This window comes from Frateuria sp. YIM B11624 (genome assembly GCF_049727805.1).
In the GTDB taxonomy this organism is placed as follows: Bacteria; Pseudomonadota; Gammaproteobacteria; order Xanthomonadales; family Rhodanobacteraceae; genus Frateuria_A.
The window spans coordinates 1-46612 of record NZ_JBCNYA010000032.1 but is presented as its reverse complement, the minus strand read 5'-3'; the positions used below and the strand labels follow the sequence as shown (position 1 = coordinate 46612).

The following is a 46612-nucleotide window of genomic DNA, read 5'->3' as shown; positions in this document are numbered from 1 at the left end:
AGAGAAAGGCGCGGGTGCGACGGGAAGCTGGAGCACCCGCCGCCGCGCCGTAGGGTGGGCTTCAGCCCACCGTTGTCGGATCGAAGCGGTGGGCTGAAGCCCACCCTACGACGTCATGCGTGCCGCTCAGATCAGCGGCTGCAACGCGCGCGCGGCTATCTGCGCATCGTCGCCGGCAGCGCGGCTGACCATCGCGTAGTTGTAGCCGTTGCCCGAGCCGTACTGCGCCAGCAGGCCGCCGTCGACGCGCTGGCCGCGCGGCAACAGGTAGCGCCGCGGGCCGGGCGGGCGCACGTAGAAGCTGATCGCGTGGCCGGCGGCATCCTGGTACAGCACCATCGCCGCCGGCCCCTGCTCGGTGGCGAACAGGCGGCCGCCGACCGGCCGGAAGCCGGCGCCATGCAGGTCCGGCAGCGGCACGCGGCGCGCGAAGTGATGGTCCAGCCAGGCCTGCAGGTCGCCCGGATGCTGCGGCACCAGGTCAGGCCGCGCGCCAGGTTCCTGCGCCAGCAGTCGGTACGCCGCCAGCGCGTCGCCCATCGGCGGCATCGCGCGCGCGACCTGCCAGCCGCGTGCCTGCCAGCCGCCCCAGCTGCCCAGCCCCAGGCACAGCACCAGCGAGGCGGCCAGCGCGAGGCGCGTCATCGCGCGTCGCCGCCGGCGCGTGCGGATCGCCACGGGATCCAGCGCCGGGTTGGCGGGCAGGCCGGGCATCCCCAGCGCGGCGCGCAGGTGCTGCGCATCGCGCTGCCAGGCCTGCACTTCGGCGGCGCGCTCGGGGTGCCGGGCCAGGTAAAGCTCCACCGCCGCGCGCTGCTCGCCTTCGAGGCGGCCGTCGACGTAGGTGTGGATGTCGTGTTCGCTGGGTTCGTTCATTTGAGCACCCGCAGGGAGGGATGGGTGGTTTCGCCCTCGCCGAGCCGGCGCAGGGCCGCGCGTGCGCGCGACAGGCGCGACATCACGGTGCCGATCGGCACGTCGAGGATCTGCGCGACTTCCTGGTAGCTCAGGCCTTCCACGGTGACCCACAGCAGCAGGCTGCGCTGCTCGGGATTCAGCCGTCCGAACGCCTGCAGCATCGCCTGCGCCACCGCCTCGCGCTCGGCCGAAGGGGCTTGCGGCTCATCCTCCTCCGTGCGCAGGCGGCCGAGCAGCCAGGCATGGCGTTGCGCGCGCCGACGTCCGTCGAGAAACTGCCGGTACAGGATCGCGAACAGCCAACTGCGCAGCGAAGCCTCCTCGCGCCGGCTCGACCAGCGCGACAGCGCACGCTCCAGCGTCGCCTGCACCAGGTCGTCGGCGCTGGAGAGGTCGCGCGTGAGCCACAGCGCGAAGCGCCGCAGCCGCGGCAGCAGGTCGCGCAGGGCGTCGTCGAGCGGGTGGGCGGGCATGGCCGGGCTCCGGCGTGGGATCTGGCAGAAGGACGCGCCAGCGCGCCGATTATTCCACCGCGAGGGAATAAACCGCCGGCCCGCGCGTCCATCGGTCGTCATCACACGGCCGAGGGCCGGAGGATTCCATGCGAAACGTGTTTTCCGGCCCGGCCGCGCGCTGGGCACTGATCGGCGGCCTGGCGCTCGCCACCGTGGCCGCCTTCGGCTACGTCGGCGGCTGGCTGGCGCCGCGGCGGCTGACCCCGCAACGGCTGGTCGACACGCTGCAGAACAACGGCGGCCTGCATCCGGGCTACCGGCGCAACCACGCCAAGGGCGTGTGCGTGGCCGGCTGGTTCGAGGGCAACGGTGCGGCACGCGCGTATTCGACCGCCGCCGTGTTCGATCGCGTCCGCACGCCGGTCATCGGCCGCTTCGCGATTCCCGGCGGCAATCCCTACGCGCCGGACGGCAGCGTGCCGATCCGCAGCATGGCGCTGCGCTTGAACCTGCCCGACGGCGAGCAGTGGCGCACCGGCATGAACGCCATGCCGGTGTTCCCGGTATCCACGCCGCAGGCGTTCTACGAACAGGCGCTGGCCGGCCGGCCCGACCCGGCCACCGGCAAGCCGGACCCGGCCAGGCTCGCCGCGTTCTTCGCGGCACATCCGGAGGCCGCGGCGTTCCGCGCCTGGGCCAAGCAGGCCAAGCCGTCGGCGAGCTACGCCACCGAGCGCTACGACAGCATCAACGCGTTCTACCTGGTCGACGCGCAGGGCGGACGCCACGCGGTGCGCTGGGCGATGCTGCCGCAGGCCAGCGATGCCCGCCCGGGCCCCGCCGGCGATCCGGACTATCTTGATCGCGACCTGCAACAGCGCCTGGCGCAGGGACCGCAACGCTGGACCCTGCGCATCACCTTTGCTGCGCCCGGCGACCCGATCGACGACGCGGCGCGCGCCTGGCCGGCCGACCGCAAGAGCATCGATGCCGGCACGCTGGTGATCGACCGCATGCAGCCGCAGGACAGCGGCCCCTGCCGCGACGTCAACTACGACCCGACCGTGCTGCCGGCCGGCATCGAGCCTTCGGCCGATCCGCTGCTGGCGACGCGCTCGGCCGCCTACGCCGATTCCTACCTGCGCCGCACCGCCGAGGAAGCGCACCTGCCCGGCACCGCGCGTGCCGCCACGGAGACCGCGCGATGACCACGCCCATCACCTTCCACCCGCTCGCGCGGCTGCTGCACTGGACGATGGCCGCGATGGTCGTGGCGATGCTGTTCGTCGGCGCCGGCATGGTCGCCACCGTCTCGGCGAAGCACGCCTGGCTGCTGGCGATCCACAAGCCGCTGGGCATCGCGATCCTGCTGCTGGCGATCGTGCGGCTGGCGGTGCGCATGCGCCATCGCCCGCCGCCGCTGCCGGCCGACCTGCCGGCGTGGCAGCGGCTGGCGGCGCTGGCCTCGCACGTGCTGCTGTACGCGTTGATGCTGGCGCTGCCGTTGCTCGGCTGGGCGATGCTCTCGGCCGGCGGCTATCCGGTGATGCTCGGCGAATCGCTGCGGCTGCCGGCGATCGCACCGGAGAACGCCGTGCTGTTCGCCTGGCTGCGCGAGACGCACCGCTACCTGGCCTGGCTGCTGTTCCTCACTTTCGTGGTGCACATGAGCGCGGCGCTGTACCACGGGTTGATCCGCCGGGATGGGGTGCTGGCGGCGATGGCGCCGATCCGCCGGCGAAAGACGCACCCCGCAGCGGGAAGCTGACGTTTCGCGCGGCTTCAGCCCACCTTGCAGATCGGAGCGGTGGGCTGAAGCCCACCCTACCAAAGCATGCCGGAACTATGGCATGCCGCGGTGCCGGCCACGCTTGGCATCGAGCATCAGCAGGTCGGCCTCGCGGTAGGCCTCGCCGAGGTCGCGGTCGGGACCTCGCCAGCTGTAGCCCAGGGTGGCCGCCACGCCGGCGCCGCGCAGCGCCTGCTCGATGCGCGCGGCCTGGCGGGCCAGCTCGGTAGGGCCGACGTCGAGGATCAGTACCACGAACTCGTCGCCGCCCAGCCGCGCGACCACGTCCGAGGCGCGCACCGTGGCGGCGATCTCCTTCGCCGCGCGCTGGATCAGCGCGTCGCCGGCGCTGTGGCCCTGGCTGTCGTTGGTCTGCTTGAGCCGGTCCAGGTCGACCACCACCACGCCGGCGGTGGTGTGCTCGTCGCGGCAGCGCTGCTCCTCCAGCGTCAGCAGCTCGCGCCAGCCGCGGCGGTTGAAGACGCCGGTCATCGCATCGGTGGTCGCCTCCAGCTCGGCGCGCTCTGCACGGCGCTGGGCTTCCTTGAGATCCACGTCGTGGCACCACAGCGTGGCCAGCATCTGCGCGCACAACTGCACGATCGGCAGCCAGCGTTCCAGGTCCATCGGCACCGGCCGCGGGTCGATGCCGCACAACGTGCCGATGGCACCGTGGTCGAGCTGCACCGGCACGCCGAGGTAGGCGCCGATGCCGTGCCGGGCGATCGGCGCGGCAGCGTAGGCCGCGTGCGCGCTGACGTCCGCCACCACGCACGGGCCGCCGCGCACCATGCGCGAGCAGATCGAATCGGCCCACTTGAGCGCGTCGCCGCTGCGCACGCCGTAGCACGCGTCGGCGGCGGCCAGCACCAGCCAGTCCCCGCCTTCGACGCGGGTGAAGTACCAGGCGGCGACGCCGGTGCGCGCGCGCAGCATGGACAGGCAGGCATCGGCGGCCTCGCGGAAACCGTCGAAGGCGGGCAGCGGCAGGGTTTCGGGCGGCGAGCTCATGGATGCAACGACGGCGGTGACCGGAACGATGACGGGCTTCATGACGCCTGCCTCGATGGTGCCAGCATGCCGATGAATCGCCCCTGCGCCGATGGAAGCAGGTTTCATGCCGCCGTTTTTCCCTCACTAGGGCGGCAGCAGCGGCACCCGCGTCAGCGCGTCGGCCAGCGACAGCGCGATCAGCACCGCCAGCCAGGCGAAGCCCGCGCCGGCGACGATCCGCAGCAGCGCGTTGTCGGTTTTCAGGCGCATGAAGATCGTCAGCACCAGCAGCGCCTTGACGATCGCGATGCCGAGGTTGGCCACCTCGTTGAACGCGCCGAGTCTGAGCAGCGCGCTGCCGGCACTCAAGGCCAGCAGCGCCAGCAACGCCACCAGCGTCCACAGGTTGCTGCCCAGCGACGGCGGCCGCGGGCCGCTGCGGTGGCTGCGCCGGGGACGGGCGGCGCGCGCGTTCATCCGGCTCTCCCGACCAGGTAGATCAACGGATAGACGAAGATCCACACGATGTCGACCAGGTGCCAGTACAGCGCGGTCAGTTCCAGCGGCGTGTGGTAGTCGGCGTCGTAGGCACGGCGCCAGGTGCGCCAGGCCATCACCAGCAGCAGCACGACGCCGATGGTCACGTGCAGGCTGTGGAAGCCGGTGATGAAGTAGTACAGGCAGTAGAAGATCGCCATGCCGTGCGCGTACACGCCCTGCTGGGTGTAGCGGACGCCCGGGATCAGGCCTTCCCGGTATTCGGCGGCGTACTCGAAGCCGTGCATCACCAGGAAGCCGGCGCCGAGCGCGGCAGTGAGCACCAGCAGCGCGCTGGCCAGCCGCCGGCCGCCCAGTTGCACCTCGCGCACCGACAGCGCCACAGCGCAACTGCTGGTCAGCAGCACCGCGGTCTCGATCGTGCCCAGCAGCATGTCGGTGTGCCGGCTGGCCTCGGCGAAGGCGTCGGGGAAACGCACGCGGCACAGCGTGTAGCCGGCGAACAGCACGCCGAAGAACAGGACCTCGGTGGCCAGGAACGCCCACATGCCCAGCGTCGCGGCCTCGCGCTGCTGCACGGGATCGTCGAACTGCTCGGGCACGGGATGCAGGCGGGCGTTCATCGGCGGTAGGCGTAGGGGCCTTCGTGCACTTCCGGCGTCTGCTCGAAGTTGTGCAGCGGCGGCGGCGAGGGAACCTGCCATTCCAGTCCCTTCGCGTCCCACGGGTTGGCGCCGGCGCGCGCGCCATAGCGCAGCGACCAGCCCAGGTAGAACAGCGGCAGCAGGTAGGCCACGCCCAGGATGGTCGCGCCGGCCGAGGACAGCACGTTCCACACCTGGTACTGCGGCAGGTACTCGTGGTAACGCCGCGGCATGCCTTCCCAGCCCAGGATGTACTGCGGGAAGAAGGTCAGGTTGAAGCCGAAGAACATCAGGATCGCGGCGAAGCGCGCCCAGGCCTCCGAGTACAGCCGTCCGGTGATCTTCGGCCACCAGAAGTGGATGCCGCCCAGGTACGCCATCACCGCGCCGCCGACCATGATGTAGTGGAAGTGCGCCACCACGAAGTAGGTGTCGGTGAGGTTCACGTCCAGCGCGGTGGCAGCCAGGAACAGCCCGGTCAGCCCGCCCAGCATGAACAGGCCGACGAAGCCCAGCGCGTAGAGCATCGGCGCGTCGAAGCCGATCTCGCCCTTATACAGCGTGGCGGTCCAGTTGAAGACCTTGATCGCCGAAGGCACCGCGATGATGAAGGACAGGATCGAGAACACGATGCTCGCGTACATCGACTGCCCCGCCACGAACATGTGGTGGCCCCACACCAGGAAGCCGACCACGGCGATGCCGATGATCGCCCACACCATGAACTTGTAGCCGAAGATGCGCCGCCGCGCGCCGGCGGTGATCAGCTCGCTGACCACGCCCATCGCCGGCAGGATCATGATGTACACGGCCGGGTGCGAGTAGAACCAGAAGAAGTGCTGGAACAGCACCGGGTCGCCGCCCAGCGCGGGGTCGAAGATGCCCACGCCGAACAGCCGCTCCAGCGCGATCAGCGAGAGCGTCATCGCCAGCACCGGCGTGGCCAGCATCATCACCAGCGCCACCGCGTACATCGACCACACGAACAGCGGCAGGCGCATCCAGGTCATGCCCGGCGCGCGCATGGTGTGCACGGTGACGATGAAGTTGAGGCCGGTGAAGATCGAGGAGAAGCCGACGATGAACACGCCGACCACGGCCATCAGCACGTGCGAGTTGGAGAACATCGTCGAGAACGGCGTGTAGAAGGTCCAGCCGGTGTCCACACCGCCCAGCAGCAGGCAGGCGAGGGTGAAGATGCCGCCGAGCACGTACAGGTACCAGCTGAACAGGTTGAGCCGCGGAAACGCCACGTCGCGCGCGCCGATCATCAGCGGCAGCAGGAAGTTGCCCAGCGTGGCGGGAATCGAAGGGATCAGGAAGAACCACACCATCACCACGCCGTGGAAGGTGAACGCCTTGTTGTAGGTCTCCGCGCTGACCAGGTCGCCGGCGGGGGTGACCAGCTCCCAGCGGATCAGCGCGGCGGCCAGCCCGCCCAGGAAGAAGAAGAAGGTGATGCCGATGCCGTACAGGATGGCGATGCGCTTGTGGTCGTGCGTGGTCAGCCACGAGCGCAGGCCGTAGCCTTCCTCCAGGTAGCTGCGCGGCGCCGGCAGGCGCTCAACGGTGCTCATCGGCGTTCTCCGTCTGCGTGCCGCGGGTCTTCAGGTAGGCCACCAGGGCCAGCACGTCCTCCTCGCCGATGCGCCCCTCGTAGCTGGGCATGATCGGCGCGTAGCCGGCGGCGATCTGGGCTTTCGGCAGCAGGATCGAGTCGTGCAGGTAGCGCTCGTCGGCCCGCACCTGCGAACCGTCGGACAGCGGCACGGTACTGCCATAGAGGTGTTCCAGATCCGGCGCGTGCACGCCTGACTGCGGATCGTGGCAGCCGCTGCAGCCCAGTTGCCGGAACAGCGCCCGGCCCTGCGCGGCCAGGCCGACGCCGGCGTGCGCCTGCAGCCAGCGCGCGTAGTCGGCCGGCGGCATGGCGACGACCGAGCCACGCATGCGCGAATGGTCGGTGCCGCAGAACTCGGCGCAGAACAGGTGGTAGGTGCCCGCCTGCGTGGCGGTGAACCAGAGCTGCGTGTAGCGGTCCGGCAGCACGTCCTGCTTCACCCGGAAGGCTGGCACGTAGAAGCTGTGGATCACGTCCTGCGAGGTCATCACCAGCCGGATCGGCTGGCCCACCGGCACGTGCAGCGTGTCGATCTCGCGCGCACCATCGGGATGCTGCACCTTCCACATCCACTGCTTGGCGACCACGTAGACCGGTTGTGCATCCTTCGGCGGCGTACGCAGCCGGATCCACAGGTGCACGCTCCAGCCGAAGATGCCCATGAACAGCACGAAGGGCACCAGCGTCCACGCCAATTCCACGCCCAGGTGCGAACGCGCCGGCGTGCGTTCGGCGGCAGTGCCGCGGCGGTACTTCACGCAGAACACCACCATCACCGTGAACACCCCGACCACCACCAGCGTGCACAGCGCCAGCAGCGTGTCGAACAGGTGGTCGACCGCCGGCGCGACCGACGAGGCCTGCGGCAGCATCATGCGCGCGCCCTCCGCCGCAGCCACAGCATCCAGAGCGCGAGCGCCAGCACGAAGGCCACGCCGAGCGCCTGCATGCTGCGGCCGATCGCCAGGCTGTAGCGGCCGGTAGTGGGGTCGTAGCCGCAGCACAGCAGCACCAGGCGGTCGACCAGGTTGCCCAGCCGGCCACGCGAGGCGTCCACCAGCGCCAGCCGCAGCGAGGCCGGCGGCCAGGACACGCCGAAGAAGTACTGCGCCACCTTGCCGTCCGGAGTGATCGCCACCAGCCCGGCGGCATGCGCGTACTGCTGCAGGCGCGCGTCGTAGAAGTAGCGGAAGCCGACCGCCTGGGCGAGCGCCCCGATCGAGGCCCGGTCGCCGGTGAGGAAATGCCAGCGTGGCACCCGGGCATCCGGATGCATGCGCGCGAGCATCGTGCGCGCGTGGCTGGCATCGGCGGGTGTCTCGCGCGGGTCGATGCTGACGAAGGCCACCTCGAAGTCGCGGCCGGGCTCTAGGTCCAGCCGGGCCAGCGTGTGCGCCATGCCGTTCAGCACCACGTCGCACAGGTTCGGGCAGCGGTAGTAGCCGAGCGCGAGCAGCAGCGGCTTGCCGTGGACGAGCGTGCGCAGCGCGACTGGCCTGCCGTCGGCGTCGGCGAAGCGCGCGTCCAGCGGGACCTGCGCGCCCAGGCGCTGGTCGAAGCCGGCGCGCTGGGTGAGATCGGCGGGAGGCGGAGGCGCCTGCGCGGCCCAACACGGCACCCACAGGACGAACAGCAACACCGTGCGCAGCAGTGCGCCCCCTGCGTACGCGCGACCGCGAGGCAAGACCAGGCCGCGCGCTCGCGCGCAAGGTGCCGGCCTGGCTTGGAAGGCCCGGCCCCTCATGGCGAAGGCTCCGCGGACGATGCGGACGCCGGCGCCGCCTGTCCGGAGGCCAGCAACGCCATCGCCCGCCCGATCGGTATCCGCGCCACCGTATGCGCGCCGTCCAGCCACGCATACCGGTCCAGCCGGGCGCGCTGCAGCGCACGCTCGGCGGCGATGTCCGCCGCCGGATCGGTCTGCAGGCGGGGCGGCGGCGGGATCGGGCGCGCCGGCGGCGTACCGGCCGTGAGCACCGGGCGCGCCCAGGCATACACCAGCAGCACGATCGCCAGCAGGCTGAGCGCCAGGATCGCCGCGGCCCAGTGCAGCAGGCCGGCCGCCACCGCATAGGACTCGTGCGAGTCGGGCTGCCGGCTCATGTCGATGCCTCCAGCGCGGCACGGCGTTGCGCGCCGTAACCCAGCCACCACAGGCCGCCGATGCCGATCCAGGCGAGCGGATCGCTCCACGCCAGCGCATGCCCGCGCAACCCAGGCAACACCAGCCAGGCCACGTAGCCGACCTGCGCGACGAACAGCCACAGCGCCACGCCGGCCAGCCACGCCACCCGCTGCTTGGCCTGCCGCGACAGCAACACGGCGAACGGCAGCGCCAGGTGGAACAGCGCCAGAAACGCACCCAGCCAGCGCCATCCCGTCTTCATCCGCGGCAGGTACCAGACCGTCTCGGCCGGCAGGTCGGCGATCCATGCGGTCAGGTAGTCCATGAAGGCCAGGTAGCCCCAGGCCAGCACCAGAACCATCAGCAGGCTGCCCAGGTCGTTCAGCAGTCTGGACGTCCACCCCCCGGATACCTTGTCGCGGCCGGCCACGCTGACGCACACCGCCAGTGCGGCTGCGGCGAGCAGTTGCGCCGTGCCGAGCAGGATGCCGAGCACCGTCGAATGCCAGCGCGGCACCAGCGACATCACCCAGTCGACCGCCGCGATGGAAATGGTCAACGCATAGAGCACCAGCCCACCGGCGGCGAAGCGCGCGGCGGCCGGGGTCGCCAGCCGACGGCGCATGGCGTGCGCCAGCCACAGCCACACGCCGCAGACGACCATCGCGCGCGCGATGAAGAACGGCACGTCGAGCCACCAGCGCTGCGCCTCGAGCGACGGGTCGGCCGCCTGCGCTCCGGCCCAAGGGAACAGCGCCGCCACGCCGATCAGCACCGGCAGCAGCAGCAGCGCCATCAGCGGCAGCCGCCGGCTGGCGGCGAGCAGCGCGGGGCGCAGCGCCAGGCCCCAGTCGCCGCCGGTCAGCGCATGCACCATCAGCAGGCCCACGCTGCCCAGCGCCGGCGCCAGCCAGAACAGCCAGGCAAACAGGTAGGACAGCAAGGCATCACGCGGCGCGTGCAGGCCCAGCAGCAGGCAGGCGGCCAGGGCGAGCAGGCCGATCGCCGCGGCGATGCCTTCGCCGCGCGACACGTCCGGCCAGCGCCGGCTCATCGGTTCACCCCCGCCTGCTGCAGCCGGCTCAGGTCCTGCGGCGTGAGCCGGTCGCGCGGGGCGTGCTGCGAGAGTTGCAGCCCGCGGATGTAGGCGACGATGGCCCAACGGTCGTGCGGATCGATGCGGTCGGCGTAGGGATACATCACGCCGTAGCCGTGGCTGATCACCTGGTAGAAGTGGCTGTCCGGCGCGTTGCGCAGGCGGTCGGTGTGGTAGCTCGGCGGCGCGGGGAAGCCGCGGCGCACGATCATCCCATCGCCGTTGCCCGACAGGCCATGGCAGGGCGCGCAGTAGATGTCGAAGCGTTGCTGCCCGCGCTCGAGCAGCGCCAGGGTGACCGGCAGCGGGTTGGCGTAGCGGCGCTCGCCGGCGTCGCCCCGGGCCAGGCTGCGGCCGTGCGCATCCAGCGGCAACGCCGGGCCAGGATCGGGCGGCAGGCTCATGCGGCCGCGTCGGCCGCTGGACGTATCGGCGGCCGCGCCCTGCGCCATCGGCACGCTGCCCGACGGCGGCGTGCGCGCGCTGTTGCCGTCGGCGAACAGCGGGCTCGGCGCGAGCGGCTTGTACTTCGGCTGGGCGTACATGTCGTGCATGGCCTGCTCACAGCCGGCCAGGGCGAGCAGGGCGAGCGCGAGCGCTGCCGTCCGCGTCACATGCGCGCCGCGCCGGTCCGGCCTCCGCTGCCACCACCAGCTCATGGCTGCACCTCGTCGATCGCCAGCGGGGCCAGCCGCTCCAGGTCCGCGTAGGCACGCTGCGCGTCGAAGAGCGGGTCGTCGGCGCGCAGCCAGAGGAAGAGGCCGTCGCGGCTGGCCGCGTCGAAGCGCGGCACGTCGAACAACGGATGGTTCAACCGCGGCAGGCCGTTGGCGACGAACATGCCGACGATGCCGAACAGCGCGGCGAACAGGATGGTCATCTCCAGCGCGGCCGGGATGAACGCCGGCCAGCTCGCATCGGGACGTCCGCCGACGTCGATCGGGTAGTCGACCACCGCGGCGTACCACTCAAGGAACAGCGTGCCGAAGCCGCCGCACAGGCCGCCCAGCAGCACCAGCAGGGGAATGCGGTTGCGCACCGGCCCGAGCGCCTCGGCCAGGCCTTCCACGGCGTACGGCGTATAGGCCTCCATCTGCGTGTAGCCAAGGCCGCGCAGTTCGCGCGCCGCCAGCAGCAACGCCTCGGCATCGTCGAAGCGGGCCAGCCAGCCTTGCTCGTGCAACGTGCTCACGCGCCCTCCCGCCCGAGCCGGGCACGCAGCTTGCGCAGCTCGAACATCGGCAGCAGCGGCAGCAGCCGCACGAACAGCAGGAACAGCAGGAAGAACAGCCCGATCGAACCGGCCAGGAAGGCGATGTCCCAGAAGGTCGGGTAGAACATGCCCCAGCTGGAGGGCAGGAAGTCGTGGTACAGGCTGCCGACGATCAGTTCGAAGCGCTCGAACCACATGCCGATGAGCACCAGCAGCGCGATCACGAACAAGGCCGCGGGGCTCTGCCGCACGCGCTGGAACCAGAGCGCCTGGATCGCCACCACGTTGCAGCCGATGACCGTCCAGTACACCCAGGCGTAGGCGCCGGTCAGTTGCTGCATGGCATGCGCGATCTCGTAGCGGTCGCCGCCGTAGAACGCGTTGAACAGTTCCGAGGCGTAGCTGTAGTCGACGAACAGGCCGGCCGCCAGCATCAGCTTGGCCAGGTTCTCGATGTGCCGCGCGGTGATGAAATCGCCGAGGTCGAAGAAGCGGCGCAGCGGAATGCCCAGCACCAGCACCATGCCGAAGCCGGAGAACAATGCGCCGGCGACGAAGAACGGCGGGAAGATGGTCGAGTGCCAGCCGGGCAGCAGGCCTTCGGAAAAATCCAGCGCCACCATCGAGTGCACCGAGAACACCAGCGGCACCGCCATCGCGGCCAGCAGCAGGTTGAGCGTCTCGAAGCGCTGCCAGTGCCGCGCCTCGCCGCGCCAGCCGAGCGCCAGCAGGCCGTAGAACACCTGCTTGCCGCGCGTGCGTGCGCGGTCGCGCAAGCTCGCCAGGTCGGGGATCAGGCCGACGTAGAAGTACAGGATCGAGACGATCAGGTAGGCGACGATCGCGGTGAAGTCCCAGAACAGCGAGCTCCTCCACTGCGGCCACACGCCCATGCGGTCGGGGTAGGGCGCCAGCCAGTAGAAGAACCACGGCCGGCCCAGGTGCAGGATCGGGAAGATGCCCGAGACCGACACGGCGAACACGGTCATCGCCTCGGCGTAGCGGTTGAGCGCGTTGCGCCAGCCCTGCCGCGCCAGGTACAGCCCGCCGGAGATGAAGGTGCCGGCCATGCCGATCGCGATCCACCACACGTAGTCGGCGATCGCGAAGGCCCACGCCACCGGCATGTCCAGGCCCCAGATACCCACGCCCCGGGCCAGCAGCCAGACGATGCCGGCGCCGAGCCAGGCGGTGAGCACGAACGCGAGCGCGAAGGCGAGCAGCCACAGGCGGCCGGTCGGGCGCTCGAGCACGATGTCGCTCACGCGGTCGGTGATCGAGGCGTGGGTTTCGTGCGGGGCGAGCAGCGGCATGGTCATGCCGGCGCTCCTACGCTTGCCGATACGGCTCCCTCTCCCCCGTCCCTTATCAAGGATGGGGGAGAGGGAGCGGGGTCGAGGCGAGCGTGGAAGATGCGAGGCGCGCTCATGCGTCGTCCTCCAGCGCGGGATGCGGATTCCGGATCGCGGCCAGATAGGTCGTGTGCGGCCGCGTGTTGAGCTCCTCCAGCAACGCGTAGTTGCGCGGCGAGGCCTTCTGCCGGCTCACCGCGGTGGCCGGGTCCTGCTGGTCGCCGAACACGATCGCCTGCGTGGGACACACCGCCTGGCAGGCGGTCAGCACCTCGCCGTCGGCGATGCGCCGGCCGTCCCGGTCGGCGGCGATGTGTGCCGTCTCGATGCGCTGGATGCAGTAGGTGCATTTCTCCATCACGCCGCGGTTGCGCACCGAGACATCCGGGTTGCGCTGCGCCTTCAGCGTTTCGGTGGTGAGGTCGCTGTACTGCAGGAAGTTGAAGCGGCGCACCTTGTACGGGCAGTTGTTGGAACAGAACCGCGTGCCCACGCAGCGGTTGTAGACCTGCACGTTGAGGCCTTCCGAATCGTGCACGGTGGCGCCGACCGGGCAGACCACCTCGCACGGCGCGTGCTCGCAGTGCATGCACGGCACCGGCTGGTGATGGATGCGCGGGGCGCGCGCGTCGCCCTCGTAGTAGCGGTCGACGCGGATCCAGTGCATCTCGCGGCCGCGTTCGACTTCCCCGGCGCCGACCACGGGGATGTTGTTCTCCGCCTGGCAGGCGATCGTGCAGGCGCCGCAGCCGATGCAGGCGTTCAAGTCCACGCTCATGCCCCAGGCGTACTCGCCATGCGGGCGGTCGGGGTAAAGGCTGGGCGATGGCTGCGCGTGTTCGCGCGCGAAGGCGGGATCGGCACGGAAGTCGTCGAGCGTTGCGCTGCGCACCGGTGCGCGGCCTTCCATCGCATGGTGGCGCTGGGTGGTGGCCAGCGCATAGCGCGTGCCGGTGCGATTGATGCGCAGGCCATCGGTGCGCCACGGCGCGTCCGCGCTGCGCAGGGCGTAGGCGTCGAAGCCGAGCCGTTCGCCCAGGCGCCCGGCGTGGCGGCGGCCATAGCCGAGCAGCACGGTAACGCTGCGCGCGGCCTGCCCCGGCATGATCCACGCCGGCGCCTGCGTGTGGCGGCCGTCGATGCGCAGCTCGATCGCATCGCCGTTGCTGATGTCGTGCGCCAGCGCGAGCTCCGGACTGACCAGCGCGACATTGCTCCAGGTCAGCGTGGTCAGCGGCTTGGGGCATTCCTGCAGCCAGCCGTTGTTGGCGTAGCGGCCATCCCACACGGTCGGGTCGGGCGCGAACAGCAGCTCGAGGCCCGGCGTATCGGCCGCGTCGGGGATCTGCGCGAGGAACGCGGCATCCACCTGCACGTGTTCCGCGGGCGGTGCGCTGCGGGCGATCACGCCGGCCTGCAGGCTGGCGGTCCAGAACGCGTCCGGGTCGGCGCCGGCCGGCGCGCGCCAGGTCGCCTGCACACGCTCGCGCGGGTTGCGCCCGTCGCCCAGGAACAGGGCCAGCAGCTCGTGCGCGCTGCGCCCGTCGTAGAGCGGTGCTATCACCGGCTGCACCACGCTGGCGGTGCCATCGGCCGCGCGCAGGTCCGACCAGCTTTCCAGCGCGTGCGCGCAGGGCAGGTGCCACTGGCAGGCGCGCGCAGTCTCGTCGCGATACAGGCCCAGGTGGATGCGGTGCGGCACCCTCGCCAGATGGGTGGCGAAGCGCGCGTCGGCCGGCGTGGCGTAGGCGGGGTTGCCGTCGAGGATCAGCAGGGTGTCGACGCGGCCGGCCGCCATCGCATCGGTCAGCTCGCGCAGGCTTTCGGCCGCGGCGATCCAGGGCTCGACCGGCGCGTAGTACTCGACGGTGTGGCCGACGCTGCCCAGCGTGTCGTTCATCAGGTGCGCGAGGGCGTGCACCCACGGCGGCTGGCTGCGACCGGCCAGCACCAGCGCGCTGCCGCGCGCGCCATCGAGATCCTGCGCCAGCGCGCGCAGGCGGCGCGGTGCGAGACCGCTGGACTGTGCGGCGCGCACGCCGGGCAGGCCAAGCCGTTCGCCCAGCTCGAGCGCGAAGCGGCCGACCTGCGCACTGGCCAGCGGCCAGCGATGGTCGGCCTTGGCGCCGGTGAGCGTGGGCGAGGCCTCGACCACATAGAGGCGGTTGAAGTCGCCCGACGCCGGATCGCGGCCGGCGATGAAGTCGCGGCCGTGGCGCAGGCTGCCCGGCATCGTGCCGAGGAAGTCGGCCTCCAGCGACAAAATCACCCGCGCGCGGTCGAAATGGTGGCGCGTGCGCAGCGGACGGCCGAAGGCCTGTTGCGCGCCGGCCAGCGCGTTGTCCTCGTCGACCGCTTCGTACACGTGCCAGCGGGAACCGGGAAAGCGCGCGAGCCAGGTGTCGCGTTGCGCCGCCAGCGTGGGCGAGTCGAGCCGGCCGCTGAGCACGTGCAGCCCGCGGCCGTCGCGGGCGAAACGCGCGGCAAGCGTGCGGACCTCGTCCTCGAAGGCGTCCCAGGTGGAGGCGACGCCTTCGTGCACCGGCCCCTGCGAGCGGTCCGGATCCCACAGCTCCAGCACCGCCGCCTGCGTCGCCGCCGAGGTGGCGCCCAGGCTCATCGGATGCGCCGGATTGCCCTCGATCTTGGTCGGTCGCCCCTGGTGGGTTTCCACCAGCACGCCGGCGACGTCGCCCGCGCAGGCCAGCGTGCTGGCGTAGAAGCGCGGCAACGCCGGCGGCAATTGGTCGGGCCGGCGCACCCACGGCACGATTTCTTCCTGCGGCGGGCGGCTGCAGGCGCCCAGGCCGGCCAGCGCGAGCGAGGCGCCGAGCAGCTTGAGGAAGCCGCGGCGGTCGAGCGTCGGTTCCAATCGCGCCAGTTGCGGAAAGGCCTCCCGCAGGCGGTCGCGCCAGGCCGGTTGCTCGATCAGTTCCTCCAGCGCGCGCCAGTAGCGCGGGCCGCGGGCGTCGGCGAGCTGGCCGCGCAGCGCGTCCATGGCCGAGCGGGGCCCGGTCATGCGAGGTCTCCTGCAAGGCGGCTCAGCGATGGCATACCGAACAATCCGTCAGGCGGCGCATGTCGACGTGGTAGCGCCTGACCAGCGCGAGGCCGAGCTTTTCCTGATCCTGCGCCTTCCAGCCCATCGCGAACTCCTGCCCGCGCGGGCGCAGGTACTTCTGCGGCGCGCGGTGGCAGTCCAGGCACCACTCCATCGACAGCGGCTGCGTGCGCATCGTCAGCGGCATGCGGTCGACGCGGCCGTGGCAGCTTTCGCAGCCGACGCCCTTGGCGACGTGGATCGAGTGGTCGAAGTAGACGAAGTCCGGCAACTGGTGCACGCGCTGCCAGTGCAGCGCGACGCCGCGTCGCCAGCTCTCGACCACCGGCGCGAGCATCGCCTGGTCGGTGTAGAGCTGCGAGTGGCAGGTCATGCAGGTGGCGATCGGCGGCATGCCGGCGAAGGCGGAGGTCTCCACCGTGTCGTGGCAGTAGCGGCAGTCGATGCCGTCGTCGCCGACGTGGTGCTTGTGGCTGAAGGGCACCGGCTGCTCCACCGCTTCGCCGATGCGGTGCGGTTCGCCGGTCAGTCCACGCCAGGCCAGCACCGCGGCGCTGGCCGCCACCAGCAGCGCGATCAGGGTGAGCTTGGCGAACAGGCCGAAGCGCGGATGGAAGATCTGGGTCATCGCCCTCTCGTTGCGATCCCTTCAAGCGAGCGTTCGCCGATCACCATTGCAGGGTGCGTGTGAAGTGCGCGGCGTTTGTCTAATAACGGGGGCGCGCAGCGCCAACCTTCGCCTCCTCTCCCCTCGGGGAGAGGATTGAGGTGAGGGGGACACTCTTGCGGGAAAGCTCCACAGAGGAAGCTCCCCCGCGAGCCCCGGCCCCCCTCACCCCGGCCCTCTCCCCCATCTTTGATTGGAGCCGGGGAGAGGGAGCAACGGCCTAGCCGCCCGGCGACTTGCGCAGCGTTTCGCGCAGGTCCTGCACGTGCCCGGCATCCACCGCCTCGGCGTGATTGCCCCAGGCGTTGCGGATGTAGGTGGTGAGATCGGCGATCTGCGCGTCGTCCAGGCGGTCGGCAAAGCCTTGCATCGCCAGTCCGGTCGGTTCGGCCGTGGTCTGGGGTATGCGGGCGCCGTCGAGAATCACGCCGATCAGCGTGTCGGCGCTCTGGGCCTGCACCGCGGAGCTCTGCCGCAGCGGCGGGAAGGCGCCGATCTCACCCTGGCCCTGCTTCAGGTGGCAACCTTCGCAGTTGTCGACGTAGAGCGCGGCGCCGCGATCGAGGATGTCCTGGTCGATGCTGGCGACTGTCCTGTCCTTGGGCGCCGGCAGGCTCTTGAGGTAGGTCGCGATCGCCTGCAGGTCGGGTTTGCTCAGGTACTGGGTGGAGTCCTGCACCACCTGCGCCATCGGTCCGGCGGCGGACGTGCGGCTGTTCCGGCCGGTGCCCAGGTATTCGACGATGTCCTGCTCGGTCCAGCTGCCCAGGCCGTCGCGCACGCCGCCGGCGAGGCTGGGCGCGAAGGCGTTTTCGGCGAAGCCGCCGGTGAGCGGATCGTCCTCGTCCACGGCGCCGGCGAGGTTCTTGGCGCTGTGGCAGGCGCCGCAGTGGCCCAGGCCCTTGACCAGGTAGGCGCCGCGGTTCCACTGCGCCGAGCGCTTCGGGTCCGGTTGGTAGGTGCCAGCGTCGAAGAACATGCCGTTCCATTCCGCCATCACGCCGCGCTGGTTGAGCGGCCACGGCAACTCGTTCGCCCGGTGCGCCTGGCGCACGGGCGCGAGCGTGTCGAGGTAGGCCTTGATCGCCAGCACGTCGTCGCGGCTCAGGCGCGTGTACCAGGGATAGGGGAAGGCCGGGTACAGGTGGTTGCCCTGGCGGTCGATGCCCTCGTGCATCGCGCGGTAGAAGTCCTCGTCGCTCCAGCGGCCGATGCCGGTATCCGGGTCGGGCGTGAGGTTGCTCGAATAGAGGGTGCCGAACGGGGTCGGAATGGCGCGGTCGCCGGCGAACGGCACGCCACCGTCGGCAGTATGGCAGGCGACGCAATCGCCCGCGCGCACCAGGTAGCGGCCGCGCGAGATCTCGCCCCAAGGGCCGGGGCTCATGCGCTCGCCGAGCTTGATTGCCGACGGTGCCGCGGTGTCGCGGCCGTGGCTGCAGGCGGCGCAGAGGGCGGCAGCGGCGAGCAGGCACAGCAGGGTGATGGATCGCGCGAGCGTCCTGCATTGGCGCAAGGCTTCCCCCATCCGCCTGTCGGCACCTTCCCCCGTGGAACGGGGGAAGGCTCGTATGCGTGACCTCGCGCAAGATCCTTCCCCCGCGTGCGGGGGAAGGTGCCCGAAGGGCGGATAGGGAAAGCCTGGCCGAAACGTTGCGCGCCGCCCGCTCATGTCGCCACCAGCGGGCCGGGGTTCTTCAGGTAGCGCTTCATCGCCGCAGCCGACCAGTAGGTCAGCGCGCCGACCGTGCCGGTCGGGTTGTAGCCGGCGTTCTGCGGGAACACGCTGGAACCCATCACCCACAGGTTGGGCACGTCCCAGCTCTGCAGGTAGCGGTTGACCACCGAGGTCTTCGGGTCCTCGCCCATCGCCGCGCCGCCGGTGTTGTGGGTGGTCTGGTAGGGGATGATCGAGTAGGGCGCCGCGCGTTTCTTCGCGTGCACGGTGGCGCCGGGAATCGCGCGGCCGATCTGCGCGGCCTTGTCGGTGAGGAAACCCGACATCTTCAGCTCGTTGGGCTGGAAGTCGAAGGTCAGCCGCAGCAGTGGGTTGCCGTAGACGTCGCACCAGGTCGGATCGAGGTCCAGGTAGTTGCCGCGATAGCTCATCACGCTGCCGTGGGTGGCGATGGAACAGGCGGTGAGGTAGTGCTCGTGCATCGCCTTCTTCCAGCCCGCGCCCCACTTCGGCGCGTGCTCCGGCAGGTAGTGCTGCAGGATCGGCCGCCCGCCGGTGTTCCACAGCGCGATGTAGCCACCGCCGACGAAGCCGTGCGGACCGTGATCGAAGTTGTCGCCGTTGAACTCGTCGATCGCCTGGCCGAGCGCGCCGGCGCCCATGAATGGATTGAGCCGCTCCTTCTGGAACACGTCGACCGCGGAGGTGATCTGGTAAGCGTAGTTGCGCCCGACCACGCCGGTGTTGGCGACCGGGTCATACGGCCGGCCGATCCTGGAGACCAGCAGCAGGTGCACGTTGTGCTGGGCGAATGCGCACAGCACGACCATCTGCGCCGGCTGCTCGAACTGGTTGCCGTCGACGTCGACGTAGGTCACGCCGGTGGCGCGCCTGCCGGTCGAATCGGTGTTGACGCGGGTGACCGCGCAATGCGTCCTGAAACGGAAATTGTCCTTCTTCAGGAGCACCGGGAGGATGGTGGTCTGCGGGCTGGCCTTGGAGTAGTTGCCGCAGCCGAACCACTCGCAGTAGCCGCAGTAGGTGCACTGGCCCATCTGCACGCCGAGCGGGTTGCGGTACGGGCGCGAGGCGTTCGCAGCCGGACACGGGAACGGCTTGAAGCCGGCCTTGCGCGCGGCCTTGTCGAACAGCACGGTCGACGCGCTGCGTTCCAACGGCGGCAGCGGGTAGCCGCGCGAGCGAGCGCCCTCGAACGGATTGCCGCCGGCGACGAGCTGGCCGCCCACGTTGCCGGCCTGGCCGGAGACGCCGCAGAGGTATTCGAAGCGGTCGTAGTGCGGCTCCAGTTCCTCGTAGGTGACGCCCCAGTCCTGCAGGTTCATGTCGTCGGGAATGAAACCCTTGCCGTAGCGTTGCTCGGTGTGCGTACGGATGACGAAGTCCTGCGGCAGGAAGCGCCAGCACTGCCCGTTCCAGTGCACGCCGGCCCCGCCCACGCCGGCGGCGGGCAGGAACGAACCCAGGTGGCGCATCGGCAGCGCGGTCTGGCTGGCGTTGTTGCGGAAGGTCAGCGTCTCGCGTTCGGGCGATTCGAAGATCTGCTTGCGCACCGCGTAACGCAGCTCGTCCTGGATGTGGTCGGTGGCGAAGTCGGGCACGGTATCGCGCCAGGCGCCGCGCTCCAGCGCCAGCACCTGCACGCCCGCGTCGGTCAGTTCCTGCGCGATGATCGAGGCGGTCCAGCCGAAGCCGACCAGCACCACGTCCACCGGCGGCAGCCGCCGGGCCATCAGCCGGCACCGCCGGCGTGGGCCAGCGCCTCGCCCGGCACGCGGCCGATCAGGCTGACGTACGGCTGCCGGTAGGGCTGGCCGTATTCGCCGATCTCGCGCACGTAGTTGTAGCGGGGTCCGGGGAAGCCGATCAGCTTCCAGCCGGCGAAATCGCGGTTGCCGCCGTAGGCGGGGTCGGCCAGGAAACCTTCCTGGGTGTTCTGCCAGAGCAGGTCGAAGAAGGTCGTCGAGGGCAGGTCGCCGAGGTCGACCTTGCCGTCCTCCAGCGCATGCAGCACCTCGTCCTGCCGGTCGGCGGAGAGCCCGGCGAAGGGCTGCCGGTAGTGCGCCCGGCAGTGCTTGTCGATGCCGGCGATCGCCTGGCGGTAGATCTGCGCGGGCGTGTAGCGCAACTGATAACCCTGGCTGCTGGTCCCCCTGGGCCACGGCCCCTGCATGTACCAGCGCTCCGCACGGCCGTAGGGGCCGGCCAACTGCAGGTCGATGAAGGCCGGCACGCCGGCCTTGTCGGCACCGGGGCCGAGCGCATCGTCGGGAATCAGCCGCGCCGTGGCCGCGCGGACGAAATCCATCTCCCCCGGCTCGAAATAGGCAGCCGCCTGCCTGGCATGGCCGCCGGCATCGTGGCCGCCGCAGGCGCACAGCACCATGCTGGCCGGGACCGCCACCCCGACCAGCCTCAGGAAATCCCGGCGTGCCGGATCATGCTCCACGTCTGCCACTCCCTCGCGCTGGAAAAACCAGCCTAGGCAGGCGACGGTGAAAGCGCGGCGTCAACCGGGTGAAGGCGCGGTGGTCGGCGGCGCAAAATTTTGCGTTTGCGCTCAGCGACTTGGAGCCGCAACGCACGGGGAAACCATCGCCGCGCGGCTCAAGGGCGCGCGAGAGGCGCGACGCACCCCGCGAATGCGATCTGCGTCTCAATCGGCGTGAACATGGGTGAACCGCGGCCCGAAGATCGCATGCTTAATGCTTGACGCAGCAACGCTTTAGCCTGCACGCTTCCGTCACTTCCGTGTGGCCAACATTCACGGTTCTGGCCGCGCAAGCGTGTGTGGGAGGTGTCATGGCGAAGGACAACCTTGTGTTGCTGGTGGAGGACGACGCAGACACGCGCGAAGTCATGGCGCTGCTGCTCGATGCGGCCGGCTACCAGGTGTTGTCCGCCCGCGATGCCAAGGCGGGCATCCGGTTGATGGACGAGCAGCCGGACATCGACGTGATCGTCACCGACGTCAACATCGGTGGCGGCCAGGACGGCATCAGCATGGCCGAGGAACTGCGCCGGCGCGGCTCCAACGCCGCCGTGGTGGTCATTTCCGGCGACCCGGAGGCCTCCAGCGACCGGCTGGGGCCGACCGCCACCTTCCTGCCCAAGCCCTACGACCGCAAGGCGCTGCTGGCGGCCATCGCCGACGCACGCGCCCGCAATGCACGCGCCTGCGCCGTGGCCGACCAGGGCAAGCCGCCCTATTCCGGTTTATCCCACTAGCCACTTGAGGTAGGTTCGGTTGAGGCCGGCCATGCGGAACGCGGTCGCATCGCGGCTGCAACCCCTCTGCCCGGGGACGAGATGCCGATGACACCGTCGTGGACGACCGTGGCGCGGTGCTTGCTGTGCAAGGACGGTGGTGTGGATACGAGCGGGACCAACTCCTACCAGTTGCTGGTGCAGTCCATCCTGGACTACGCCATTTTCATGGTCGACCCGCAGGGCCGCATCCGCAGCTGGAACGCCGGCGCCCAGCAGATCCACGGCTATCGCGCCGCCGATATCGTCGGCCGCGCCTTCGCCCTGCTGCATACCGAAGAGGAGCGCGCCGGCGGCCGTCCCGAGCTGATCCTGCACATGGCTGCGGCGCATGGCCGCTTCCAGGAGGAAGCCGAACGGCTGCGCCACGACGGCAGCCGCTTCTGGGCGCATGTGGTGTGCGATGCGGTGCGCGACGAGAAGGGACACCTGCTCGGCTTCGCCATGGTCGTGCGCGACATCACCGAGCGGCGCATGACCGAGCAGCGCCTGCGCGAGGTGGAGCGGCGCTTCCGCCTGTTCGTCGACGGCGTCACCGACTGCGCCATCTGCATGCTCGACGCCGACGGCATCGTCACCGACTGGAACGCCGGCGCCGAGCGCATCAAGGGCTACGCCGCCGCCGAGATCATCGGCCACCCGCTGGCGCGCTTCTTCGTCAACCCGCAGGTAGCGCAGACCGCGATGACGGTCGCCAGCGAGACCGGCCGCTACGACGTGGTCGACTGGCAGGTACGCAAGGACGGCTCGCGCTTCATGGCCGAAATCGCCATCGACGCGATCCGCGACAGCGACGGCCAATTGCTGGGCTTCGCCAAGATCACCCGCGACATCACCGAACGCATGGAGGCCGAACGCCACCTGGAGGACACCCGCGCGCAGCTGTTCCAGTCGCAGAAGATCGAGGCGCTGGGCCAGCTCACCGGCGGCATCGCGCACGATTTCAACAACCTCCTGCAGGGCATCATCGGCTCGCTCGAAGTGGTGGAGATGCGCCTGGCTGCCGGCCGCCAGGACGTCGACCGCTTCCTCGGCAATGCGATCGATTCGGCCAAGCGCGCCGCCACGCTGACCCATCGCCTGCTCGCCTTCGCGCGGCGCCAGCCGCTGGCGCCCAAGAGCGTGAGCCTCAACGACCTGGTCGCGCAGATCGCCGAGCTGCTGCCGGCCACGCTTGGCGAGCGGATCACGTTGAAGCTCGACCTGGCACCGGGGCTGATGCCGGTGCTGTGCGATCCGAACCTGCTGGAAAGCGCGGTCCTCAACCTGGCGATCAACGCGCGCGATGCGATGCCCGACGGCGGCTGCCTGACCATCCGCACCGGCTCGGTGCCGCCCGGCGAGGGACCGCTGCACCGGCCGCACGCCCTGCGCGACGCGCCGACCCTGTTGCTGCAGGTCAGCGACACCGGCGTGGGCATGACGCCCGAGGTGCGCGCGCGTGCCTTCGATCCGTTCTTCACTACCAAGCCCAAGGGCCGCGGCACCGGCCTGGGGCTGTCGATGATCCATGGCTTCGTGACCCAGTCGCGCGGCGCCATCGAGCTGGAGAGCGAGCCCGGCCACGGCACCACCGTGTCGGTCTACCTGCCCAGCGGCGAGCGGCGCAGCGTGCGCGCGCTCGAGGGCCGCGACACCGGCGTGCGCTGGGAGCCTGCCGCCGGCGAAACCATCCTGCTGGTCGAGGACGAGGACGTGGTGCGCGACGTGGTCGCCGGCAAGCTGCGCGAACTGCGCTACCGCGTGCTGGAGGCGCGCGACGGACACGCTGGTCTGGCGATCATCGAATCGACCGAGCACATCGACCTGGTGGTGTCGGACATCGGCCTGCCCGGGCTCACCGGCCTGCAAATGGTCGACACGGGACGGCACCACCGGCCGGACATGAAGGTGCTGTTCGTCACCGGCTACGCCGAGACCATGCCGGAAGACTGGACGCTCGACGCCAACACCGACCTGCTGACCAAGCCATTCGAATTCGACGCGCTGGTGCACCGTATCCGCGCGCTGCTGCCGAGTCCGCTCAAGCAGGCGCGCACCCCGTAGCCGACCTGGGCCACCGCCGCCCTCGTTAAGTGCGGATCGCGAGCAGACAGGCAGGCGCCCTGCGCCCAACCGCGTGTAAAAACTGCCGGGTCCGGCAAAAGCTGCAGGCTTCGCGCACGGCCGGGCTCGCCGGTGCGGCGCCTCCGCGCTTGGCACGTGGCTTGAATGACACCGGGTGTCCCTCCTCTTGCGAGGCATCCCATGCACCTGTTCCTGCCCTGCCCGCCGCTGGTCCAGCCGATCCGCGTGCCGCGCCTGCCGCCCATCGGCAGCATGGTGCCGTCCAAGCCGGTCGGCGATCCCGAATCGCTGCCGCCCGATCCCACCCCGCCGCAGCCCTACGACCCGGGCGACCCGGTACGCGCGCCCAGGCCGCGCGAGCCCGACATGCCGGCGATCGATCCGCACGAACCGGGCATCCCGGTACCGCGCATCGGCGAGCCCGGCAGTCCCATGCGCTGCTGGCTCAACTGACGCAAAAGTTGACATGCCCGCTGCAAATTTTTCGCCTTTTCCGCACCGGAGGCTTTCATGAGCCGCAACGACGACGAACAGTCCCGCTACCGCAGCCGCGACGACCGCATCCGCGCACGCAACCTGCGCGATCCGTACGAGGCGCGGCGCGAGGTGCGCACCTACCACAACGATGACGACGACGCCGCAGGCGCCTGGCAGGCCGCGTACCCGGGCCGCCACGCCGAGGACACACGCGAGCCGCGCTGGGACGAACAGCCCGCCCGCTACGGCGGCGGCTATCGCGACGAGGACGAGCTGTGGTCGCGCCCGCACGACGCCCGCGGCGACGCACGCTACGGCCTGGACACCTACGCCGAACGCCACTTCGTCGGGGGCTACCAGAATGAGGACAACCGCCACCGCGCGCACGGCTACGGCCGCAGCGCCGGCGCGTGGCGGAACGAGGCGGACTACGGCCGCGAGCATGGACAGAGCAACAGCGGCTACGACGCCGAGCGCGCCTACGGCCAGGGCAACCGGCAGGACGATGCCCGCAGCGACGTCAGGCGCGCCAGCTGGACGCAGGAGCACGACTACGACGGCCCGCGCTACGGTGCCCGCCGCGACACGCCCGCGCGCGGCGGGACCGACAGCCAGTACGCCCGGACGGACATCTACGGCGGCGCCGGCTTCCGCCAGCAGGGCAAGCGCTACTGGTTCGACGAGGGCGACCAGCGCGGCCAGTTCCGCGGCACCCAGCCACGCGGCTACGAACGCAGCGACGACCGCCTGCGCGAACTGGCCTGCGAGCGCCTGACCGACGCCGATCTCGACGCCAGCGACATCGAGGTCAAGGTGAACCAGGCCACCGTCACGCTCGAGGGCAGCGTGCCCGCGCGATGGATGAAGCACGCGGCGGAGGACCTCATCGACGACCTCGGCGGCGTGAGGGACATCCAGAACCGCCTTCGCGTGGGCCGTGGCGAAGTGCCCGGCGCGCAGGCTTCGTCCGGTACCGCCGCCGCGTCTTCGCCTGCGGGCGGCAGCACGACGGGATCCGCAGGCACCACGTCGCCGAACGCCGGCGACGTCGGCGGGCGCAGCCGACATTGACGCGTTGTGCGCGCCTGCCTACACGGCACACGGGCAGGCGCCGCACCGCAAAAAGGCGAACGCGCGCAAGGCGTGCGCCGAGCGCGTGTCAGGCATTTCTTACAAGCGGGCATCATCTCTTCGACGCAGCTTGCACTTCGCTTGCGGCATCGTCGGCTTTGTCCACGCCGGCCTGGCAAGCGCTGCGCACCTGCGCGCTGTCGCCGTGGATACGCGGGCGCGCAAGCGCGACCGATCCTTCCACCCGACAGCCTGGGATCGACGATCCCACTTCCGGTGAAATTGTGCCGAAGACCGCTTCCATCCTGCTCGTTGACGACGATCTCCAATTCCTAGACGTGGTAACCGCTTTCGCCGAGAACAAAGACTGCGACGTGACCGGCGCCGCGACCCTTGCGCATGCACTCAAACTCACCGCCGAGGATCGCTTCGATCTGTTGCTGCTGGACCTGTCGCTGCCCGACGGCAACGGTCTGGAACTGATCGGCCGGCTGGACGCGCAGCAGACGGCCCAGGTGGTGGTGGTCACCGGCCATCCGACGGTGGAGACCGCCGTGCGTGCGCTGCAACTGCCCGTGCTCGATTACCTGATCAAGCCGATCGAGGGTACCCGGCTCAACCGCCTGCTCGACCAGGCGGTGGCTGCAGCCAAGCTGCGTCCCGCATCGGCGCAGCAAACCGAGCGCTGCGGCGAGCTGATCGGCGCCAGCGCGGTGATGCAGCGGCTGTTCGAGAAGATCTGCCGCGTCGCACCGCTGGACGTCACCGTGCTCATCCATGGCGAGAGCGGCACCGGCAAGGAGCTGGCCGCACGCGCGCTGCACCAGTACAGCAAGCGCAGCGGCCGCTTCGTGGCGGTCAACTGCGGCGCGATCGCGCCGGACCTCCTGACCAGCCAGTTGTTCGGCCACGAGCGCGGCAGCTTCACCGGCGCGGTGAAGGACCATGCCGGCTTCTTCGAGCAGGCGCAGGGCGGCACGCTGTTCCTGGACGAATGCACCGAGATGCCGCTGCAGTTGCAGACCCACCTGCTGCGGGTGCTGGAGGAGCGCGACGTGACCCGCGTGGGCGCCAGCGCCAGCAAGCCGGTGGACGTGCGGGTGATCGCCGCGACCAACCGCGACCCGCTGCAGGCGGTGCGCGACGGCGTGCTGCGCGCAGACCTGTACTACCGCCTGATGGACTTCCCGCTGGCGATGCCGCCGTTGCGCGAACACACCAGCGACATCGCGCTGCTGGCGCAGCATTTCCTGGACCGGCTCAACCAGCGCTACGACACCAACCGGCGCTTCGCTCCCGATGCGATGCGCCGGCTGGTCACCTACGACTGGCCGGGCAATGCGCGCGAGCTGAAGCATGCGGTGCAGCGCGCCTGGGTGATGTCCGGTGACGAGCTGGACATGCGCATCGCGCAGCCTCCGCAATACCCGCTGCACCAGGCCCACGACCACGGAACCATGCCCTTCCGGGTGGGCATGACCATCGAGGAGATGGAAAAGCAGATGCTCCTGCGCACGCTGGCGCATTTCGACAACGACAAGACGCGAACGGCCGAGGCGCTGGGGGTCAGCCTCAAGACGATCTACAACAAGCTGTCGCGTTACCAGCACGAAGACCGCGAATGAAATGAACGCACGACCGGCAAGCTCAGCCATCACCCCCATCCCCCTGCCGCTGCCGACCACGTTGCAAGCGCTCGATGCCTCCTCCGCGGAGCAGGCGATCGGCCGTCTGTTGCAGCACGTCAGCCTGCAGTGGCACGCCGAAGTCTGCCTGCTGGTGGCGCCGCACCGCCCCACCGGACAGGGCCGTTACTGCTGGCAGCTGCCGCCGCCGCCGGCCTCGCGCCGCGACGCGCGCGCGCTGGCCGGGCAGGTGGCGATGCAGTCGCTGCGCTCGGCGCTGACCGTGGAACGCTCCGACGCGCGCGAGCGCAACGGCAGCGCCCGCTTGCGCGCGATCGCCCTGCCGTGCCGGCGCGCGCGCCGTCCGGCCGCCGCGCTGGGCCTGGCGCTGTACCGCCCGCGCATGCTCGATGCCGAGGAGCGCGCCGCGCTGGCGCACGTCGGCGCCTGGCTCGCCGTGCTGCTGCAGCGCGAACGGCGCGAGGCGATCGAACAGGAACAGAACGCCGATCCGGTGCCGGTGGTCGATGCGATCAACAACGCGCTCAACGTGATCCTGATGCGCACGGACCTGGCCGCGCTGATGCTCGAGCGCAAGGAGCACGCCAACGTGCTGGCGCTGCTCAACCAGATCGGCCACGGCTGTCTGCGCTGCGCCGAGCTCGCCCGTCGCCTGCTCGCCGACCAGCCGACCCTGCACCACTCCGAACTCAACTAGCGTTCCCGCAGGCGTCCACCGCAAAGCGGACGCGACAGCGTCGCTCGCGCACTTCCTTCCGCAAACGTCTAGTCGCGCTCCACGCCGCCGTCACCGCGGCTAGCTGCCCGCTCCGGCACTTTTTCCAAGCGGCTTTGTAGTTTTGCCGCGACCGCTTCCGAGCAGGCACGACAGCATCCGTCTTGTCGAAGACGTTGCACGCGTAACGGCGGCGTTCGGCGCACTTTCGACTGGCATGGATGTTGCGACCACACGGCAGCCGCCGCGCAACGCGGCGTGCCGTCGGGCCCCTGCTCGACGTCCCCAGAACGGAACAAGAGAGCACCGACATGTCCACCAAGAATCCAGGCAGCGGCACCAGCAAGCGCGGCTTCGCCAGCATGGACGAAGAGCGCCAGCGCGAGATCGCCAGCGAAGGCGGCCGTGCGGCGCACGCCAGCGGCCACGCCCACCAGTTCACCTCCGAGGAAGCGCGTCGCGCCGGCCAGAAGGGCGGCGAGGCGGTCAGCTCCAATCGCGAACACATGGCCGCGATCGGCCGCAAGGGCGGCGAGGCGAGCCACGGCCGGCGCAACGAGGGTGCGCAGCAGGCCAAGGGTGGCCGGCAGGAGCAGAAGAACGAGGAGGAGGACTGACCGGGCGGCAGCCCGGCGCCGGCAGCGCAAACCACCCACGAGGAAACCGACATGAACCCACGACGCAACGGCCTGCTGTTGGGCGCGCTGCTGCTGGCCAGCCTGCCCTGCGCTGCGTTCGCGCAGAGCAGTGCCAGCGACGGCAGCAGCCGGAACGGCAGTCACGGCATGACCCAAGGCAACCACGACGCGATGTTCATGCGCGAGGCCGCAGCCGCCAGCCTGGCGGAGATCCAGGCCGGCCAGATCGCGCTGGACAAGGGCTCGTCCACCCAGGTCAAGCAACTGGCCCAGCGCATCATCGACGACCACACCAAGGCGAACGACCAGCTGATGAGCATCGCCCAGCGCAAGCAGGTCACCCTGCCCACTGCGCCGATGCCGATGCAGAAGCAGGAGGCCGCGCACCTGAACACGCTGAGCGGCGCCAGCTTCGACCAGGCCTATGCGCAGGCGATGGTCAAGGACCACCGCGAGGCGATCAAGCTGTTCGGGATGGAGAGCCAGAACGGCAGCGATGCCGACCTGAAGCAGTTCGCCAGCACCACCCTGCCGGCACTCAAGCAGCACCTGCAGATGGCCGAGCAGATCGCCGGCGGCGCGCACTGATGCCATGAACGCCACCGCCAGCCAGCGCTGTGCCCACCCGGCCTGCCGCTGCAGCGTGCCGGTCGGCGACACCTATTGCTCTGATCACTGCCGCCAGACGGTGAACGAGCCGGCCAATGGACCGTGCGGTTGCGGCCACTCGCCGTGCGAACCGAAGGACGCATCGAGGGACCGGCCCTCCTGATCCGTAAGTGGGCTTCAGCCCCGCTTGCCAGCCGCGAGGCGGGGCAGGTGGGCTGAAAGCCCGACCTACGTGCCCGGGCGCAATCCGCGGTGTTCCAGCCACATCCCCAGTTGCGCCAACACCTCGCTGCGCGCCGGCTCCGCTTCGTTGAACAGTTCGTGGTACAGCCCGTCGAACACCCGCGTGGCCAGCGCGCCGCTGGCCTGCGCCGCCGCGGCGAAGGCACGGCTGCCATCCGCATCGACCAGGCGGTCGGCGCCGGCCACCAGCAGCAGGCTGGGCACCGCCAGCTGCGCAGCGCGCGCGATGCAGTGCGGGCCGCTTTCGAAGATGAAGCGCGCCAGCCGCGGCGTGATCCAGCCCGAGCGCAGCGGGTCGTGCCGGTAGGCCGCGACCACCGCCGCCTCGTGCGAAAGCGCCTCGAAGGGCAGGCCGCTGCGCAGCGGCAGGTTCGGCAGCACGGGCGCAAGCCGCCGCGCCAGCGCCTGCTCCCATGCCGACGTCCAGGTGCGCAGCGCCGGCGAGGAAAGCACCATCGCGCGCGGTGCCACGTAGCCGTCCAGCACCGCGCGCAGCGCGACCAGGCCGCCCATGCTGTGGCCCAGCAGCAACGGCGGCGCGGCCAGCGTGGCGGCGAAGTGGCGATAGACGCCGGCAAGGTCGTCGAGCAGTTCGAGCGGCCTCGACAAGGCGCCTCGCCGGCCCGGCGACCGGCCATGGCCGCGCTGGTCGTAGCCGCGCACCGCGTAGCCGCGCGCGTTGAACCACGCGGCCAGTACTCCGTAGCGACCGGCATGCTCGCCCAGGCCATGCACGAGCAACACGCCGGCGTCCGCGCCGGCCCGTGGCCAGTCGTGCAGGCACAAACGCCCGCCATCGGCCAGGGTCAGCCAGTCGAGCCTGCCCTCGCTTGTCCGTACAGCGTCCACGCGCCTGCCTTGCCGTTCACCCGCGCCTAACCTAGCCGGGCGGCGGCCTGCTGAACAGGCTCGAAGTATGAGACGGGCGCCCCTATATCATCGGCTGACGCCGCACCCGACGCCTCCAGCCGCCATGCCGCTCGAACACTTCCACCCCGCCGTCGCGCGCTGGTTCCAGCGCAGCTTCCCCGCGCCCACGGCGGCGCAGGCGGACGCGTGGCCGAACATCCATGCCGGCCGGCACACGCTGGTGGCGGCACCGACCGGCTCGGGCAAGACGCTGACCGCCTTCCTCGCCGCCATCGACGCGCTGGTGCGCGAAGGCGTGGCGCACGGTGGCGCGCTGCCGGACGAGACGCGGGTGGTCTACGTGTCGCCGCTGAAGGCGCTGTCCAACGACATCCACATCAACCTGGAAGCGCCCCTGGAAGGCATCCGCGCCGAACTGGAGGCCGAAGGCCTGCCCGACGTGGCGATCCGCACCGCCGTGCGCACCGGCGACACGCCGCAGGCCGAGCGCGCGCTGATGCGCAAGGTCAGCCCGCACATCCTGGTCACTACACCCGAGTCGCTGTACGTGCTGCTGGGCTCGGCTTCCGGGCGCGCGATGCTCAAGAGCACGCGTGCGGTGATCGTGGACGAGATCCACGCGCTGGCCAATTCCAAGCGCGGTACGCACCTGGCACTGTCGCTGGAGCGGCTGGAGTCGTTGTGCCAGCGGCCGCTGCAGCGGATCGGGTTGTCGGCGACGCAGAAGCCGATTGAAGAGGTGGCGAGGTTTCTGGTCGGTGCACGGAGCCAGGCTCCCTCTCCCCCGTCCCTTATAAAGGATGGGGGAGAGGGTTGGGGTGAGGGGCGGCTCTTGCTTGGAACTTCTCCAGGTGAGCTTCCCGCAAGCCCCAGCCCCTCATCCGACCCTTCGGGCCACCTTCTCCCCGGAGGGGAGAAGGAACAGTCTGGCTGCACCATCGTCGACGTAGGCCACACCCGCCCGCGCGACCTCGCCATCGAAGTCCCGCCCGTCCCGCTCGAAGCGGTGATGTCCAACGACACCTGGGACACCGTCTACGACCGCCTCGCCCAGCTCGCCCGCGAGCACCGCACCACGCTGGTGTTCGTCAACACCCGCCGCATGGCCGAGCGCGCCGCGCGCCACCTGGCCGAGCGGCTGGGCAGGGAGGCGGTGGCCGCGCACCACGGCAGCCTGGCCAAGGAACTGCGGCTCGATGCCGAGCAGCGCCTCAAGCGCGGCGAGCTGAAGCTGCTGGTGGCCACTGCCTCGCTGGAACTGGGCATCGACATCGGCGACGTCGACCTGGTCTGCCAGCTCGCCTCGCCGCGCTCGATCGCCGCCTTCCTGCAACGCGCCGGCCGCTCCGGCCATGCGGTCAACGGCACGCCCAAGGCGCGATTGTTCCCGACCAGCCGCGACGACCTGCTCGAATGCGCTGCGCTGCTGGATTGCGTGCGTCGCGGCGAACTCGATGCGCTGGTGCAGCCGGTGCAGCCGCTGGACGTGCTGGCCCAGCAAATCGTCGCCGAGGTCGCCTGCCAGGAATGGGACGAGGACGCGCTGTACGCGCTGGTGCGCGGCGCGCATCCCTACCGCGAACTGCCGCGCGAGCAGTTCGACGCCATCGTGCGCATGCTGGCCGAGGGTTTCAGCACGCGCCGCGGCGCACGTGCGGCCTATATCCATCGCGACGCCGTGCACCGGCAGCTGCGCGCCAGGCGCAACGCGCGGCTGACCGCGGTGACCTCCGGCGGCACCATTCCGGACACCGCCGATTATCTGGTGGTGCTGGAGCCGCAATCGACCATCGTCGGCTCGGTCAACGAGGACTTTGCGGTCGAGAGCCTGGCCGGCGACGTGTTCCAGCTGGGCAACACCAGCTACCGCATCCTGCGCGTGGAACGCGACCGCCTGCGCGTGGAGGATGCGCACGGCGCGCCGCCGAGCATCCCGTTCTGGCTTGGCGAGGCGCCGGGGCGAAGCGACGAGCTGTCGTTTGGCGTGGCGCGCCTGCGCGAGGAGATCGCCGAAATCCTGGACGCCGGAGGTGTCGCCGCGGCGGTGGCCTGGTTGCGCTCGACGCTCGCGATGGGCGAGGCGGCCGCGCAGCAACTTGCCGACTACCTGCACCGTGCCAAGGTCGCGCTCGGCGTGCTGCCGACCCAGCACACGATCGTGTTCGAGCGCTTCTTCGACGAATCCGGCGGCACCCAATTGGTGATCCACACGCCCTTCGGCAGCCGCATCAACCGCGCCTGGGGCCTGGCGTTGCGCAAGCGCTTCTGCCGCCAGTTCAACTTCGAGCTGCAGGCGGCGGCGACCGAGGACGCGATCGTGCTGTCGCTCTCGACCAGCCACAGCTTCCCGCTGGAGGAAGTGTCACGCTACCTGCACTCGAACTCCGCCGAGCACGTGCTGGTGCAGGCGCTGCTGGATGCGCCGCTGTTCCCCGCGCGCTGGCGCTGGAACGCGGTCACCGCGCTGGCGCTGCCGCGCTACACCGGCGGCAAGAAGACGCCGCCGCAGATCCAGCGCATGAAGAGCGAGGACCTGCTCGCCACCGTGTTCCCCGACCAGGTCGCCTGCCTGGAGAACATCGTCGGCGAGCGGCAGATTCCCGATCACCCGCTGGTCAACCAGACCCTGCACGACTGCCTGCGCGAGGCGATGGACGTGGACGGCCTGCTGCGCATCCTGCGTGGCTTCGAGACGGGTGCCATCAAGGTGGTCGCGCGCGACCTCACCGGCCCCAGTCCGCTCGCCTCGGAAGTGCTCACCGCCGCGCCCTACGCCTACCTCGACGACGCGCCGCTGGAGGAGCGCCGCACGCAGGCGGTACAGAACCGCCGCTGGAACGCCGAGGACGCGGACGACCTGGGCCGGCTCGACCCCGAGGCGATCGCCGCGGTATGCGAGGAAGCCTGGCCGCAGGTGCGCAGCGGCGACGAGATGCACGAGGCGCTGACCTTGCTGGGGTTCGTCACCGGCAACGAAGTGCACGCCAACACCGGCTGGCAGGAGCGCCTGGAGGCGCTCGCCAGGCATCATCGCGCAACATGCCTGGCGCTTGCCTCACCCCAACCCTCCCCCCTCCGGGGAGAGGGTTGGGGTGAGGGCGCTTCAATCGAATCAAAGCAGCGCGAAGCGCCACGTTCGCTTCCTCTCCCCTGTGGGGAGAGGATTGAGGTGAGGGGCCAATCTTGCGCTGAACTTCCATCAAACCTTCCCGCGAGCCCCGGCCCCTCATCCGACCCCTGCGGGGCCACCTTCTCCCCGGAGGGGAGAAGGAACGAGGGCGCGTGGGTAGCAGCCGAACTGCTGCCGCTGTGGCTAGCCATCCATGCGGACGCCACGCTGCGACCGCCGATCAGCGCCCCGCCCGACTACGCCGCGCAGGCCTGGACTCGCGACGACGCCCTGCTCGAGCTGGTTCGCCGCCGCCTCGGCGGCCTGGGTCCAGTCACCGTGGACAGGCTCGCCGCCTCGCTCGCGGTCGATCCGGCCGACATCGAACCCGCCCTGCTGCGCCTGCAGTCCGAAGGCTACGTCATGCAGGGCCGCTTCACCCCCGATGCGCCCGCCATCGAATGGTGCGAGCGCCACCTGCTCGCGCGCATCCACCGCTACACCATCGGCCGGCTGCGCCGCGAGATCGAGCCGGTCAGCCGTCGCGACCTGCTGCGCTTCTTCGCCGACTGGCAGCATCTGTCCCCGGACACGCGGCTGGAAGGTCCCGACGGCCTGATCGCCACGCTGCACCAGCTCGAGGGCTACGAGGCCGCCGCCGGCGCCTGGGAAAGCGAGCTGCTGCCCGCGCGCGTGAGCGACTACGCCAGCCGCTGGCTGGACGAGCTGTGCCGCGCCGGCCGCTTCGGCTGGAACCGCCTGCGCGCCGGCGGCGGCAGCGCCGGTCCGGTGCGCGCCACGCCGATCGTGTTGCTGCCGCGCCGGCAGATGGCCATCTGGACGTCCATGGCCGCGGACGGACAGCCGCAGGAAGCGCTGCTTTCCTCGCGCGCGCAGGCGGTCGCCGACGCCCTGGCGTCGCACGGCGCGCTGTTCTTCGATGAATTGCTGGACGCCACGCGCCTGCTGCGCACGGAACTGGAGAATGCGCTCGGCGAGCTGGTCGCCGCCGGCCGCGTCAGCGCCGACAGCTTCGCCGGCCTGCGCGCCCTGCTGCTGCCCGCGGCCAAGCGCGATTCACGCCCGCACCGGCGCGCGCGCCGGCATGCACTGAGCGAGATCGAGGATGCCGGCCGCTGGTCGCTAAGCCGCTCTTCCCTTCTCCCCTCCGGGGAGAAGGTGGCCCCGAAGGGGTCGGATGAGGAGCCGGGGCTCGCGGGGAACTCCGCAGGGGCTCCCCCGCAAGATCGCCCCCTCACCTCAATCCTCTCCCCCATCCCTGATGAGAGCCGGGGGAGAGGAGGCGAACGTGGCGCTTCGCGCCGGCTTGAATCAGATGAAGCAGAACACGTTGCGCGTGTCCTGCTTCGCCGCTACGGCGTCGTCTTCTGGAAGCTGCTCGAGCGCGAGGCCCCCTGGCTGCCCTCCTGGCGCGAGCTGCTGCGCGTCTATCACCGGCTGGAAGCGCGCGGCGAGATCCGCGGCGGCCGCTTCGTCGAGGGCCTGGTCGGCGAGCAGTTCGCGCTGCCCGAGGCGATCGGCGCGCTGCGCGCGGTGCGCCAGCGACCGCTCTCGCAGCAGTTGGTCTGCGTCAGCGGCAGCGACCCGCTCAACCTGGTCGGTACGGTGCTCGCCGGCGACAGGCTGCCCGCGCTGGCCGGCACCCGCGTGCTGTACGAAGACGGCGTGCCGGTGGCCGCGCTGGTGGCGAACAAGCCGCAGTTCCTGCAGGAGGCCGACGGCGCCACCCAGCAGCGCTGGCGCAACGCGCTGCTGCGCCGTCCGGGCGGTGAGCCGCACGGGATCGGCCTGGCGGCAAGCTGACACGCTTTCGTAGGGTGCGGGATAGTGGGGCTGAAGCCCCACCCGGCGATTACCGCGCTCAGTCGCTGATGTCGGCGATGTGGATCAGCAGCCCGTCGTGCACGCGGAACTCGCTGCGCCCGTCCAGCGCGATCGCCTGCCCGGCGCGGGCACCGTTGGGCAGGTCCAGCGCGAACACGCCTTCGAAGGCGATCCCCACCTGCGCCACGCCGTTGCTTTCGGCGTAGCGGGTGACTGTCTGCCGGCGGCGTGCGAACAACGGCAGCGTGCTCTGCGCCAGCCGGCGGAACTCCTCGATGCCCTGCGTGCGCACCGTGGTGACGCCTGCGGTGACGTTCTCGAAGGTGACCTGCGGATGCAGCGTGGCCAGCATGCCGTCGACGTCCAGGCGGTTGTAGGCGTCGATGTAGCGGTCGATCAGGGCGCGCATGGGAGTTCACCGGAGGAGACGCCGGGAGCATAGCAAGCGGGCGCCGGCCGGCCCTCTCCCGCCGGAGAGGGCCGGCCAGCTCACTTCACGTTGTCGGTCTCGCCGATGAACCGCGCCACGTTGTCGTGCAATTGCTTCAGCGAGTCCTCGTGCGCGTAGACCATGTGTCCGGACGGGTACCAGGCGTAGGAGATGTTCTTCTGCAGCGAGGCCGGAATCGGCAGGTGGCTCATCTCGTATTCGGCCGCGAAGTAGGGCGTGGCCAGGTCGTAGTAGCCACCGTTCAGGAACACTTTGAGGTCCGGATTGGTCTTCATCGCCATGGCCAGGTCCGGCATCACGTTGGTCGACTGCTGCAGCGCCTCGCCGTGCACGCCTGGCGCCTTGTGCGAGAAGTCCCAGTGGTCGATGTCGGCGAACAGCCGGTACTGCATGCCCTCGCCGAACTTGAGCTGGCGCCGCACGTAATCGTTGAAGGCCGAGACGTAGGCCGAGCTGATCGCCGAGGACTGCGGGTCGTACTCCGAATCCTTCGCCAGCGGATCGAGCGCGGGACCGGAGAAGCGGCTGTCCAGGCGGCCGGTGGTGAGGTCGCCGTCGAACTGCAGCTCGTGCTCGAACATGCCGCCAGTGACGCGCAGGTTGGCCTTGAGCAGGTAGTCGACCGGCAGGCCGGTGTACTGGTGCAGCTTCTCGGCCACCGCGCGCTTGCGGGCGTCATCCAGATGCGCGCCCTGCATCAGTGCGCTGGCATAGTCGCCCAGCGCGTACTGCTCGACTTCGCGCAGGAACGGCTCCAGCTGCGCCGGCGGCTGCGGCAGTTTGTGGTGGTAGTACGCGGTGGCGGCGAAGGTCGGCAGCGCCAGCGCATAGGGCATGTCGACGCCCGGGTTGAATTCGGGACCGTCGATGCTGGTATCGAAAGAAAGGATCTGCGAGAGCAGAATCACGCCGTTCAGATCGACGCTGTCATCGTTCTCCAGGATGTTCGCCAGCACCGCCGAGCGCGTGGTGCCGTAGCTTTCGCCGAACAGGTACTTGGGCGAATTCCAGCGCCCGTATTTGGAAAGGAAGCGGGTGACGAACTGCGCGAAGGCCTTGCCGTCGCCATCGACGCCATAGACCGCCTTCTTGCGCTTGTCCATCTGCTCGTCGCGCTTGGCCTTGTCCTTCTCGTCGGCGATCAGGCGCGAGAAGCCGGCGCCGGGCGCGTCGATGAACACCAGGTCGGAGGCATCCAGCAGGCTGTAGTCGTTGTTGACCAGGCCGTAGGGCGCCGCCGGCGTGTGGCTGTCGTCGCTGGTGACCACGCGCTTCGGGCCGAACGCGCCCATGTGCAGCCACACGGTGGCCGAGCCCGGGCCGCCGTTGTAGATGAAGGTGATCGGTCGCCGTGCCGGCTCTGCGCCCTGCTTGAAGTAGGCGGTGTAGAACATGCTCACGGTGGGATCGTCGCTGTCGTCGCCGTGCTCGTGCAGCACCAGCGTGCCGGCCACCGCCTTGTAGTCGATGCGCTTGCCCTCGACGCTCACCGAACCGCTGCTCTCGGCGCTGTGCGGCTTGACCAGTGCGGCGTCGGGCTTGTCCTTGCCCGCAGCCGCCTTGTCCTTGTCCGCGGCGAAGGCGCCGGGGGCCAGCAGCAACGCGGCCATCGCCGCGACCAGGGGGAGCTTGCGCATGGGACGACCTCGCGGCACAGACGGAAGCGCCCAGCATAGGCAGTGCCCCGTGCCTGTTCATACCCCAGAAGTCACGCCGCCGGCAGCGCCGGACCGTCGATCGGCAAGCTAGCCGCTGGCCAGCAGGGCGATCGCCAGCACCGCCAGCGCCAGGCCGGCCAGGTTGAAGCGCGACAGCCGCTCGCGGAACACCGCCAGCCCCGCCAGCATGCCGAGCGCCACCACGCCCAGGTTCATCCCCGCGAACACCAGCGCCGGGCGTCCCGGCAGCGCCTGGTGCGCACGCAGGTAGAACAGGATGTTGCCGAAGTTGAGCAGCCCGAGCAGCAGGCCCGCCGCCAGGCTGCGGACCTCCAGGCGTGCCTGGCCGCGCGCCAGCCGCCAGCCCTGCAGCACCAGCGAGACCAGCAAGGCCAGCACAAACATCGAAAGCAGCGCCGCGCCCAGCGGCACGCCGGCCTGGGCGACGCGCTTGAACAGCACGTCGATCACGCCGAAGCCGAGGAACACCAGCAGCGGGAAGGTCCAGCGGCCGGCTCCGGCCTCCCGTGCGGCGCCCGCGGCCGGTCGCCAGATGAGCCCCGCCAGCGCGGCAAACCCGAGGGCGATACCGATGCCCTTGATGGCGCTCGGCGGTTCACCGAACAGCATGAAGGCGGCCAGCAGCGAGATCAGCAGCGACAGCCGCTGCGCCACGTCCGAACGCACGATACCCGCGTGGCGTACCGAGGCGGCCAGCGCCAGGAAGATGGTCGGCAGCAGCACGCCCAATCCCAGCAGGGCCGGCCAGGCCGCCGTCGCCGCCTCGAGCGCCGCCGGCGCCGGGGCGAACGCCAGCGCGCTCGCGCCGGCAGCCACCACGTAGTTCCAGGCGATCGCCTGGCCCACGTCGACGTCCAGGCGGCGGGCCAGCTTGAGCAGCACCGAAACCAGCACGCTGCAGATCGCAGCAAGCAGCAGGAAAACCATCGTTGTCTCCGTCAGGGTCGCACGGCGTGGCGCGGCGAGGGCGTGCGATGGCCGAAGCGTTCGCGATAGCGCATCGGACTCAAGCCCAGCGCGCGGCGGAAATGGTGGCGCAGGCTGTCGGCGTGGCCGTAGCCGCAGCGATCGGCGATCTGCTCGACGTTCAGGCGGCTGCCTTCGAGCAGTTCGCGCGCACGCGCCAGCCGCTCCTCGATCAGCCATTGCCGCGGCGTGCGGCCGGTGGCCGCCTCGAAGCGGCGCAGCAGGGTGCGTTCGCTGGTGCGGGCGCGTGCGGCCAGCTCGGCAAGCGGCAAGGCCCGGTCGAGGTGGCGGCGCATCCATTCCAGCAGCGTGCCCAGCGACTCGCCGTGCTCGGGCAGCGGCGAGGGAATGAACTGCGCCTGGCCACCGTCGCGGTGCGCCGGCACCACCGCGCGGCGCGCCACCTGGTTGGCGACCTGCGGGCCGTAGTCACGGCGGATCACGTGCAGCGACAGGTCCAGCGCCGCCGCGCTGCCGGCAGAGGTCAGCAGCGTGCCTTCATCGACGTAGAGCACGTCCGGTTCCACGCGGATGCGCGGATGGCGCGCTGCGAGCGCGGCGGCATAGCGCCAGTGCGTGGTCGCGCGGCGGCCATCGAGCAGGCCGGTGGCGGCCAGCACGAACACGCCCGAGCAGAACGACAGCAGCCGCGCGCCACGTGCATGTGCAGCGCGCAGCGCAGCTAGCAGCGACGGCGGCGGCGCCGCGTCGACACCGCGCCAGCCGGGCACGATCACCGTGCCGGCATCGGCCAGCGTCTCCAGCCCGCCATCGGCCCGCACCGTCAGGCCGCCGGCGGCACGCAGCGGTCCGCGCTCCACCGCGCACACGCGGAAGTCGTACCAGCCCGGCAGCTCGGGGCGCGGCAGGCCGAACATCTCCACCGCGATGCCGAACTCGAAGGTGCACAGGCCGTCGTAGGCCAGCGCCACCACGCGCGGGTTGTCCGGCGGCTCGACGCGCGCGGAACGCTTTGGCGGTTTTTTCATGATGCTGGTCATTCTCGCCAATGGCCGCGTACGCCGCCAGTGCGCACACTGCCGGCCACCCCACCATGGAGCCCCGCCATGAGCGTCGTCAGCCACACCCCCGCCGCCCCCGCCACCGAAGCCGTGGCGCACTTCCAGGCACGCCTGTCCTTCGAGACAGACTGCGCCGACGTCTGGTACGCCAGCCGGCACGAGGAGAAGGATTTCGTGCTGCTCGACGTGCGCACGCCCACGCTGTTCGCCGCCGGCCATGTCCCCGGCGCGCTCAACCTGCCGGTGCGCACGATCGGCGAGCAGCGGCTGGCCGAATACCCGCCGGAGACGCTGTTCGTGGTCTATTGCGCCGGGCCGCATTGCAACGGCGCCAACAAGGCCGCGCTCAAGCTGGCGCGGCTGGGCCGGCCGGTGAAGGAGATGATCGGCGGACTCACTGGCTGGCTGGACGAAGGCTTCGGCCTCGAGCGCAGCTGATGGACGCCGCCGTGCGGGTCCGCCGCGCCAGCGGCGCCGACGTGCCACGCCTGCTGCCGCTGTGCGTCGAACATGCCGCCTTCGAGCGCCTGCCCCACGCGCTCGACCATGCCGCTCCCGACCTGACCGCAGCGCTCGACAGCACACCCACACTGCTGCACGCCTGGCTTGCCGAGTGCGGCGACGAGGCTGTGGGCTATGCGACGGCCAGCCTGGATTTTTCCACGCTGGCCGCCGCGCGTTACCTGCACATGGACTGCCTCTTCGTGCGCGAGAACTGGCGCAACCGTGCGATCGGCCGACAGCTGTGGCAGGCACTGCACGACTTCGCGCGGGCCTCTGGATGTCGTCAGATGCAATGGCAGACGCCGGAATGGAACACAGCGGCCGCGCGCTTCTACCGGCGGCTGGGCGCCTGCGAACTGCGCAAGCGGCGCTACGTGCTCCCACTGGACGCGGACATGCCGCAATCGTTGCGCCGATAATGTCCCCACCGCTCCGGAGCCACCCATGCTCGAATTGCGACCCACCTGCGAACACTGCAACAAGCCATTGCCGCCGGCCTCGACCGAGGCGTGCATCTGTTCGTTCGAGTGCACCTTCTGCCGCGATTGTGTCGAGCAGATGCTGGAAGGAGTCTGCCCGAACTGCGGCGGCGGCTTCGTACCACGGCCGGTGCGACCGGCACACGACTGGAAGAACGGCAACTTCCTCGGACGCCATCCGGCGACGGCGACGGTGACGTACAGGCCGGTGGATCGATCGATCCATCGGGAACTCGTGGCGCGCGTCGGCTCGCTGCCGGCGCAGGAGCGGTAAGCGGCGGATCAGAATTGGTCGTGCGTCGCGCGCTGTGTCGGAGGAGCTGACAAGGTTTCCGGCGAGCCCCGACCCCTCACCCCCCCTCTCCCCGAAGGGGAGAGGGAGCAGAGCGTGGCACGCTTGCAGGCATCGGCCCTCGGCACGTTCAACGGCGCACTGCTCGCGCACGAGCCGATATGCCTCCCTTGCCTCAACTCCCGAGCGCCCGCGGTATAGCGGCGGCAGCTCCTCTAAGAGCAAGAGAGGTACTCGGCAAGGCGCAAGGGCACCTAGCTTTTTAGTCACCCCGGGCTGAGCAGGCCGTTTCTTTTGGTTACTTTTCTTTGGGCCAGCAAAGAAAAGTGCCCCGAGCGCCATCAGGCGATCGGAAGCCCGCGGCAGGCGAGCCAAGTCGCGGAGACCGCCGCGCAAGAACGACAAGCAAGGCTAGCCCGCAACGGGATATCCCCACGAGCCCCGGCCCCTCACCCAACCCTCTCCCCGAGGGGGAGAGGGCTACAAGGCGGCGTCAGGCGCGCAGGTGCGCGGCCGCGCGGGCGAGTTGCTCGATGCCGGCCCAGTCGCCGGCGGCGAGCCTGTCCGCAGGCGTGAGCCACGAGCCGCCGACGCACAACACATTGGGAAGCGCGAGAAAATCGACCGCGCTGGCGGCACTGATGCCGCCGGTGGGACAGAAACGCAATTGCGGCAACGGACCGGCCCAGGCGGCAAGCAACCTGGCGCCACCGGCCGGCACCGCCGGGAAGAACTTCAGGTGCCGGTAGCCGCGCTCGAGCAGCGCCATCGCCTCGCTGGCGGTGGCCGCGCCGGGCAGCAGCGGCAGCGGGATGTCCTCGGCCGCATCCAGCAGCCGCGCCGTCGCGCCGGGCGACACGGCGAAGCGCGCGCCGGCCTCATAGGCCGCAAGCAGGTCGGCCTGGGTCAGCACCGTGCCTACACCGACCACTGCGCCCTCGACTTCCGATGCAATCGCACGCACGGCCTCCAGCGCCGCGGCCGTGCGCAGGGTCACCTCGATCGCGGGCACGCCGCCGGCGACCAGCGCACGGGCCATCGGTACGGCGGCACGGGCGTCCTCGATCACCACCACCGGGATCACCGGCGCCAGGCGCATCGTGCGTTCGATCTGTTGTTGCCTGTCGGCCTGGTTCATCAGAGCACTCCGGCGCCGAGATCGGCGTTCATGGCGTTGTGGCGGAACAGCGCGAACAGGTCGCGGCCAGTGCCCGCCTGGTGGGTGGCCTGGTTGCCGGCGTCGGGCATGCGCGCGGCGAACTCGGCCGGGTCGACGAGCAGCTCCAGCCGGCCGCCGGCGCAATCCAGGCGGATCAGGTCGCCATCGCGCACGCGCGCGAGCGGGCCGCCCGCTGCCGCCTCCGGCGTGACGTGGATCGCCGCCGGCACGCGGCCGGAGGCGCCGGACATGCGCCCGTCGGTGACCAGCGCGATGCGGTGGCCGCGGTCCTGCAGCACGGCGAGCGTGGGCGTGAGCTTGTGCAGCTCCGGCATGCCGATCGCCTGCGGGCCCTGGAAGCGCACCACGGCTACGAAATCGCGATTGAGTTCGCCGCGCTCGAACGCACCCCGCACCGCGTCCTGGTCGTCGAACACGACGGCCGGCGCTTCGATGACGAGACGGTCGTCGGGCACCGCGGACACCTTGATCACTGCGCGGCCGAGGTTGCCGTCGAGCAGGCGCAGGCCGCCGTCGGCACGGAACGGCTCGTGCGCGCCGCGCAGCACGCCGCGGTTGCCGCTTTCCTTGTCGACCGGCCGCCACGCGAGCTGGTCGGCGGCGTCCAGTTCGGGCACGAGGGTGTAGGCCGCCAGGCCCTTGCCGGCCAGCGTCTGCACGTCGGCATGCAGCAGGCCGGCACCGAGCAGTTGGTCGATCAGGAAGGCCATGCCGCCGGCCTGGTGGAACTGGTTCACGTCGGCGTAGCCGTTGGGATACACGCGCGCCAGCAGCGGCACCACCGACGACAGTGCATCGAAATCGTCCCAGCTCAGCACGATGCCCGCGGCGCGTGCCATCGCGACCAGGTGCAGCAGGTGGTTGGTCGAGCCGCCGGTGGCGTGCAGGCCGACCACGCCGTTGACGATCGCCCGCTCGTCGACGATGTGGCCCAGCGGCACGCGCGTGCCCGGCGCCGCGTTGGCGAGCACCGCCGCGACCGCGGCGCGGGTGAGCGCGTCGCGCAGCGGCGTATCCGGCGTCACGAAGCTGGATCCGGGCAACTGCAGACCCATGATCTCCATCAGCATCTGGTTGGAGTTGGCGGTGCCGTAGAAGGTGCAGGTGCCGGGGCTGTGGTAGGACGCCGCCTCCGCCTCCAGCAGCTCGGCGCGGCTGGCCTTGCCTTCGGCGTAGGCCTGGCGCACCTTGGATTTCTGTTCGTTCGGGATGCCGCTGGGCATCGGACCGGACGGCACGAAGGCGCCAGGCAGGTGGCCGAAGCTGAGCGCGCCGATCAAGAGGCCCGGCACGATCTTGTCGCAGATGCCCAGGTACAGCCCGCCGTCGAACATGTCGTGCGAGAGCGCGACGGCGGTGGCCATGGCGATCACGTCGCGCGAGAACAGCGACAGCTCCATGCCGGCCCGTCCCTGCGTGATGCCGTCGCACATCGCCGGCACGCCGCCGGCGACCTGCGCGGTGGCACCGAGCTCCCGCGCGATGTCGCGGATCAGCGCCGGGTAGCGCTCGTAGGGACGGTGCGCGGAAAGCATGTCGTTGTAGGCGGTGACGACGCCCAGGTTCGGCGTGCGGCCTTCGCGCAACGCGGCCTTGTCGGACGCGCTGCAGCCGGCGAAGCCGTGCGCGAGATTGCCGCAGGACAGGTGCATGCGATGCGGGCCGTCGCCGCCGGCGGCCGCGTCGATGCGCGCGAGATAGGCCGCGCGGCTCTCGCGGCTGCGTTCGACGATGCGCGCGGTGACTTCGGCGACGACGGGATGCAGCGGACTCATTGCAGATCACTCCACGAGGATCGCGGACCGGAGGGCCCGGCGATCGATAGTCGTTCTAAGGACACCAGTACACGGCGACCGACACCGGCGAGCGTTCCAGCACGGCGCGCACCGGGTAGTGCGCGCCCTCACCCTGGCCCGAGCGCGCCTGCGCCAGCACCTGGCGCTTGTCCTCGCCTTCGATGTGCAGGAACAGCTGGCGGGTCTGAAGCAGGGTGGGCAGGGTCAGGGTGATGCGCGGCTCGCCCGCATCGGGCGCGCGCATCGGCAGCGCGCCGCTGGGCAGGTTTGGATCCAGCGCCGCCTCGAGCTGGTCGCCGCTGGGAAAGAAGGAGGCCGTATGGCCGTCCAAACCCATGCCCAGCACCACCGCGTCGAACGGCAGCGGCAGCGCGTGCACGCGCCGGCTCGCCTCGGCCTGGCCTTCCTCGGGACTGGCCGCGCCGGTGTAGAGCGGCACGAACGTCGCGGCGGCCGCGGCATGGCGCAACAGGTGTTCGCGCACCAGGCGCGCGTTGGAGCGCGGGTCGGGTTCGTCCACCCAGCGCTCGTCGACCAGCGTCACCTGCACCCTGGACCAGTCCAGCGTCGCCTGCGACAGCCGCTCGAAGAAGCCGAGCGGCGTGCGCCCGCCGGAGACGGCCAGCAACGCGAAGCCGCGTTCGTCGAGCCCGGCACGCAGAGCCTCGGCGACACGCCCGGCAAGGGCAGTGGCGAGCGCCTGACTGTCGGCGAATTCGTGAATGGTCAGGTCGGGTGAAGGAGTCATGGGCGGGTTGGCGTGGAAGGGGTTCGACAGTGTCGGCAAGACGCTGGCGGGACCAGGTGAAGCGAACGTGCGGCTACTCGCTGTCCTCGTTCCAGGTACGGCCGTCGCGCTCGATCAGGGCCACCGCCGCGCTCGGGCCCCAGCTTCCCGCCGCATACGGCCGTGGCGGTTCGCCCGCCGAACCCCAGGCGGCCAGGATCGGGTCGATCCAGCGCCAGGCGGCCTCGACCTCGTCGCGACGCATGAACAGCGTGGGATTGCCGCGCACCACGTCCAGCAGCAGGCGCTCGTACGCATCGGGCTGCTGCACGCCGAAGGCCTCGGCGAAGCTCATGTCCAGCGGTACGTGGCGCAGGCGCAGGCCGCCCGGGCCCGGGTGCTTGATGGTCAGCCACAGCTTGACGCCCTCGTCCGGCTGCAGCCGCAGCACCAGCCGGTTGTGCGCGAGCGGACCGGCGGAGGCGTCGAAGATCGAATGCGGCACCGACTTGAACGCCACCACGATCTCGGACAGGCGCGTGGCCAGCCGCTTGCCCGTGCGCAGATAGAACGGCACGCCGGCCCAGCGCCAGTTGGCGATTTCGGCCTTCAGCGCAACAAAGGTCTCGGTGTTGGAATGGTTGTCGTCCAGCTCCTCCAGGTAGCCCGGCACGCGCTCGCCGTCGATGGCGCCGGCCTTGTACTGGCCGCGCACGGTCAGTTGCGCCGCGTTGCGCATGTCAACCGGCTTGAGCGCATGCAACACCTTGAGCTTCTCGTCGCGCACCGCGTCGGGCGAGAGCGAGGCCGGCGGCTCCATCGCCACCATGCACAGCAACTGCAGCATGTGGTTCTGCACCATGTCGCGCAGCGCGCCGGCACGGTCGTAGTAGCCGGCGCGACGGCCCAGGCCGAGCGTTTCGGCCACGGTGATCTGCACGTGGTCGATGTGGCCGGCGTTCCACAGCGGCTCGAACAGCGCGTTGCCGAAGCGCAGCGCCAGCAGGTTCTGCACCGTTTCCTTGCCGAGGTAATGGTCGATGCGGAAGGTCTGCGCCTCGGAGAACACCCGCCCGACCGCCTCGATGATGCACATCGCGCTGGCCAGGTCGCGGCCGATCGGCTTCTCCAGCACCACGCGCGAGTTCGGTCCGTTGAGGCCGTGGGCGCCGAGCCGGTTGCAGATGTCGACGAACAGCTCCGGCGAGGTCGAGAGGTAGAACACGCGGATGTGCTCGGGCTGCTCGTTGACCAGCGCGGCGAAGGCGTCCCAGCCCTCGTCCTTGCGCGCGTCCAGCGGCAGGTAGTGCAGCAGCGGCAGGAACGCTTCGATGCGGTCCTTCGCGCCACCGCCCTCGGCGAGCACGTCGCGCGCCAGGGCGCGGTAGCCGGCGTCGTCCAGGCCTTCGCGTGCCACGCCGATGATCCGGCTGGCCGCGGGCACCTGGCCGTCGACGAAACGATGGAACATCGCCGGCAGCAGCTTGCGCAGGGCCAGGTCGCCGGTGCCGCCGAAAATCACCAGGTCGAACGGATCGACGGGCAGGGGGGAAGCCGTCACGGTTCACCTCGATTGTGCGTGGGGTGGCGGAGGGTGCCATCCGCCTTGGCTCGGCCGATGGTACCAGTGAAATACCAGATGGTGCAGCCCCGCAGGTTCGCCATGCATACGTTTGCATGCCTGCTTGCCGTAAATGGTTCGTGATTGGTATCGTTCCGGCATGGAGACCGCGCTCGCCGCCGAATATCGCCGCCTCTGCGAAAGCCCGGACACGCGCCAGCCGCTGGCCTACCTGCGCTTGCGCCGGGCGATCCGCACCGTGGTCGAGCACCGCGACATCGAACCGGGCCAGGCGCTGCCCAGCGAGCGCGACCTCTCGCAGGCGTTGGGCCTCTCGCGCGTCACCGTGCGCAAGGCGATTGCGGGCCTGGTCGAGGAGGGCCTGCTGACCCAGCGCCACGGCGCCGGCACCTTCGTCGCCGAGCGCATCGTCAAGCCGATGTCGCGGCTGACCAGCTTCACCGAGGACCTGCGCGCGCGCGGGCTCAACCCGCGCTCGGAGTTCTTCGAGCGCGGCATCGGCGAGGTGACGCCGGAGGAGGCGATGGCGATGAACCTGTCGCCCGGCGCGGCCGTGGTGCGGCTGCATCGCGTGCGCTACGCCGGCGACGAGCCGCTGGCGATCGAGCGCAGCGTGGTGCCGGCCAGCGTGCTGCCCGACCCGATGGCGGTACGCGATTCGCTCTACGAGGCGCTGGAACAGCGCAACGCCCGTCCCCGCCGCGCCCTGCAGCGCCTGCGCGCGGTGTCCCTGAGCGCCCAGCACGCCCGCCTGCTGCACGTGGCCACCGGCAGCGCCGGCCTGAGCATCGAGCGGCGCAGCTTCCTCGACGACGGCCGCGTGGTGGAGTTCACCAGTTCCTGGTATCGCGGTGACATCTACGATTTCGTGGCGGAACTGCATACGGATTGACGGCTGCCCGCCGATGCGTACCCCGCGCCTGGCGCGTGCGGCGCCCGCGGCAGGCTAGTATGGGCGGATGAATCCAGCGAATGGTCCGGTGGCATTGGAGCAGTGGCGCGCGCGTGCGCGCAGCTACCTGCAGGCACGGCAACTGCCCGAGGCGCAGGCCGCACTGGAGCAGGTCGTGCGCCAGGCGCCGCACGACCTGGCCGCGAGCATCGACCTGGCCGACATCCTGTTCCAGCAGGGTCGCCTGCAGGCATCGACGCGGCCATTGCTCGAGGCGATGCGCCGACTGCCCAGGAACGCTCCCCTCATCCTCAGCCTGGTCCAGCATCTGGTTGCGCGCGGCGAAATCGTCGCCGC

General features: G+C 70.4%; 42 protein-coding genes and 3 pseudogenes. 18 read left to right on the top strand and 27 right to left on the bottom strand.

The genetic code is table 11. The annotated features are described in order from the left end of the window. Positions 1–126: 126 nt before the first annotated feature. Together AAIL17_RS15110 and AAIL17_RS15105 are read right to left on the bottom strand one after the other, a co-directional pair. The gene (locus tag AAIL17_RS15110) at positions 127–876 is read right to left on the bottom strand and encodes an anti-sigma factor family protein (RefSeq protein WP_424683682.1); all 750 of its coding nucleotides are present in this window, start codon (positions 874–876) and stop codon (positions 127–129) included. Then, positions 873–1391: an RNA polymerase sigma factor gene (locus tag AAIL17_RS15105; protein WP_424683681.1), complete on the bottom strand. Its 519-nt coding sequence runs from the start codon at positions 1389–1391 to the stop codon at positions 873–875. The genes AAIL17_RS15110 and AAIL17_RS15105 overlap by 4 nt, the downstream gene beginning before the upstream one ends. 128 nt (positions 1392–1519) lie before the next feature. Between AAIL17_RS15105 and AAIL17_RS15100 the strand changes: the two genes are divergently transcribed. Next, entirely contained in the window at positions 1520–2581 is a 1062-nt protein-coding gene (locus tag AAIL17_RS15100; RefSeq protein WP_424683680.1) for a catalase family peroxidase, read from the top strand. Continuing rightward, positions 2578–3141 (top strand): cytochrome b, encoded by a 564-nt coding sequence (locus tag AAIL17_RS15095; protein WP_424683679.1) that lies wholly within the window; start codon positions 2578–2580, stop codon positions 3139–3141. The genes AAIL17_RS15100 and AAIL17_RS15095 overlap by 4 nt, the downstream gene beginning before the upstream one ends. Before the next feature lie 75 nt (positions 3142–3216). Here AAIL17_RS15095 and AAIL17_RS15090 read toward each other — a convergent pair whose 3' ends face one another. The 16 genes from AAIL17_RS15090 to AAIL17_RS15015 all read right to left on the bottom strand — a co-directional run bounded on the left by AAIL17_RS15090 (position 3217) and on the right by AAIL17_RS15015 (position 20577). Then, positions 3217–4215: a GGDEF domain-containing protein gene (locus AAIL17_RS15090; RefSeq protein ID WP_424683678.1), complete on the bottom strand. Its 999-nt coding sequence runs from the start codon at positions 4213–4215 to the stop codon at positions 3217–3219. Positions 4216–4299: 84 nt separating this feature from the next. After that, positions 4300–4632, bottom strand: a complete 333-nt coding sequence (locus AAIL17_RS15085) for a cytochrome C oxidase subunit IV family protein (RefSeq protein WP_424683677.1) — start codon at positions 4630–4632, stop codon at positions 4300–4302. After that, a complete protein-coding gene (locus tag AAIL17_RS15080; protein ID WP_424683676.1) occupies positions 4629–5276 on the bottom strand; it encodes a cytochrome c oxidase subunit 3 family protein in 648 nt (215 codons plus the stop codon). Before AAIL17_RS15080 ends, AAIL17_RS15085 begins: the two co-directional genes overlap by 4 nt. Beyond that, entirely contained in the window at positions 5273–6874 is a 1602-nt protein-coding gene (gene ctaD, locus AAIL17_RS15075) for a cytochrome c oxidase subunit I (protein ID WP_424683675.1), read from the bottom strand. Before ctaD ends, AAIL17_RS15080 begins: the two co-directional genes overlap by 4 nt. Further along, positions 6861–7793 carry a cytochrome c oxidase subunit II gene (gene coxB, locus AAIL17_RS15070; protein WP_424683674.1) on the bottom strand — a complete coding sequence of 311 codons (933 nt, stop codon included), beginning with the start codon at positions 7791–7793 and terminating at the stop codon, positions 6861–6863. The genes ctaD and coxB overlap by 14 nt, the downstream gene beginning before the upstream one ends. Continuing rightward, a complete protein-coding gene (locus AAIL17_RS15065) occupies positions 7790–8557 on the bottom strand; it encodes an SCO family protein (RefSeq protein ID WP_424683673.1) in 768 nt (255 codons plus the stop codon). The genes coxB and AAIL17_RS15065 overlap by 4 nt, the downstream gene beginning before the upstream one ends. Before the next feature lie 101 nt (positions 8558–8658). Beyond that, the gene (locus AAIL17_RS15060) at positions 8659–9021 is read right to left on the bottom strand and encodes a hypothetical protein (protein ID WP_424683672.1); all 363 of its coding nucleotides are present in this window, start codon (positions 9019–9021) and stop codon (positions 8659–8661) included. Continuing rightward, positions 9018–10097 carry a hypothetical protein gene (locus AAIL17_RS15055; protein WP_424683671.1) on the bottom strand — a complete coding sequence of 360 codons (1080 nt, stop codon included), beginning with the start codon at positions 10095–10097 and terminating at the stop codon, positions 9018–9020. The genes AAIL17_RS15060 and AAIL17_RS15055 overlap by 4 nt, the downstream gene beginning before the upstream one ends. Next, positions 10094–10798 carry a c-type cytochrome gene (locus tag AAIL17_RS15050; RefSeq protein ID WP_424683670.1) on the bottom strand — a complete coding sequence of 235 codons (705 nt, stop codon included), beginning with the start codon at positions 10796–10798 and terminating at the stop codon, positions 10094–10096. Before AAIL17_RS15050 ends, AAIL17_RS15055 begins: the two co-directional genes overlap by 4 nt. Beyond that, a complete protein-coding gene (locus AAIL17_RS15045) occupies positions 10795–11331 on the bottom strand; it encodes a DUF3341 domain-containing protein (protein ID WP_424683669.1) in 537 nt (178 codons plus the stop codon). Before AAIL17_RS15045 ends, AAIL17_RS15050 begins: the two co-directional genes overlap by 4 nt. Beyond that, positions 11328–12671 (bottom strand): NrfD/PsrC family molybdoenzyme membrane anchor subunit, encoded by a 1344-nt coding sequence (gene nrfD / locus AAIL17_RS15040; protein WP_424683668.1) that lies wholly within the window; start codon positions 12669–12671, stop codon positions 11328–11330. The genes AAIL17_RS15045 and nrfD overlap by 4 nt, the downstream gene beginning before the upstream one ends. A 106-nt stretch (positions 12672–12777) precedes the next feature. Then, complete coding sequence (locus tag AAIL17_RS15035; RefSeq protein ID WP_424683667.1) at positions 12778–15723, bottom strand: TAT-variant-translocated molybdopterin oxidoreductase; 2946 nt, start codon at positions 15721–15723, stop codon at positions 12778–12780. Positions 15724–15745: 22 nt separating this feature from the next. Beyond that, a complete protein-coding gene (locus AAIL17_RS15030; protein ID WP_424683666.1) occupies positions 15746–16393 on the bottom strand; it encodes a cytochrome c3 family protein in 648 nt (215 codons plus the stop codon). 259 nt (positions 16394–16652) lie between these two features. Next, entirely contained in the window at positions 16653–17948 is a 1296-nt protein-coding gene (locus AAIL17_RS15025; protein WP_424683665.1) for a c-type cytochrome, read from the bottom strand. A gap of 152 nt (positions 17949–18100) precedes the next feature. Beyond that, complete coding sequence (locus AAIL17_RS15020) at positions 18101–19861, bottom strand: GMC family oxidoreductase (RefSeq protein ID WP_424683664.1); 1761 nt, start codon at positions 19859–19861, stop codon at positions 18101–18103. Then, a complete protein-coding gene (locus AAIL17_RS15015) occupies positions 19861–20577 on the bottom strand; it encodes a gluconate 2-dehydrogenase subunit 3 family protein (protein ID WP_424683663.1) in 717 nt (238 codons plus the stop codon). The genes AAIL17_RS15020 and AAIL17_RS15015 overlap by 1 nt, the downstream gene beginning before the upstream one ends. Positions 20578–20930: 353 nt before the next feature. On the opposite strand from AAIL17_RS15015, the gene AAIL17_RS15010 reads away from it, so the two are divergent. The 8 genes from AAIL17_RS15010 to AAIL17_RS14975 all read left to right on the top strand — a co-directional run bounded on the left by AAIL17_RS15010 (position 20931) and on the right by AAIL17_RS14975 (position 28597). Further along, positions 20931–21356, top strand: coding sequence for a response regulator (locus AAIL17_RS15010; RefSeq protein WP_424683662.1), 426 nt, complete (start codon positions 20931–20933; stop codon positions 21354–21356). Between the two features lie 141 nt (positions 21357–21497). Continuing rightward, positions 21498–23441 (top strand): PAS domain S-box protein, encoded by a 1944-nt coding sequence (locus AAIL17_RS15005; protein ID WP_424683661.1) that lies wholly within the window; start codon positions 21498–21500, stop codon positions 23439–23441. A gap of 201 nt (positions 23442–23642) precedes the next feature. After that, positions 23643–23915 carry a hypothetical protein gene (locus AAIL17_RS15000; RefSeq protein ID WP_424683660.1) on the top strand — a complete coding sequence of 91 codons (273 nt, stop codon included), beginning with the start codon at positions 23643–23645 and terminating at the stop codon, positions 23913–23915. Between the two features lie 57 nt (positions 23916–23972). After that, the gene (locus AAIL17_RS14995; protein WP_424683659.1) at positions 23973–25010 is read left to right on the top strand and encodes a BON domain-containing protein; all 1038 of its coding nucleotides are present in this window, start codon (positions 23973–23975) and stop codon (positions 25008–25010) included. A gap of 284 nt (positions 25011–25294) precedes the next feature. Then, positions 25295–26635 carry a sigma-54-dependent transcriptional regulator gene (locus AAIL17_RS14990; protein WP_424683658.1) on the top strand — a complete coding sequence of 447 codons (1341 nt, stop codon included), beginning with the start codon at positions 25295–25297 and terminating at the stop codon, positions 26633–26635. 1 nt (position 26636) lies between these two features. Continuing rightward, positions 26637–27353: a hypothetical protein gene (locus AAIL17_RS14985; protein ID WP_424683657.1), complete on the top strand. Its 717-nt coding sequence runs from the start codon at positions 26637–26639 to the stop codon at positions 27351–27353. A gap of 329 nt (positions 27354–27682) precedes the next feature. Then, entirely contained in the window at positions 27683–27988 is a 306-nt protein-coding gene (locus AAIL17_RS14980; protein ID WP_424683656.1) for a KGG domain-containing protein, read from the top strand. Positions 27989–28039: 51 nt separating this feature from the next. Continuing rightward, positions 28040–28597, top strand: a complete 558-nt coding sequence (locus AAIL17_RS14975) for a DUF4142 domain-containing protein (RefSeq protein ID WP_424683655.1) — start codon at positions 28040–28042, stop codon at positions 28595–28597. Positions 28598–28846: 249 nt separating this feature from the next. Here the strand turns inward: AAIL17_RS14975 and AAIL17_RS14970 are convergent, their stop codons facing one another. After that, positions 28847–29710, bottom strand: coding sequence for a lysophospholipase (locus AAIL17_RS14970; RefSeq protein ID WP_424683654.1), 864 nt, complete (start codon positions 29708–29710; stop codon positions 28847–28849). Positions 29711–29834: 124 nt separating this feature from the next. On the opposite strand from AAIL17_RS14970, the pseudogene AAIL17_RS14965 reads away from it, so the two are divergent. From AAIL17_RS14965 to AAIL17_RS14955, 3 pseudogenes are all read left to right on the top strand, one after another. Further along, positions 29835–30518: pseudogene (locus AAIL17_RS14965) on the top strand (DEAD/DEAH box helicase); the annotation flags it as partial. Between the two features lie 144 nt (positions 30519–30662). Further along, positions 30663–32783: pseudogene (locus tag AAIL17_RS14960) on the top strand (DEAD/DEAH box helicase); the annotation flags it as partial. 231 nt (positions 32784–33014) lie between these two features. Next, positions 33015–34664 (top strand): annotated as a pseudogene (locus AAIL17_RS14955) (Lhr family helicase); the annotation flags it as partial. Positions 34665–34722: 58 nt separating this feature from the next. On the opposite strand, the gene AAIL17_RS14950 reads toward AAIL17_RS14955, so the two are convergent. The 4 genes from AAIL17_RS14950 to ftrA form a co-directional block, all read right to left on the bottom strand. Then, positions 34723–35094 carry a nuclear transport factor 2 family protein gene (locus AAIL17_RS14950; RefSeq protein ID WP_424683653.1) on the bottom strand — a complete coding sequence of 124 codons (372 nt, stop codon included), beginning with the start codon at positions 35092–35094 and terminating at the stop codon, positions 34723–34725. An 80-nt stretch (positions 35095–35174) separates the two neighbouring features. Then, positions 35175–36773 carry a S10 family peptidase gene (locus AAIL17_RS14945; protein WP_424683652.1) on the bottom strand — a complete coding sequence of 533 codons (1599 nt, stop codon included), beginning with the start codon at positions 36771–36773 and terminating at the stop codon, positions 35175–35177. Positions 36774–36881: 108 nt separating this feature from the next. Beyond that, positions 36882–37742: an EamA/RhaT family transporter gene (locus AAIL17_RS14940; protein WP_424683651.1), complete on the bottom strand. Its 861-nt coding sequence runs from the start codon at positions 37740–37742 to the stop codon at positions 36882–36884. A gap of 11 nt (positions 37743–37753) precedes the next feature. Beyond that, the gene (gene ftrA, locus AAIL17_RS14935) at positions 37754–38770 is read right to left on the bottom strand and encodes a transcriptional regulator FtrA (protein WP_424683650.1); all 1017 of its coding nucleotides are present in this window, start codon (positions 38768–38770) and stop codon (positions 37754–37756) included. Between the two features lie 78 nt (positions 38771–38848). On the opposite strand from ftrA, the gene AAIL17_RS14930 reads away from it, so the two are divergent. From AAIL17_RS14930 to AAIL17_RS14920, 3 genes are read left to right on the top strand one after another with little or no spacing between them, the layout of a single operon-like run. Then, the gene (locus AAIL17_RS14930) at positions 38849–39241 is read left to right on the top strand and encodes a rhodanese-like domain-containing protein (protein ID WP_424683649.1); all 393 of its coding nucleotides are present in this window, start codon (positions 38849–38851) and stop codon (positions 39239–39241) included. Continuing rightward, entirely contained in the window at positions 39241–39726 is a 486-nt protein-coding gene (locus AAIL17_RS14925; protein ID WP_424683648.1) for an N-acetyltransferase family protein, read from the top strand. Before AAIL17_RS14930 ends, AAIL17_RS14925 begins: the two co-directional genes overlap by 1 nt. Before the next feature lie 25 nt (positions 39727–39751). Next, positions 39752–40060 carry a DUF1272 domain-containing protein gene (locus AAIL17_RS14920; protein WP_424683647.1) on the top strand — a complete coding sequence of 103 codons (309 nt, stop codon included), beginning with the start codon at positions 39752–39754 and terminating at the stop codon, positions 40058–40060. 511 nt (positions 40061–40571) lie between these two features. Here AAIL17_RS14920 and eda read toward each other — a convergent pair. The 4 genes from eda to zwf all read right to left on the bottom strand — a co-directional run bounded on the left by eda (position 40572) and on the right by zwf (position 45342). Next, positions 40572–41216, bottom strand: a complete 645-nt coding sequence (gene eda, locus AAIL17_RS14915; RefSeq protein WP_424683646.1) for a bifunctional 4-hydroxy-2-oxoglutarate aldolase/2-dehydro-3-deoxy-phosphogluconate aldolase — start codon at positions 41214–41216, stop codon at positions 40572–40574. Beyond that, positions 41216–43033, bottom strand: coding sequence for a phosphogluconate dehydratase (gene edd, locus AAIL17_RS14910; RefSeq protein WP_424683645.1), 1818 nt, complete (start codon positions 43031–43033; stop codon positions 41216–41218). Before edd ends, eda begins: the two co-directional genes overlap by 1 nt. A gap of 55 nt (positions 43034–43088) precedes the next feature. Beyond that, the gene (pgl, locus tag AAIL17_RS14905; RefSeq protein ID WP_424683644.1) at positions 43089–43802 is read right to left on the bottom strand and encodes a 6-phosphogluconolactonase; all 714 of its coding nucleotides are present in this window, start codon (positions 43800–43802) and stop codon (positions 43089–43091) included. Positions 43803–43875: 73 nt separating this feature from the next. After that, positions 43876–45342, bottom strand: coding sequence for a glucose-6-phosphate dehydrogenase (gene zwf, locus AAIL17_RS14900; RefSeq protein WP_424683643.1), 1467 nt, complete (start codon positions 45340–45342; stop codon positions 43876–43878). Positions 45343–45502: 160 nt separating this feature from the next. Here zwf and AAIL17_RS14895 point away from each other — a divergent pair, with 160 nt between their 5' ends. Both AAIL17_RS14895 and AAIL17_RS14890 read left to right on the top strand, forming a co-directional pair. Next, positions 45503–46255: a GntR family transcriptional regulator gene (locus AAIL17_RS14895; protein WP_424683642.1), complete on the top strand. Its 753-nt coding sequence runs from the start codon at positions 45503–45505 to the stop codon at positions 46253–46255. Positions 46256–46322: 67 nt separating this feature from the next. After that, the coding region (locus tag AAIL17_RS14890) for a tetratricopeptide repeat protein (protein ID WP_424683641.1) at positions 46323–46612 on the top strand (290 nt) is incomplete at its 3' end.

Coding starts and splice junctions, on each gene's coding strand:
- AAIL17_RS15110 (WP_424683682.1), bottom strand. CDS start 876: ATGAACGAACCCAGCGAACACGACATCCACACCTACGTCGACGGCCGC.
- AAIL17_RS14920 (WP_424683647.1), top strand. CDS start 39,752: ATGCTCGAATTGCGACCCACCTGCGAACACTGCAACAAGCCATTGCCG.
- AAIL17_RS15090 (WP_424683678.1), bottom strand. CDS start 4,215: ATGAAGCCCGTCATCGTTCCGGTCACCGCCGTCGTTGCATCCATGAGC.
- AAIL17_RS14940 (WP_424683651.1), bottom strand. CDS start 37,742: ATGGTTTTCCTGCTGCTTGCTGCGATCTGCAGCGTGCTGGTTTCGGTG.
- AAIL17_RS14980 (WP_424683656.1), top strand. CDS start 27,683: ATGTCCACCAAGAATCCAGGCAGCGGCACCAGCAAGCGCGGCTTCGCC.
- pgl (WP_424683644.1), bottom strand. CDS start 43,802: ATGACTCCTTCACCCGACCTGACCATTCACGAATTCGCCGACAGTCAG.
- AAIL17_RS15060 (WP_424683672.1), bottom strand. CDS start 9,021: ATGAGCCGGCAGCCCGACTCGCACGAGTCCTATGCGGTGGCGGCCGGC.
- AAIL17_RS15020 (WP_424683664.1), bottom strand. CDS start 19,861: ATGGCCCGGCGGCTGCCGCCGGTGGACGTGGTGCTGGTCGGCTTCGGC.
- AAIL17_RS15000 (WP_424683660.1), top strand. CDS start 23,643: ATGCACCTGTTCCTGCCCTGCCCGCCGCTGGTCCAGCCGATCCGCGTG.
- AAIL17_RS14895 (WP_424683642.1), top strand. CDS start 45,503: ATGGAGACCGCGCTCGCCGCCGAATATCGCCGCCTCTGCGAAAGCCCG.
- eda (WP_424683646.1), bottom strand. CDS start 41,216: ATGAACCAGGCCGACAGGCAACAACAGATCGAACGCACGATGCGCCTG.
- AAIL17_RS15100 (WP_424683680.1), top strand. CDS start 1,520: ATGCGAAACGTGTTTTCCGGCCCGGCCGCGCGCTGGGCACTGATCGGC.
- AAIL17_RS15035 (WP_424683667.1), bottom strand. CDS start 15,723: ATGACCGGGCCCCGCTCGGCCATGGACGCGCTGCGCGGCCAGCTCGCC.
- AAIL17_RS15050 (WP_424683670.1), bottom strand. CDS start 10,798: ATGAGCTGGTGGTGGCAGCGGAGGCCGGACCGGCGCGGCGCGCATGTG.
- nrfD (WP_424683668.1), bottom strand. CDS start 12,671: ATGACCATGCCGCTGCTCGCCCCGCACGAAACCCACGCCTCGATCACC.
- AAIL17_RS15080 (WP_424683676.1), bottom strand. CDS start 5,276: ATGAACGCCCGCCTGCATCCCGTGCCCGAGCAGTTCGACGATCCCGTG.
- coxB (WP_424683674.1), bottom strand. CDS start 7,793: ATGATGCTGCCGCAGGCCTCGTCGGTCGCGCCGGCGGTCGACCACCTG.
- ctaD (WP_424683675.1), bottom strand. CDS start 6,874: ATGAGCACCGTTGAGCGCCTGCCGGCGCCGCGCAGCTACCTGGAGGAA.
- AAIL17_RS15030 (WP_424683666.1), bottom strand. CDS start 16,393: ATGACCCAGATCTTCCATCCGCGCTTCGGCCTGTTCGCCAAGCTCACC.
- AAIL17_RS15010 (WP_424683662.1), top strand. CDS start 20,931: ATGGCGAAGGACAACCTTGTGTTGCTGGTGGAGGACGACGCAGACACG.
- AAIL17_RS14995 (WP_424683659.1), top strand. CDS start 23,973: ATGAGCCGCAACGACGACGAACAGTCCCGCTACCGCAGCCGCGACGAC.
- AAIL17_RS14975 (WP_424683655.1), top strand. CDS start 28,040: ATGAACCCACGACGCAACGGCCTGCTGTTGGGCGCGCTGCTGCTGGCC.
- AAIL17_RS15085 (WP_424683677.1), bottom strand. CDS start 4,632: ATGAACGCGCGCGCCGCCCGTCCCCGGCGCAGCCACCGCAGCGGCCCG.
- edd (WP_424683645.1), bottom strand. CDS start 43,033: ATGAGTCCGCTGCATCCCGTCGTCGCCGAAGTCACCGCGCGCATCGTC.
- ftrA (WP_424683650.1), bottom strand. CDS start 38,770: ATGAAAAAACCGCCAAAGCGTTCCGCGCGCGTCGAGCCGCCGGACAAC.
- AAIL17_RS14930 (WP_424683649.1), top strand. CDS start 38,849: ATGAGCGTCGTCAGCCACACCCCCGCCGCCCCCGCCACCGAAGCCGTG.
- AAIL17_RS14950 (WP_424683653.1), bottom strand. CDS start 35,094: ATGCGCGCCCTGATCGACCGCTACATCGACGCCTACAACCGCCTGGAC.
- AAIL17_RS15095 (WP_424683679.1), top strand. CDS start 2,578: ATGACCACGCCCATCACCTTCCACCCGCTCGCGCGGCTGCTGCACTGG.
- AAIL17_RS14945 (WP_424683652.1), bottom strand. CDS start 36,773: ATGCGCAAGCTCCCCCTGGTCGCGGCGATGGCCGCGTTGCTGCTGGCC.
- AAIL17_RS15105 (WP_424683681.1), bottom strand. CDS start 1,391: ATGCCCGCCCACCCGCTCGACGACGCCCTGCGCGACCTGCTGCCGCGG.
- AAIL17_RS15055 (WP_424683671.1), bottom strand. CDS start 10,097: ATGAGCCGGCGCTGGCCGGACGTGTCGCGCGGCGAAGGCATCGCCGCG.
- AAIL17_RS14985 (WP_424683657.1), top strand. CDS start 26,637: ATGAACGCACGACCGGCAAGCTCAGCCATCACCCCCATCCCCCTGCCG.
- AAIL17_RS14925 (WP_424683648.1), top strand. CDS start 39,241: ATGGACGCCGCCGTGCGGGTCCGCCGCGCCAGCGGCGCCGACGTGCCA.